The 54221-nt window shown below is 67.1% G+C and carries 61 protein-coding genes and 2 tRNA genes (1 of these 63 cut by a window edge); 47 read left to right on the top strand and 16 right to left on the bottom strand.

The window, feature by feature from the left end; translation table 11 throughout:
- The 19 genes from QTH86_RS12270 to hisA all read left to right on the top strand — a co-directional run.
- Positions 1–2402, top strand: partial view of a glutamate synthase-related protein gene (locus QTH86_RS12270; protein WP_286644415.1) — the 3' portion only. 2338 nt of this gene lie to the left of the window's left edge; the window shows 2402 of its 4740 coding nt (coding positions 2339–4740); the start codon falls outside the window, past its left edge; it ends in the stop codon at positions 2400–2402.
- 37 nt (positions 2403–2439) lie between these two features.
- Complete coding sequence (locus QTH86_RS12265; RefSeq protein ID WP_286644416.1) at positions 2440–3918, top strand: glutamate synthase subunit beta; 1479 nt, start codon at positions 2440–2442, stop codon at positions 3916–3918.
- A 96-nt stretch (positions 3919–4014) separates the two neighbouring features.
- Positions 4015–4836, top strand: a complete 822-nt coding sequence (locus QTH86_RS12260) for an ABC transporter ATP-binding protein (protein WP_286644417.1) — start codon at positions 4015–4017, stop codon at positions 4834–4836.
- Positions 4833–5615, top strand: coding sequence for a lipid asymmetry maintenance ABC transporter permease subunit MlaE (gene mlaE, locus QTH86_RS12255; RefSeq protein ID WP_286644418.1), 783 nt, complete (start codon positions 4833–4835; stop codon positions 5613–5615). Before QTH86_RS12260 ends, mlaE begins: the two co-directional genes overlap by 4 nt.
- A 24-nt stretch (positions 5616–5639) precedes the next feature.
- A complete protein-coding gene (gene mlaD, locus QTH86_RS12250) occupies positions 5640–6128 on the top strand; it encodes an outer membrane lipid asymmetry maintenance protein MlaD (protein ID WP_286644419.1) in 489 nt (162 codons plus the stop codon).
- 71 nt (positions 6129–6199) lie between these two features.
- Complete coding sequence (locus QTH86_RS12245) at positions 6200–6880, top strand: MlaA family lipoprotein (protein ID WP_286646711.1); 681 nt, start codon at positions 6200–6202, stop codon at positions 6878–6880.
- Between the two features lie 130 nt (positions 6881–7010).
- Positions 7011–7670 (top strand): MlaC/ttg2D family ABC transporter substrate-binding protein, encoded by a 660-nt coding sequence (locus tag QTH86_RS12240; protein WP_286644420.1) that lies wholly within the window; start codon positions 7011–7013, stop codon positions 7668–7670.
- 5 nt (positions 7671–7675) lie between these two features.
- Positions 7676–7948, top strand: a complete 273-nt coding sequence (locus QTH86_RS12235) for an STAS domain-containing protein (protein ID WP_286644421.1) — start codon at positions 7676–7678, stop codon at positions 7946–7948.
- A gap of 33 nt (positions 7949–7981) precedes the next feature.
- On the top strand, positions 7982–8929 hold the full coding sequence (locus tag QTH86_RS12230) for an ABC transporter ATP-binding protein (RefSeq protein ID WP_286644422.1): 948 nt from the start codon (positions 7982–7984) through the stop codon (positions 8927–8929).
- Complete coding sequence (locus tag QTH86_RS12225; RefSeq protein ID WP_286644423.1) at positions 8926–9690, top strand: ABC transporter permease; 765 nt, start codon at positions 8926–8928, stop codon at positions 9688–9690. The genes QTH86_RS12230 and QTH86_RS12225 overlap by 4 nt, the downstream gene beginning before the upstream one ends.
- A gap of 4 nt (positions 9691–9694) precedes the next feature.
- Positions 9695–9937: a BolA family protein gene (locus QTH86_RS12220; protein ID WP_262074980.1), complete on the top strand. Its 243-nt coding sequence runs from the start codon at positions 9695–9697 to the stop codon at positions 9935–9937.
- Between the two features lie 31 nt (positions 9938–9968).
- A complete protein-coding gene (murA, locus tag QTH86_RS12215) occupies positions 9969–11252 on the top strand; it encodes a UDP-N-acetylglucosamine 1-carboxyvinyltransferase (protein WP_286644424.1) in 1284 nt (427 codons plus the stop codon).
- Positions 11249–11890, top strand: a complete 642-nt coding sequence (gene hisG, locus QTH86_RS12210) for an ATP phosphoribosyltransferase (protein WP_286644425.1) — start codon at positions 11249–11251, stop codon at positions 11888–11890. The genes murA and hisG overlap by 4 nt, the downstream gene beginning before the upstream one ends.
- 6 nt (positions 11891–11896) lie before the next feature.
- Positions 11897–13219 (top strand): histidinol dehydrogenase, encoded by a 1323-nt coding sequence (gene hisD, locus QTH86_RS12205; RefSeq protein ID WP_286644426.1) that lies wholly within the window; start codon positions 11897–11899, stop codon positions 13217–13219.
- Between the two features lie 11 nt (positions 13220–13230).
- Positions 13231–13584 carry a hypothetical protein gene (locus QTH86_RS12200; protein WP_286644427.1) on the top strand — a complete coding sequence of 118 codons (354 nt, stop codon included), beginning with the start codon at positions 13231–13233 and terminating at the stop codon, positions 13582–13584.
- A gap of 6 nt (positions 13585–13590) precedes the next feature.
- Positions 13591–14679 (top strand): histidinol-phosphate transaminase, encoded by a 1089-nt coding sequence (gene hisC, locus QTH86_RS12195; protein WP_286644428.1) that lies wholly within the window; start codon positions 13591–13593, stop codon positions 14677–14679.
- Positions 14676–15305 (top strand): imidazoleglycerol-phosphate dehydratase HisB, encoded by a 630-nt coding sequence (gene hisB, locus QTH86_RS12190; RefSeq protein ID WP_286644429.1) that lies wholly within the window; start codon positions 14676–14678, stop codon positions 15303–15305. Before hisC ends, hisB begins: the two co-directional genes overlap by 4 nt.
- A gap of 46 nt (positions 15306–15351) precedes the next feature.
- Positions 15352–16008: an imidazole glycerol phosphate synthase subunit HisH gene (hisH, locus tag QTH86_RS12185; RefSeq protein ID WP_286644430.1), complete on the top strand. Its 657-nt coding sequence runs from the start codon at positions 15352–15354 to the stop codon at positions 16006–16008.
- Positions 16009–16028: 20 nt separating this feature from the next.
- Positions 16029–16772, top strand: coding sequence for a 1-(5-phosphoribosyl)-5-[(5-phosphoribosylamino)methylideneamino]imidazole-4-carboxamide isomerase (gene hisA, locus QTH86_RS12180; protein ID WP_286644431.1), 744 nt, complete (start codon positions 16029–16031; stop codon positions 16770–16772).
- Positions 16773–16784: 12 nt separating this feature from the next.
- On the opposite strand, the gene QTH86_RS12175 is transcribed toward hisA, so the two are convergent.
- Positions 16785–17786 (bottom strand): TRAP transporter substrate-binding protein, encoded by a 1002-nt coding sequence (locus QTH86_RS12175; RefSeq protein WP_286644432.1) that lies wholly within the window; start codon positions 17784–17786, stop codon positions 16785–16787.
- Between the two features lie 91 nt (positions 17787–17877).
- On the opposite strand from QTH86_RS12175, the gene QTH86_RS12170 reads away from it, so the two are divergent.
- From QTH86_RS12170 to tatC, 9 genes are all read left to right on the top strand, one after another.
- Positions 17878–18717, top strand: a complete 840-nt coding sequence (locus tag QTH86_RS12170) for a D-hexose-6-phosphate mutarotase (protein ID WP_286644433.1) — start codon at positions 17878–17880, stop codon at positions 18715–18717.
- Positions 18718–18744: 27 nt separating this feature from the next.
- On the top strand, positions 18745–19524 hold the full coding sequence (gene hisF / locus QTH86_RS12165; RefSeq protein ID WP_286644434.1) for an imidazole glycerol phosphate synthase subunit HisF: 780 nt from the start codon (positions 18745–18747) through the stop codon (positions 19522–19524).
- Between the two features lie 36 nt (positions 19525–19560).
- On the top strand, positions 19561–19959 hold the full coding sequence (hisI, locus tag QTH86_RS12160; RefSeq protein ID WP_286646712.1) for a phosphoribosyl-AMP cyclohydrolase: 399 nt from the start codon (positions 19561–19563) through the stop codon (positions 19957–19959).
- A complete protein-coding gene (locus QTH86_RS12155) occupies positions 19959–20333 on the top strand; it encodes a phosphoribosyl-ATP diphosphatase (protein ID WP_444813753.1) in 375 nt (124 codons plus the stop codon). Before hisI ends, QTH86_RS12155 begins: the two co-directional genes overlap by 1 nt.
- A gap of 9 nt (positions 20334–20342) precedes the next feature.
- Positions 20343–20732: a DUF4870 family protein gene (locus QTH86_RS12150; RefSeq protein ID WP_286644436.1), complete on the top strand. Its 390-nt coding sequence runs from the start codon at positions 20343–20345 to the stop codon at positions 20730–20732.
- Positions 20722–21081 carry a histidine triad nucleotide-binding protein gene (locus tag QTH86_RS12145; RefSeq protein ID WP_286644437.1) on the top strand — a complete coding sequence of 120 codons (360 nt, stop codon included), beginning with the start codon at positions 20722–20724 and terminating at the stop codon, positions 21079–21081. Before QTH86_RS12150 ends, QTH86_RS12145 begins: the two co-directional genes overlap by 11 nt.
- A gap of 45 nt (positions 21082–21126) precedes the next feature.
- Positions 21127–21363: a Sec-independent protein translocase subunit TatA gene (gene tatA, locus QTH86_RS12140; protein ID WP_262074996.1), complete on the top strand. Its 237-nt coding sequence runs from the start codon at positions 21127–21129 to the stop codon at positions 21361–21363.
- Between the two features lie 10 nt (positions 21364–21373).
- Positions 21374–21835: a Sec-independent protein translocase protein TatB gene (tatB, locus tag QTH86_RS12135; protein ID WP_286644438.1), complete on the top strand. Its 462-nt coding sequence runs from the start codon at positions 21374–21376 to the stop codon at positions 21833–21835.
- A 61-nt stretch (positions 21836–21896) separates the two neighbouring features.
- Entirely contained in the window at positions 21897–22697 is an 801-nt protein-coding gene (gene tatC, locus QTH86_RS12130) for a twin-arginine translocase subunit TatC (protein WP_286644439.1), read from the top strand.
- A gap of 33 nt (positions 22698–22730) precedes the next feature.
- Here the strand turns inward: tatC and QTH86_RS12125 are convergent, their stop codons facing one another.
- Entirely contained in the window at positions 22731–23894 is a 1164-nt protein-coding gene (locus QTH86_RS12125) for a S1C family serine protease (RefSeq protein ID WP_286644440.1), read from the bottom strand.
- 312 nt (positions 23895–24206) lie between these two features.
- Here QTH86_RS12125 and QTH86_RS12120 point away from each other — a divergent pair, with 312 nt between their 5' ends.
- The 3 genes from QTH86_RS12120 (at position 24207) to pdxA (ending at position 27452) form a co-directional block, all read left to right on the top strand.
- A complete protein-coding gene (locus QTH86_RS12120; protein WP_286644441.1) occupies positions 24207–25538 on the top strand; it encodes an MFS transporter in 1332 nt (443 codons plus the stop codon).
- Between the two features lie 10 nt (positions 25539–25548).
- Positions 25549–26322 (top strand): Nif3-like dinuclear metal center hexameric protein, encoded by a 774-nt coding sequence (locus QTH86_RS12115; RefSeq protein WP_286644442.1) that lies wholly within the window; start codon positions 25549–25551, stop codon positions 26320–26322.
- Positions 26323–26426: 104 nt separating this feature from the next.
- Positions 26427–27452, top strand: a complete 1026-nt coding sequence (gene pdxA, locus QTH86_RS12110; RefSeq protein WP_286649353.1) for a 4-hydroxythreonine-4-phosphate dehydrogenase PdxA — start codon at positions 26427–26429, stop codon at positions 27450–27452.
- On the opposite strand, the gene mscL is transcribed toward pdxA, so the two are convergent.
- Positions 27439–27867, bottom strand: a complete 429-nt coding sequence (mscL, locus tag QTH86_RS12105; protein WP_286644444.1) for a large conductance mechanosensitive channel protein MscL — start codon at positions 27865–27867, stop codon at positions 27439–27441. The two genes, pdxA and mscL, sit on opposite strands and share 14 nt — an antisense overlap.
- A gap of 157 nt (positions 27868–28024) precedes the next feature.
- Here mscL and petA point away from each other — a divergent pair, with 157 nt between their 5' ends.
- The 6 genes from petA (at position 28025) to QTH86_RS12075 (ending at position 32263) form a co-directional block, all read left to right on the top strand.
- Positions 28025–28639 carry a ubiquinol-cytochrome c reductase iron-sulfur subunit gene (gene petA, locus QTH86_RS12100; protein WP_286644445.1) on the top strand — a complete coding sequence of 205 codons (615 nt, stop codon included), beginning with the start codon at positions 28025–28027 and terminating at the stop codon, positions 28637–28639.
- Between the two features lie 13 nt (positions 28640–28652).
- The gene (locus QTH86_RS12095) at positions 28653–30053 is read left to right on the top strand and encodes a cytochrome b (RefSeq protein ID WP_286644446.1); all 1401 of its coding nucleotides are present in this window, start codon (positions 28653–28655) and stop codon (positions 30051–30053) included.
- Between the two features lie 16 nt (positions 30054–30069).
- Positions 30070–30825: a cytochrome c1 gene (locus tag QTH86_RS12090; protein ID WP_286644447.1), complete on the top strand. Its 756-nt coding sequence runs from the start codon at positions 30070–30072 to the stop codon at positions 30823–30825.
- Between the two features lie 102 nt (positions 30826–30927).
- Complete coding sequence (locus QTH86_RS12085) at positions 30928–31539, top strand: glutathione S-transferase N-terminal domain-containing protein (protein WP_286541916.1); 612 nt, start codon at positions 30928–30930, stop codon at positions 31537–31539.
- A gap of 29 nt (positions 31540–31568) precedes the next feature.
- On the top strand, positions 31569–32138 hold the full coding sequence (locus QTH86_RS12080; protein ID WP_286644448.1) for a ClpXP protease specificity-enhancing factor: 570 nt from the start codon (positions 31569–31571) through the stop codon (positions 32136–32138).
- A 49-nt stretch (positions 32139–32187) separates the two neighbouring features.
- Positions 32188–32263: transfer RNA gene (locus QTH86_RS12075), tRNA-Thr, on the top strand.
- 41 nt (positions 32264–32304) lie between these two features.
- Here QTH86_RS12075 and QTH86_RS12070 read toward each other — a convergent pair.
- On the bottom strand, positions 32305–32616 hold the full coding sequence (locus QTH86_RS12070; RefSeq protein WP_286644449.1) for a DciA family protein: 312 nt from the start codon (positions 32614–32616) through the stop codon (positions 32305–32307).
- A 160-nt stretch (positions 32617–32776) separates the two neighbouring features.
- Here QTH86_RS12070 and secA point away from each other — a divergent pair, with 160 nt between their 5' ends.
- From secA to mutT, 4 genes are read left to right on the top strand one after another with little or no spacing between them, the layout of a single operon-like run.
- A complete protein-coding gene (gene secA, locus QTH86_RS12065) occupies positions 32777–35560 on the top strand; it encodes a preprotein translocase subunit SecA (protein WP_286644450.1) in 2784 nt (927 codons plus the stop codon).
- Between the two features lie 33 nt (positions 35561–35593).
- A complete protein-coding gene (gene argJ / locus QTH86_RS12060) occupies positions 35594–36823 on the top strand; it encodes a bifunctional glutamate N-acetyltransferase/amino-acid acetyltransferase ArgJ (RefSeq protein WP_286644451.1) in 1230 nt (409 codons plus the stop codon).
- Complete coding sequence (locus QTH86_RS12055) at positions 36820–37689, top strand: ATP-binding protein (protein ID WP_286644452.1); 870 nt, start codon at positions 36820–36822, stop codon at positions 37687–37689. The genes argJ and QTH86_RS12055 overlap by 4 nt, the downstream gene beginning before the upstream one ends.
- A complete protein-coding gene (gene mutT, locus QTH86_RS12050) occupies positions 37686–38135 on the top strand; it encodes an 8-oxo-dGTP diphosphatase MutT (RefSeq protein ID WP_286644453.1) in 450 nt (149 codons plus the stop codon). Before QTH86_RS12055 ends, mutT begins: the two co-directional genes overlap by 4 nt.
- A 7-nt stretch (positions 38136–38142) precedes the next feature.
- Here mutT and QTH86_RS12045 read toward each other — a convergent pair whose 3' ends face one another.
- The 8 genes from QTH86_RS12045 to QTH86_RS12010 form a co-directional block, all read right to left on the bottom strand.
- Positions 38143–38355 carry a DNA gyrase inhibitor YacG gene (locus QTH86_RS12045; protein WP_286644454.1) on the bottom strand — a complete coding sequence of 71 codons (213 nt, stop codon included), beginning with the start codon at positions 38353–38355 and terminating at the stop codon, positions 38143–38145.
- A 60-nt stretch (positions 38356–38415) separates the two neighbouring features.
- Positions 38416–39171 carry a cell division protein ZapD gene (zapD, locus tag QTH86_RS12040; RefSeq protein WP_286644455.1) on the bottom strand — a complete coding sequence of 252 codons (756 nt, stop codon included), beginning with the start codon at positions 39169–39171 and terminating at the stop codon, positions 38416–38418.
- Positions 39172–39273: 102 nt separating this feature from the next.
- Entirely contained in the window at positions 39274–39873 is a 600-nt protein-coding gene (coaE, locus tag QTH86_RS12035; protein WP_286644456.1) for a dephospho-CoA kinase, read from the bottom strand.
- 19 nt (positions 39874–39892) lie between these two features.
- Complete coding sequence (locus QTH86_RS12030) at positions 39893–40747, bottom strand: prepilin peptidase (RefSeq protein WP_286644457.1); 855 nt, start codon at positions 40745–40747, stop codon at positions 39893–39895.
- Positions 40747–41970 carry a type II secretion system F family protein gene (locus QTH86_RS12025; protein ID WP_286644458.1) on the bottom strand — a complete coding sequence of 408 codons (1224 nt, stop codon included), beginning with the start codon at positions 41968–41970 and terminating at the stop codon, positions 40747–40749. Before QTH86_RS12025 ends, QTH86_RS12030 begins: the two co-directional genes overlap by 1 nt.
- 22 nt (positions 41971–41992) lie before the next feature.
- Positions 41993–43726 carry a type IV-A pilus assembly ATPase PilB gene (gene pilB / locus QTH86_RS12020; protein WP_286644459.1) on the bottom strand — a complete coding sequence of 578 codons (1734 nt, stop codon included), beginning with the start codon at positions 43724–43726 and terminating at the stop codon, positions 41993–41995.
- A 115-nt stretch (positions 43727–43841) separates the two neighbouring features.
- Positions 43842–43918 (bottom strand) — tRNA-Pro (locus QTH86_RS12015).
- Positions 43919–43969: 51 nt separating this feature from the next.
- The gene (locus tag QTH86_RS12010; protein ID WP_444813808.1) at positions 43970–44899 is read right to left on the bottom strand and encodes a polyprenyl synthetase family protein; all 930 of its coding nucleotides are present in this window, start codon (positions 44897–44899) and stop codon (positions 43970–43972) included.
- A 251-nt stretch (positions 44900–45150) separates the two neighbouring features.
- Here QTH86_RS12010 and rplU point away from each other — a divergent pair, with 251 nt between their 5' ends.
- The 4 genes from rplU (at position 45151) to proB (ending at position 48093) form a co-directional block, all read left to right on the top strand.
- Positions 45151–45462, top strand: coding sequence for a 50S ribosomal protein L21 (gene rplU, locus QTH86_RS12005; RefSeq protein ID WP_262075052.1), 312 nt, complete (start codon positions 45151–45153; stop codon positions 45460–45462).
- Positions 45463–45474: 12 nt separating this feature from the next.
- A complete protein-coding gene (rpmA, locus tag QTH86_RS12000; protein WP_286644461.1) occupies positions 45475–45732 on the top strand; it encodes a 50S ribosomal protein L27 in 258 nt (85 codons plus the stop codon).
- Between the two features lie 101 nt (positions 45733–45833).
- A complete protein-coding gene (gene cgtA, locus QTH86_RS11995) occupies positions 45834–46889 on the top strand; it encodes an Obg family GTPase CgtA (protein ID WP_286644462.1) in 1056 nt (351 codons plus the stop codon).
- A gap of 58 nt (positions 46890–46947) precedes the next feature.
- On the top strand, positions 46948–48093 hold the full coding sequence (proB, locus tag QTH86_RS11990; RefSeq protein ID WP_286644463.1) for a glutamate 5-kinase: 1146 nt from the start codon (positions 46948–46950) through the stop codon (positions 48091–48093).
- A gap of 7 nt (positions 48094–48100) precedes the next feature.
- Here the strand turns inward: proB and QTH86_RS11985 are convergent, their stop codons facing one another.
- A complete protein-coding gene (locus QTH86_RS11985; RefSeq protein WP_286644464.1) occupies positions 48101–48598 on the bottom strand; it encodes a CNP1-like family protein in 498 nt (165 codons plus the stop codon).
- A complete protein-coding gene (locus QTH86_RS11980; protein WP_286644465.1) occupies positions 48585–49241 on the bottom strand; it encodes an RNA pyrophosphohydrolase in 657 nt (218 codons plus the stop codon). Before QTH86_RS11980 ends, QTH86_RS11985 begins: the two co-directional genes overlap by 14 nt.
- Positions 49242–49362: 121 nt before the next feature.
- On the opposite strand from QTH86_RS11980, the gene QTH86_RS11975 reads away from it, so the two are divergent.
- Both QTH86_RS11975 and QTH86_RS11970 read left to right on the top strand, forming a co-directional pair.
- Complete coding sequence (locus QTH86_RS11975; RefSeq protein ID WP_286644466.1) at positions 49363–51108, top strand: proline--tRNA ligase; 1746 nt, start codon at positions 49363–49365, stop codon at positions 51106–51108.
- Positions 51105–51767, top strand: a complete 663-nt coding sequence (locus QTH86_RS11970) for a lytic transglycosylase domain-containing protein (protein ID WP_286644467.1) — start codon at positions 51105–51107, stop codon at positions 51765–51767. Before QTH86_RS11975 ends, QTH86_RS11970 begins: the two co-directional genes overlap by 4 nt.
- Here QTH86_RS11970 and paeA read toward each other — a convergent pair.
- Entirely contained in the window at positions 51737–53065 is a 1329-nt protein-coding gene (paeA, locus tag QTH86_RS11965) for a polyamine export protein PaeA (RefSeq protein WP_286644468.1), read from the bottom strand. The two genes, QTH86_RS11970 and paeA, sit on opposite strands and share 31 nt — an antisense overlap.
- 60 nt (positions 53066–53125) lie before the next feature.
- Positions 53126–54136: an AAA family ATPase gene (locus QTH86_RS11960; protein ID WP_286644469.1), complete on the bottom strand. Its 1011-nt coding sequence runs from the start codon at positions 54134–54136 to the stop codon at positions 53126–53128.
- Between the last annotated feature and the right edge of the window lie 85 nt (positions 54137–54221).

The following is a 54221-nucleotide window of genomic DNA, read 5'->3' as shown; positions in this document are numbered from 1 at the left end:
TCGGCGTCTTCGAGATCGCGGAAGAGGCGCTGCGCATGCACGCGGCGGCCTTCGGCGACGACCCGGTGCTCGCCAGCATGCTGGACGCCGGCGGCGAATACGCCTGGCGCACCCGCGGCGAAGAGCACATGTGGAGCCCGGACGCGATCGCCAAGCTGCAGCACAGCACGCGCGCCAACAACTGGAGCACGTACAAGGAATACGCCCAGATCATCAACGACCAGAGCCGCCGCCACATGACGCTGCGCGGCCTGTTCGAATTCAAGATCGATCCGAGCAAGGCGATCCCGGTGGAGGAAGTCGAGCCGGCTGTGGAGATCGTCAAGCGCTTCGCGACCGGCGCGATGTCGCTGGGCTCGATCTCGACCGAGGCGCATGCCACGCTGGCCGTGGCGATGAACCGCATCGGCGGCAAGAGCAACACGGGCGAAGGCGGCGAAGACCCGGCGCGCTACCGCAACGAGCTCAAGGGCATCCCGATCCAGCAGGGCGACACGCTCAAGAGCGTGATCGGCGAGGCGAACGTCGAGGTCGACCTGTCGCTCAAGCCCGGCGACTCGCTGCGCTCGAAGATCAAGCAGGTCGCGTCCGGCCGCTTCGGCGTCACGGCCGAGTACCTGAGCTCGGCCGACCAGATCCAGATCAAGATGGCGCAGGGCGCCAAGCCCGGCGAAGGCGGTCAGCTGCCGGGCGGCAAGGTGACCGAATACATCGGCAAGCAGCGCTACTCGGTGCCGGGCGTGGGCCTCATCAGCCCGCCGCCGCACCACGACATCTACTCGATCGAAGACCTGGCGCAGCTCATCCATGACCTGAAGAACGTCGCGCCGCATGCCAGTATCAGCACGAAGCTGGTGAGCGAAGTGGGCGTGGGCACGGTGGCCGCGGGCGTGACCAAGTGCAAGAGCGACCACCTGGTGATCGCCGGGCACGACGGCGGCACGGGCGCTTCGCCCTGGTCGTCGATCAAGCACGCTGGCGGCCCCTGGGAAATCGGCCTGGCCGAGACCCAGCAGACGCTGGTGTTGAACCGCCTGCGTGGCCGTGTGCGGGTGCAGGCCGACGGCCAGATGAAGACCGGCCGCGACGTCGCCATCGGTGCGCTGCTCGGTGCTGACGAGTTCGGCTTCGCGACCGCGCCGCTGATCGTCGAGGGCTGCATCATGATGCGCAAGTGCCACCTCAACACCTGCCCGGTGGGCGTGGCTACGCAGGACCCGGTGCTGCGCAAGAAGTTCTCGGGCAAGCCCGAGCACGTCGTCAACTACTTCTTCTTCATCGCCGAAGAAGTGCGCCAGATCATGGCGCAGCTGGGCATCCGCACTTTCAACGAGATGATCGGCCGCGCCGACCTGCTCGACATGAAGAAGGGCATCGCCCACTGGAAGGCCAGCGGCCTCGACTTCAGCCGCCTCTTCGCGCTGCCGAACGTGCCGGACGACGTGCCGCGCTTCCATGTGGAGAACCAGGACCACGGCCTGGAGCACAACCTCGACACCAAGCTGATCGAGAAGTCGCGCGCGGCGATCGAGAAGGGTGAGAAAGTCCAGTTCATCGAGGTGGCGCGCAACGTGAACCGCACCGTTGGCGCCAAGCTGTCGGGCGCGCTCACGCGGGTGCACCCCGAGGGCCTGCCGGACGATTCGATCCGCATCCAGCTCGAAGGCACGGGCGGCCAGTCCTTCGGCGCCTTCCTGGCGCGCGGCATCACGCTGTACCTGATCGGCGATGCCAACGACTACACCGGCAAGGGCCTGTCGGGCGGCCGCATCGTCGTGCGCCCGAGCCTGGACTTCCGTGGCGAAGCGGTGCGCAACACCATTGTGGGCAACACCGTGATGTACGGCGCCACCACCGGCGAGGCGTATTTCTGCGGCGTGGCCGGCGAGCGCTTCGCGGTGCGGCTGTCGGGTGCGACGGCCGTCGTGGAAGGCACGGGCGACCACGGCTGCGAATACATGACGGGCGGCACGGTCGCGGTGCTGGGCAAGACCGGCCGCAACTTCGCCGCCGGCATGAGCGGCGGCGTGGCCTTCGTCTACGACGAGGACGGCAAGTTCGCTTCGCGCTGCAACCTGTCGATGGTCACGCTCGAGAAGGTGCTCACCACGTCCGAGCAGACCGCCACCGTCAAGCCGGCCGTCTGGCACAACGGCACGACCGACGAGATGCAGCTCAAGAAGCTGCTGGAGGACCACCACCGCTGGACCGGCAGCAAGCGCGCGCGCGAGCTGCTGGACGACTGGACCGTGAGCCGCACGAAGTTCGTGAAGGTGTTCCCGAACGAGTACAAGCGTGCGCTCGCGGAAATCCATGAACGCAAGGCCCTCGCCGCCGCGAGCGGCAACGACGCCAAGACCGGCCTCGAGCCGCACGTCACGCGCAAGACCGCCGCCGTCTGACGCGCAGCCGCCAAGAACAAAGGAACAGGACAGCACGATGGGAAAGATCACCGGCTTCATGGAGTACGAGCGTCTCGAAGAGGGCTACAAGCCCGTCGAGGAGCGCCTCAAGCACTACAAGGAATTCGTCGTCGGCCTCGACAAGGGTCAGGCCAAGATCCAGGGCGCGCGCTGCATGGATTGCGGCACGCCCTTCTGCAACAGCGGTTGCCCGGTCAACAACATCATTCCGGACTTCAACGACCTGGTGTACCGCGACGACTGGCAGAACGCCTTCGCGGTGCTCGATTCGACCAACAACTTCCCGGAATTCACCGGCCGCATCTGCCCCGCTCCGTGCGAAGCGGCCTGCGTGCTCAACGTGAACGACGACGCGGTCGGCATCAAGTCGATCGAACACGCGATCATCGACCGCGCCTGGGACGAGGGCTGGGTCAAGCCGCGTGTCGCCAAGCACAAGACCGGCAAGAAGGTCGCCGTGGTCGGTGCCGGCCCGGCGGGCCTGGCGGCCGCCCAGCAGCTGGCGCGCGCCGGCCATGACGTGACGCTGTTCGAGAAGAACGACCGCGTCGGCGGCCTGCTGCGCTACGGGATTCCCGATTTCAAGATGGAGAAGACGCACATCGACCGCCGCGTCGAACAGATGAAGGCCGAGGGCGTGACCTTCCGCACCGGCGTGATCGTCGGCGCCGCCAAGGACACGCTGGGCAAGGGCTCCAAGGTCACGAACTGGGCCAAGGAAACCGTCACGCCCGAGCAACTCGACAAGGAATTCGACGCGGTGCTGCTGACCGGTGGCGCCGAGCAGTCGCGCGACCTGCCGGTGCCCGGCCGCGACCTGGACGGCATCCATTTCGCGATGGAGTTCCTGCCGCAGCAGAACAAGGTCAACGCGGGCGACAAGCTCAAGGGCCAGCTGCGCGCCGACGGCAAGCATGTCATCGTGATCGGTGGCGGCGACACGGGTTCCGACTGCGTGGGCACCAGCAACCGCCACGGCGCCGTCAGCGTCACGCAGTTCGAGCTGATGCCGCAGCCGCCGGAAGAAGAGAACCGCCCGATGACCTGGCCGTACTGGCCGTACAAGCTGCGCACCAGCTCCAGCCACGAAGAGGGCTGCGAGCGCGAGTTCGCCATCTCGACCAAGGAATTCATCGGTGACAAGGGCAAGGTCACCGGCCTGAAGACCGTCCGCGTCGAGTGGAAGGACGGCAAGATGGTCGAGGTGCCCGGCAGCGAGCAGATCCTCAAGGCCGACCTGGTGCTGCTGGCCATGGGCTTCGTCAGCCCGGTCGCGAGCGTGCTCGACGCCTTCGGCATCGAGAAGGACGCGCGTGGCAATGCCAAGGCCACGGTCGACTTCACCGGCGGCTATGTCACCAGCGTTCCGAAGGTCTTTGCCGCCGGCGACATGCGCCGCGGCCAGTCGCTGGTGGTGTGGGCCATTCGAGAGGGCCGGCAGGCCGCACGCTCGGTCGACGAGTTCCTGATGGGCTTCAGCGACCTGCCGCGCTGATACCTGTCGTAACGCAGCCACGCGCGCTCCCTTATCATGGGGGCCGACCGCGAGCCGGGATGTCCGAAAGGGCGCCCCGGCTTTTCTTTTTTGGATATGGACACCAACCCTCCCTCGCTCATCGAATTCCGTGACGTGACCTTCGGGTACGGCGCGCGCGCGATCCTGGACGGCGTGTCGCTGGCCGTGCCGCGCGGCAAGGTCACGGCGCTCATGGGCGCGTCCGGCGGCGGCAAGACCACCGTGCTGCGGCTGATCGGCGGTCAGCTGCGCGCGCAGCGTGGCGAGGTGTTGCTCGACGGCGCCGATGTCGGGAAGATGAAGGCGCCTGCGCTCTATGCGGCCCGGCGCCGCATGGGCATGCTGTTCCAGTTCGGTGCGCTGTTCACCGACATGAGCGTGTTCGACAACGTGGCCTTTCCGCTGCGCGAGCACACCCAGCTGCCCGAAGCGCTGGTGCGCGACATCGTGCTCATGAAGCTCGATGCGGTCGGCCTGCGCGGGGCGCGCGACCTGTTGCCCAGCGAGGTGTCGGGCGGCATGGCGCGCCGCGTGGCGCTGGCCCGTGCCATCGCACTCGATCCCGACCTGGTGATGTACGACGAACCCTTCGCCGGCCTCGACCCGATCTCGCTGGGCACCGCCGCGCGGCTGATCCGTCAGCTGAACGACACGCTCGGGCTCACCAGCATCGTCGTGTCGCACGACCTGGAAGAGACCTTCCGCATTGCCGACCACGTGATCATCCTGGCCAACGGCCGCATCGCGGCGCAGGGGCGGCCCGACGAGGTGCGTGAAAGCACCGACCCGCTGGTCCACCAGTTCGTCAACGCGCTGCCCGACGGGCCAGTGCATTTCCATTACCCCGGCGCCACCGTCGAGGACGACTTCGGCCCTGCGCCGGGAGGCCGTCGATGAGCTTCTGGAATCCGGCCGATGTCGGCTTTGCCGTGCGCAGCAAGCTGGCCGACCTGGGGCATGGCGCCCGGCTGCTCGCGCGCCTCGCGGGCCCTGGCGCCCGCAGCCTCGGCCGCTTCTCGCTGGTGCGCGACCAGATCCATTTCCTGGGCAACTACTCGCTGGCGATCATCGCGATCTCCGGGCTCTTCGTCGGCTTCGTGCTGGGCCTGCAGGGCTACTACACGCTGCAGCGTTACGGCTCGGCGGATGCGCTGGGCCTGCTGGTGGCGCTCAGCCTGGTGCGCGAACTCGGTCCGGTCGTGGCGGCGCTGCTCTTCGCGGGGCGTGCCGGCACGTCGCTGACGGCCGAGATCGGCCTCATGAAGGCGGGCGAGCAGTTGAGCGCGATGGAGATGATGGCGGTCGACCCGGTGCAGCGCATCCTGGCGCCGCGCTTCTGGGCCGGCGTGATCACCATGCCGCTGCTCGCGGCCGTGTTCAGCGCGGTCGGCGTCCTGGGCGGCTATGTGGTCGGCGTGCTGATGCTGGGGCTCGATCCGGGCTCCTTCTGGAGCCAGATGCAGGGCGGCGTCGATGTCTGGAAGGACGTCGGCAACGGGGTCGTCAAGAGCATCGTCTTCGGCTTCACCGTGACCTTCGTCGCACTGCTGCAAGGCTTCGAGGCGCAGCCCACGCCGGAGGGCGTGTCGCGCGCCACGACACGGACCGTGGTGATGGCATCGCTCGCCGTGCTCGGCCTGGATTTCCTGCTGACGGCGATGATGTTCAGCATCTAGTAGAAACACCCCAAGAGATCGACCATGCAACGTTCCAACAATGACATCTGGGTGGGCCTGTTCGTGCTGATCGGCGCGGCGGCGCTGCTCTTTCTGGCGCTTCAGTCGGCCAACCTGCTGAGCCTGAGTTTCCAAAAGTCTTACACGGTCACGGCGCGCTTCGACAACATCGGCGGCCTCAAACCTCAGACAGCGATCAAGAGCGCCGGTGTGGTGGTCGGCCGTGTCGACTCGATCACGTTCGACGACAAGAATTTCCAGGCCAGCGTGACGCTGTCTTTGCAAAATCGCTACAGTTTCCCCAAGGACAGTTCGTTGAAGATTCTCACCAGTGGCTTGCTCGGCGAGCAGTACATCGGGATCGAGGCGGGCGCCGACGCCAAGAATCTTGAACAGGGCGATGTCATCACTTCCACGCAGTCCGCCGTCGTCCTGGAAAATCTGATCAGCCAATTCCTCTACAGCAAGGCCGCCGAGGGCAGTTCGCAGCCAGCGCCAGCCCCCAAGAAATGATGTCCTTCACCTCTGCATTTCCGGCCGCATCGGCCCTGACTTCGCTAGGGCGCATCCGCGCCGCCACCGCCATGCTGGTGCTCGTGGCGCTGACCGGCTGCGCCAGCGGGCCGTATCCGAACAGGGCCGACCCGTTCGAGCCGCTGAACCGAGGCGTCTTCGGCTTCAACGATGCAGTCGATCGGACGGTGCTGGTGCCCGTGGCCACGGCGTACGAGAAGGTGCTGCCGTCGCCGGTGCGGACCGGCGTCAACAATTTTTTCGCCAACCTGGGCGATGTCTGGAATTTCGCCAACAGCGTGTTGCAACTGAAGGCGCAGAACAGCGCTGAAACCTTCATGCGGCTCAACGTCAACACCTTCTTCGGGCTGGGCGGCCTGATCGACGTCGCCAGCGAACTGGGCATCGACCGCCACAGCGAAGATTTCGGCCAGACCCTGGGCCGTTACGGTGTGCCGAGCGGCCCCTATGTGGTGCTGCCGATCCTCGGGCCGTCCACGCTGCGCGACACGGCGGCCCTGCCGCTTGATCTCAAGGGCGATCTCGTCGGCTACGTGCACGATATTCCGGTGCGCAATTCGATGTACGTGCTGCGGGCGGTGGACACCCGCGCCAGCTATCTGCGCGCCGGCCGGCTGATCGGCGACGCGGCGCTGGACAAATACTCCTTCACGCGGGACGCCTACCTCCAGCGCCGGCGCAGCGAGGTGTACGACGGCAACCCGCCGGACGACGGCGCCGGTGGCGACTGAGCGTGCCGTGCTTGCATCCGGTTGCAAGCGCTCGTCCTCGGTCAGGAACCCCGGGCACGCTTCGCCCTTCCAACAGGCGGGAGCTTCAAAGCTCCGTCTTTCCGATTTGCTCAGAGGAACTGTTTTGACCATGAACTCCATCGCTACCGTGCAACGCCGCCACATCGGCCGGCTGGCCGTCGCAAGCGCCCTGCTGTTCAGTGCGGCGGCTTTCTTCGTTTCGCCCGCACGGGCTGCCGACGAGGCGCCCGACGCCCTGGTGCAGCGCATCTCCGGCGATGTGCTGGAGACGATCAAGGCTGACAAGTCGATCAAGGCCGGCGACATCAACAAGATCATGGTCCTGGTCGACAGCAAGATCATGCCCAACGTCAACTTTCAGCGCATGACCGCCTCGGCCGTCGGCCCGGCCTGGCGCCAGGCCACGCCCGAGCAACAGAAGCGGCTGCAGGACGAGTTCAAGATCCTGCTGGTGCGAACCTACGCGGGTGCGCTCGACCAGGTGAGCAACCAGAGCGTCAGCGTCCGGCCCTTCCGTGGTTCGCCCGACGACAAGGAGGTGCTCGTGCGCACCGAAATCCGCGGCGGCGGCGACCCGGTGCAACTCGACTACCGCCTCGAGAAGACGCCGGGCGAGGGCAGTGGCTGGAAGGTCTACAACCTCAATGTGCTGGGCGTCTGGCTGGTCGACACGTACCGCACGCAATTCGCGCAGCAGATCAACAGCCAGGGCATCGACGGGCTGATCTCGGCCTTGGCGGCGCGCAACAAGAGCAACACCAAAAGCTGAGCCCGATGCTGGTCCTCCCGCCCAAGTTGACGCACGATGAAGCCCCCGCCTGCATGCGGATGCTGCAGCAGGGCCTGGCCGGGCAAGAAGGCTCCAGCGCCGTGGTCGATGCCAGCGCGCTCGAGCGTTTCGATTCGTCGGCGCTGGCGGTGCTGCTCGAATGCCGGCGCGAAGCGAGTGCGCTGGGCCGCAGCTTCGCCGTCAAGGGGCTGTCGCCGCGCCTGCGCGAATTGGCTTCGCTCTACGGCATCGCGGGCCTTTTGCCTGCCGCGCCCTAGAAAAGTGCGGCCGGCCTAGAATCCCGGGCTCCCATGCCCGCGATCTCCTTCCAGTCGGTCTGCAAGACCTATCCCGCCTCACGTCAACAACGCGCCCTCGGCAAGCCGGGTCTGCGCGCCGTCGATGACGTGAGTTTTCAAATCGAAGAAGGCGAGTTCTTCGGCCTGCTTGGGCCGAACGGCGCGGGCAAGACCACGCTCATCAGCATGCTCGCCGGGCTCTCCCGGCCGACCTCGGGCACCGTCAGCGTGCACGGTTTCGACGTGCAGCGCGACTACGCGCAAGCGCGGCGCCACCTGGGCATCGTGCCGCAGGAACTGGTGTTCGACCCCTTCTTCAATGTCCGCGAGTCGCTGCGCATCCAGTCCGGCTACTTCGGCATCAAGAAGAACGACGCCTGGATCGACGAACTGCTGCACAGCCTGGGCCTGGCCGACAAGGCGAACGCCAACCTGCGGCAGCTGTCGGGTGGCATGAAGCGCCGCGTGCTGGTCGCGCAGGCGCTGGTGCACAAGCCACAGGTCATCGTGCTCGACGAGCCCACGGCCGGTGTCGACGTGGAACTGCGCCAGACGCTGTGGCAGTTCGTCGCCAAGCTCAACAAGCAGGGCAGCACCGTGCTGCTGACCACCCACTACCTCGAGGAAGCGGAAGCCCTGTGCAACCGCATCGCGATGCTCAAGCAGGGCCGCGTGATCGCGCTCGACCGCACCAGTGAACTGCTCAAGTCCGCCGCCAGCAACGTGCTCCGCTTCAAGACCGACGCCGACCTGCCGTGGGCAATCGCGCAGCATGCGCGCATCACCGGGCGCATCGTGCAACTGCCCGCACAGAACGCGCACGAGGTCGAGCAACTGCTCGGTGCCCTGCGGCAGGCTGGCGTGGCGGTGGAAGACGTCGAGATGCGCAAGGCCGACCTGGAAGACGTGTTCATCGACCTGATGGCCGGCGAACAGACGCCGCTGGAGGTGGCGCGATGATCGCAACCACCGGCTGGCGCACGCTGCTGTACAAGGAAACGCTGCGCTTCTGGAAGGTCGGCTTCCAGACCGTCGGCGCGCCGATCCTGACCGCGGTGCTCTACCTCATGGTCTTCGGCCACGTGCTCGAAGACCACGTGAAGGTCTACGGCACCGTCAGCTACACCGCCTTCCTTATCCCCGGCCTGGTGATGATGAGCGTGCTGCAGAACGCCTTCGCCAACAGTTCGTCGTCGATCATCCAGAGCAAGATCATGGGCAGCCTGGTCTTCGTGCTGCTCACGCCGCTGTCGCACTGGGGCTGGTTCCTGGCCTATGTCGGCTCGTCGATCATCCGCGGGCTGGCCGTCGGCCTGGGCGTGTTCGTGGTGACGATCTTCTTCGCGATGCCGGATTTCGCCGCGCCGCTGTGGATCCTGGTGTTCGCCTTCCTCGGCGCCGCGATGCTCGGCACGCTGGGGCTGATCGCCGGCCTGTGGGCCGAGAAGTTCGACCAGATGGCGATGTTCCAGAACTTCCTCATCATGCCCATGACCTTCCTGTCGGGCGTCTTCTATTCGATCGGCTCGCTGCCGCCGTTCTGGCAGGCGGTGAGCCACCTGAATCCCTTCTTCTACATGATCGACGGCTTCCGCTACGGCTTCTTCGGCATCAGCGACACCTCGCCGTGGCTCAGCCTCGGCATCGTGGGCGGCGCCTGGCTGATCGTCAGCGCCGTCGCCGTGCACCTCCTTCGCATCGGCTACAAGATCCGAGGCTGACCCCATGACCGCCGACCAACTCCAAGCCATCATCGAAGCCGGACTGCCCTGCGAGCACATCGCACTCGAGGGCGACGGGCGCCACTGGTACGCCACCATCGTCTCGGCCGAATTCGACGGCCTGCGCGCCATCCAGCGGCACCAACGGGTCTACAAGACGCTCGGTGCGAAAATGCACACCGACGAGGTGCATGCGCTGTCGATGAAGACCTACACGCCCGCCGAATGGGCGTCGGCACCGCGCTGAGCCCGCGCTCCACTTTCCTGCTGGATTTCTCATGGACAAACTTCTCATTCGCGGCGGGCGCACGCTCGGCGGCGAGGTACTCGTTTCCGGCGCCAAGAACGCCGCGCTGCCTGAGCTCTGCGCCGCGCTGCTGACCGACCAGCCGGTGACGCTGCACAACGTGCCGCGCCTGCAGGACGTGTCGACCATGCTCAAGCTGGTGCGCAACATGGGCGTCGCGGCCGAGCGAGACGACAACGGCACGGTGCGGCTCGACGCCGGTGCGCTGAACAACCCCGAGGCACCCTACGAGCTGGTCAAGACCATGCGTGCGTCGGTGCTGGCGCTGGGTCCGCTGCTGGCGCGCTTCGGCCACGCCAAGGTGTCGCTGCCGGGCGGCTGCGCGATCGGCTCGCGCCCGGTCGACCAGCACATCAAGGGCCTGCAGGCCATGGGCGCCGAAATCGTGGTCGAACACGGCTACATGCTCGCCAGGCTACCGGCCGGCCGCACGCGGCTCCAGGGCGCGCGCATCCTGACCGACATGGTGACCGTCACCGGCACCGAGAACTTCCTGATGGCCGCCGCGCTGGCCGAGGGCGAGACGCTGCTCGAGAACGCCGCACAGGAGCCCGAGATCGTCGACCTGGCCGAGATGCTCATCAAGATGGGCGCGAAGATCGAAGGCCATGGCACCAGCCACATCCGCATCCAGGGCGTCGACAAACTGCACGGCTGCGAGCATGCCGTGGTGGCCGACCGCATCGAGGCCGGTACCTTCCTGTGCGCGGTGGCCGCAGCGGGCGGCGAGGTGTTCCTCCGCCACGCGCGGGCCGACCACCTCGACGCCGTGATCGACAAGCTGCGCGAGGCCGGATGCGACGTGAAGCCGGTCGACGGCGGCGTGCGCATCGCATCGCGCGGTGGCGCCACGCTCAAGGCCCAGGCCTTCCGCACCACCGAATACCCGGGTTTCCCGACCGACATGCAGGCGCAGTTCATGGCGCTCAACTGCGTCGCGCAGGGCACGGCGGCCGTCACCGAGACGATCTTCGAGAACCGCTTCATGCACGTGAACGAGCTGGTGCGGCTCGGTGCGACCATCCACGTCGACGGCAAGGTGGCGGTGGTGGAGGGCGGCACCGCCCTGTCGGGCGCGACCGTGATGGCGACCGACCTGCGCGCGTCCGCCAGCCTGGTGATCGCCGGCCTGGTGGCCGACGGCGAGACGATGGTCGACCGCATCTACCACCTCGACCGGGGCTACGACCGCATGGAAGCCAAGCTGCGCGGCCTGGGCGCCGACATCGAGCGCGTGACGGGAGCCGCAGCATGATCACGCTGGCACTGTCCAAAGGCCGCATCTTCGACGAGACCCTGCCCATGCTGGCAGCCGCCGGCATCGAGGTCACCGAAGACCCGGAAAAATCGCGCAAGCTGATCCTCGCGACCACCCAGCCCGACGTGCGCGTGGTGCTGGTGCGGGCGTCCGACGTGCCGACCTATGTGCAATACGGCGGCGCCGACCTCGGCGTGACCGGGCTCGACGTGCTGCTCGAGCACGGCAACCAGGGCCTGTACCAGCCGCTCGACCTGAAGATCGCCGCCTGCCGCCTCAGCGTGGCGGTGCGCGCCGACTACGACTACGCCTCGGCCGTCAAGCAGGGCTCGCGCCTGCGCGTCGCGACCAAGTACGTCGGCCTCGCACGCGACTTCTTCGCCAGCAAGGGCGTGCACGTCGACCTGATCAAGCTCTACGGCAGCATGGAACTGGCCCCGCTCACCGGCCTGGCCGACGCCATCGTCGACCTGGTGTCGACCGGCAACACGCTGCGTGCGAACCACCTGGTCGAGGTCGAACGCATCATGGACATCAGCGCCCGCCTGGTCGTCAACCAGGCCGCGCTCAAGCTCAAGCAGGCGCCGATCCGCCGCATCCTCGACGCCTTCGCGTCGGCCATTCCGCAAGACTGAAAGCCCATGACCCTGTCCGCCGCCCCCCTTCGCCTGTCCACCGCCTCGGCCGATTTCGATTCGGCGTTCAAGGCGCGGCTGCATTGGTCGGCGGATGCGGACGCGGCCATCGAGCAGCGCGTGGCCGAGATCCTGGCCGACGTACAGCAGCGCGGCGACGCGGCGGTGCTCGACTACACCAAGCGCTTCGACCGCCTCGACGTGGCCGACATGACGGCGCTGGAACTCACGGCCGACGAATTGCGCGCGGCCTTCGAGTCGCTGCCCGCCGTGCAGCGCGAGGCGCTCGAAGCCGCCGCCCGTCGCGTGCGCAGCTACCACGAGGCCCAGAAGAAGGCGAGCGGCGAGAGCTGGCAGTACCGCGACGAGGACGGCACGCTGCTCGGCCAGAAGGTCACGCCGCTGGACCGCGTCGGCATCTACGTGCCGGGCGGCAAGGCGGCCTACCCGTCGAGCGTGCTGATGAACGCGATCCCGGCGCACGTCGCCGGTGTCGGCGAGATCATCATGGTCGTGCCCACACCGGGCGGCGACAAGAACCCGCTGGTGTTGGCCGCCGCGCACGTGGCCGGCGTCAGCCGCGCCTTCACCATCGGCGGCGCGCAGGCCGTCGCCGCGCTGGCCTACGGCACGGCCACGGTGCCGGCGGTCGACAAGATCACCGGCCCCGGCAACGCCTACGTGGCCGCCGCCAAGCGCCGCGTCTTCGGCACGGTGGGCATCGACATGATCGCCGGTCCCAGCGAAATTCTCGTCCTGGCCGATGGCAGCACGCCGCCCGACTGGGTGGCGATGGACCTGTTCAGCCAGGCCGAGCACGACGAACTGGCGCAGAGCATCCTGCTGTGTCCCGACGCGGCCTACATCGACCGCGTGCAGCAGGAAATCGACCGCCTGCTGCCGACCATGCCGCGCGCCGAGATCATCGCGGCCTCGCTCAACGGCCGCGGCGCGCTGATCCACACGCGCGACATGGCAGAAGCCTGCGCCATCAGCAACCGCATCGCCCCCGAGCACCTGGAAGTGAGCAGCCGCGACCCGCACCGCTGGGAGCCGCTGCTCAAGCACGCCGGCGCGATCTTCCTGGGCGCCTTCACCAGCGAAAGCCTGGGCGACTACTGCGCCGGCCCGAACCACGTGCTGCCGACCAGCGGCACCGCGCGCTTCTCCAGCCCGCTCGGCGTCTACGATTTCCAGAAGCGCTCGAGCCTGATCGAGGTGAGCGAGCAGGGCGCGCAGGTGCTGGGCCGTATCGCGGTGACGCTGGCCGAGGGCGAGGGCCTGCCGGCGCACGCCGAGGCGGCCCGGATGCGCCTGAAGGCCGACTGAGACCCCTGCCGATGGCCGTTGTGGCACGCACCGTCCTGCTGGCGCTTCTCGCCCTGGGCAGCGGTGCCCACGCCATGAGCATCCGCGAACTGCGCACGCTCGAGGCCAACGAGAAGGACGGCAAGCTGTACGCCAATTACTACCTGGTCGGCGTGATGGAAGGTTTGCGCGAGGCGAGTGACGCCGCCCAGCGCGCCGGCCAGAAGCCCGCCTTCTGCATCGAAGGCCGCAAGCTGGAGCCGGCGATGGCCCGATCGCTCTACCAGTCCGAACTCGCGCGCAACGCCGACAGCTACGAGGCCGACATGCCGGTGCAGCTCGTGCTGTCGTCGGCGCTGCGCAGCAGCTACCGCTGCACCCACTGAGACCCCATGACCGCTTCGACCACCTCTGCCGCCCTCCAGCGCATTCGCGCCGATGTCCAATCCATGCACGCCTATGCGGTGCAGGACGCGACCGGACTCCTCAAGCTCGACGCCATGGAGAACCCGCACGGCCTGCCGCCGGTGTTGCAGGCCGAACTCGGCGCGCGCCTGGGCGCCCTGGCGCTCAACCGCTACCCCGGGGCACGTGGCGACGACCTCAAGCGCGCACTCGCCGACTACGCCCGGATGCCCGCCGGCTTCTCGCTGATGCTGGGCAACGGCTCCGACGAGCTGATCTCGCTGGTCACCATGGCCTGCGACCTGCCGGGCGCGAGCATCCTGGCGCCGGTGCCAGGCTTCGTGATGTACGCCATCAGCGCGCAGTTGCAGGGCGTGAAGTTCGTCGGCGTGCCGCTCACGGCCGATTTCGAGCTCGACGGGCCGGCCATGCTGGCCGCGATCGCCGCCGAGAAGCCGGCCATCGTGTACCTCGCCTACCCGAACAACCCGACCGCCAACCTGTGGGACGACGCGACCATCGAGCAGATCGTCCAAGCGCAAGGCGCCCAGGGGGGCCTGGTCGTCATCGACGAGGCCTACCAGCCCTTCGCCGCCCGCAGCTACATCGACCGCGTGGCGCGCCACGGCCACGTGCTCTTGATGCGCACGCTGAGCAAGTTCGGCCTGGCCGGCATCCGCCTGGGTTACCTGATGGGGCCGCAGGCCCTGATCGGCGAGATCGACAAGGTGCGCCCGCCCTACAACATCAGCGTGCTCAACTGCGAATGCGCGCTCTTCGCCCTGGAACACGCCGACGTGTTCGCGGATCAGGCGGCCGACCTGCGCGCCCAGCGCGCGCACCTGGTCGCCGGGCTGGCGGCACTGCCGGGCCTGAAGCAGTGGCCCAGCGAGGCCAACATGGTGCTCGTGCGGGTGGCCGACGCGACAAAAACCTTCGAGGGCATGAAGGCACGCGGGGTTCTGGTCAAGAACGTTTCTAAAATGCACCCCTTGCTGGCGAACTGCCTGCGCCTGACCGTCGGGACCGCCGACGACAACGCGCGGATGCTCGCGGCGCTCGAATCCTCCTTATGAACACCCCCACGGCACCCGAGGCCGTCGTCGCCACCGGCGACCGCACTGCCTCCGTCACGCGCAACACCGCCGAAACGAAGATCACCGTGTCGGTGAACCTCGACGGCAGCGGTCGCGCGAAGCTGTCGACCGGCATCGGCTTCTTCGACCACATGCTCGACCAGATCGCCCGCCACGGGCTGATCGACCTCGACATCGACTGCCAGGGCGACCTGCACATCGACGGCCACCACACGGTGGAAGACGTCGGCATCACGCTCGGCCAGGCGGTCGCGAAGGCCGTCGGCGACAAGAAGGGCATCCGCCGCTACGGCCATGCCTACGTGCCGCTCGACGAGGCGCTCAGCCGCGTCGTCATCGACTTTTCCGGCCGCCCCGGGCTGGTGATGCACGTGCCCTTCACCAGCGGCATGATCGGCGGCTTCGACAGCCAGCTGACCTACGAATTCTTCCAGGGCTTCGTGAACCACGCGGGCGTGACGCTGCACATCGACAACCTCAAGGGCGTCAACGCGCACCACCAGTGCGAGACCGTGTTCAAGGCCTTCGCCCGCGCGCTGCGCGGCGCGCTGGAGCTGGATCCGCGCTCGGCCGGTGTCATCCCCTCGACCAAGGGCTCGCTGTAAGCTTTTCCGACCGCGCGGGCCCGACGGCCCGCGCCGATGCATCCACATGACCACCGCCGCCAACACCGTCGCCGTCGTCGACTACGGCATGGGCAACCTGCGCTCCGTGTCGCAGGCCGTCCAGCACGCCGCCGACCAGGTCGGCGTGGAAGTCTTCGTCACCTCCGACCCCGAGGTGGTGCGCAAGGCCACCCGCGTGGTGCTGCCGGGGCAGGGTGCCATGCCCGACTGCATGCGCGAACTGCGCGATTCGGGGCTGCAGGCCTCGGTGCTCGAAGCAGCGGCCAGCAAACCGCTGTTCGGCGTCTGCGTGGGCATGCAGATGCTGCTGTCGACCAGCGAAGAAGGGCCGACGAACGGCCTCGGCCTCATTCCCGGCGCGGTCATCAAGTTCGACCTGGCCGGCCGCACCCAGCCCGACGGCAGCCGCTACAAGGTGCCGCAGATGGGCTGGAACCAGGTGCGCCAGGCGCAGCCCCACCCGGTGTGGGCCAGCGTGCCGGACGAGGCGTACTTCTATTTCGTGCACAGCTTCTTCGCCCGGCCGGCCGATCCGAAGCACAGCGTCGGCGAAGCCGACTACGGCGCGCCGTTTACGGCCGCCATTGCGCGCGATAATATTTTCGCCACCCAGTTTCACCCCGAAAAGAGTGCGGACCACGGTCTGCAGCTCTACCGCAACTTCCTCCACTGGAACCCCTGAGCCTTCCGGCTCGCCCTGCCATGCTGCTGATTCCCGCCATTGACCTCAAAGACGGCCACTGCGTTCGCCTCAAACAAGGCGACATGGACCAATCGACCATCTTCAGCGAGGACCCGGCCGCCATGGCGCGCAAGTGGGTCGAGGCGGGCGCCCGTCGGCTGCATCTGGTCGACCTGAACGGCGCGTTCGCCGGCAAGCCGCAGAACCACGCCGCGATCAAGGCGATCCTGCGCGAGGTGGGCGAGGAGATTCCGGTGCAGCTGGGCGGCGGCATCCGTGACCTCGACACCATCGAGCGCTACATCGACGACGGCCTGCGCTACGTGATCATCGGCACCGCCGCGGTGAAGAACCCGGGCTTCCTGAAGGACGCCTGCGTCGCCTTCGGCGGCCACATCATCGTCGGCCTCGATGCCAAGGACGGCAAGGTTGCCACCGACGGCTGGAGCAAGCTCACCGGCCACGAGGTCGCCGACCTGGGCAAGAAGTTCGAGGACTACGGCGTCGAGTCGATCATCTACACCGACATCGGCCGCGACGGCATGCTGTCGGGCATCAACATCGATGCCACGGTGAAGCTGGCGCAGGCGCTGACCATTCCGGTCATCGCCTCGGGCGGCCTGTCGAACATGGCCGACATCGATCAGCTTTGCGCGGTCGAGCCCGAAGGCGTCGAAGGCGTGATCTGCGGCCGCGCCATCTACTCGGGCGACCTCGACTTCGCCGCGGCGCAGGCCCGCGCCGACGAACTCGCACCGGGCTGAGGCACGCGGCGGCTACCGGCCGTCCAGTCGTTTCAGGATCTCGTCGGCGTCCGCGCCCACCTTCGCCTGCCACTGCGTCACCGCGCCGGCCGAGGCCGCCTTCAGCCCGCGCATCACGTCGGGCGCGACCCGCGTGTCGATCGTGACGCCGTTGCTGCGCATGGTCTTGTAGTTCTCGTCGAGCCGGCTGCGGATGCGTTGCCATTGCACCGCTTCGGTCTCCGCGGCGGCCTCGTCGACGGCCGCTTTCCCGGCGGCATCGAGGCCCTCGTACGCGGCCAGATTGATCGTCGCGATCGAGATCGGCATGGCGTAGTTGATCTCCGCGAAAGCCGGCAGGTACTGCCAGAGCTTGCGGCCCGCGCCGCCGTCGCCGGACGACAGCACGGCATCGACATCGCCCGCGGCGATGCGCGGCATGGCATCGGCGAACGAGATGTTGAAGGCCTGCGCGCCGGCGGCCGTCATCGTCGACTGCGAGATGTCGTCGTAGGTGCGGATGCGCAGCGCCCTCAGCCCATCGAGCGATCCGACCGGCTTCTTCGACCAGATGCCCGAGGCCGGCCAGGGCGTCGTGTAGAGCAGCTTCTGGCCGTGCGCCTGCAGGAAGCGATCGTAGGCCGGGCGCGCGGCCTTGAGCAGCGCCTCGGCCCGCGGCAGCGAGTCGGCCAGGAAGGGGAGCGACGACACGGCGAACAGCGGGTACTTGTTGGCCACGCCGCCCGCAAACGCGTCGGCCGCGTCGATCTTCCGAGCCTGGACGGCGTCGACCATGTCGCCGGACTTGAAGCCCGCCGAGGCATCAAAGCTGGGTTCGAAGACCACGCGCCTGCCGGTCTTTTGCGCGACCTTCTCGGCGAAGGTCGAGACGCCGAGCCCCGGCATCGACGTGGCGGGGTATTCGGTCGTGATCTTCAGCGTGACGGCCGGCTGGGCGGCGGCCGTGCCGGCAACGAAAAGAGCGAAGAGGGGGGCGATCAGGCCGGAAAGACGGAGCAAGGGCGGGCGCGACATGGTGGTTCCTTGGTGGTGCGAGGCCCTTGCAAGTTGCAGACCGCCGGTGCACCAGGCCGTGCGATGACCGGGCTAAATCTAGAATCGCGCCATGCCCTTGCAAACCCTCGACGTCCGCGGCCAGCCCGCGGTGCGCCTGACCCTCTCCGAGGGCAGCACCTGCACCATCGCGTTGCACGGTGCCCATGTACTCGGCTGGACCACGGCCGACGGCGTGGAACGCCTCTACCTCAGTCCGGACGCCGTCTTCGACGGCCGGGCCGCCCTCCGCGGTGGCGTGCCGGTGTGCTGGCCGCAGTTCAACCAGCGCGGCCCGCTGGCCAAGCATGGCTTCGCGCGGAACATGCCGTGGCGGGTCGAGCCGCAAGATGTGGTCGCGTCGGGCGCCGTGCGCCTGGTGCTCGCGGACAGCGACGCGACCCGTGCGCTCTGGCCGCACGGCTTTCGTGCCACCTTGACGGTCACGCTCACGCCACAGGGCCTCCGCACCGCACTCGACGTGGTGAACACCGGCGCCGACCCGTGGTCCTTCACCACCGCGCTGCACACCTACCTGCGGGTCGACGAGATCGCCGAGGCGCGCCTGGAAGGCCTGCAGGGTGCCGCCCGCTGGGATGCGGTGCGCGACGTGCGCCATCCTGAAGCCGCCGAAGCGCTGCGCTTCGGTGAGGAATTCGACAGCGTCTATGCCGCGCCTGCGGCGCCGCTTCGTCTCGTCCAGCCGCGCGGCACGGTCGAAATCGCGCAGAGCGCGAGTTGCACCGAAACGGTGGTGTGGAACCCGGGCCCTGCCTTGGCGGCCAAGCTGTCCGACCTGCCGGACGACGGGTGGCGCCACATGCTGTGCGTCGAGGCGGCGCGCATCGACGAGGCCGTGCTGCTCCAGCCGGGCGCCGCCTGGCAGGGCTGGCAACAACTCAGCGTGCGCTGATTCTTCTCTTCTTCAGAAAACCGATTCATGCTGGCCAAACGCATCATTCCCTGCCTCGACGTGACCGGCGGCCGCGTCGTGAAGGGCGTCAACTTCGTCGAACTGCGAGACGCGGGCGATCCGGTCGAGATCGCCGCGCGCTACAACGCGCAGGGCGCCGACGAACTGACCTTTCTCGACATCACCGCCACCAGCGACGGCCGCGACCTGATCCTGCCGATCATCGAAGCGGTGGCGTCGCAGGTCTTCATCCCGCTGACCGTGGGCGGCGGCGTGCGCACGGTGGACGACGTGCGCCGGCTGCTGAATGCGGGTGCCGACAAGACCAGCTTCAATTCGGCCGCCATCGCCAACCCGCAGGTGATCCAGGACGCCTCGCAGAAATACGGCGCGCAGTGCATCGTGGTGGCGATCGACGCCAAGCGCCGCACGCCCGAAGACGCCGCCACGCGCGGCCCGGGCTGGGACGTGTACAGCCACGGCGGCCGCAAGAACACCGGGCTCGACGCGGTGCAGTGGGCCACCGAGATGGCGCGCCGCGGCGCCGGCGAGATCCTGCTGACCAGCATGGACCGCGACGGCACCAAGAGCGGCTTCGACCTGGCGCTGACCCGCGCCGTGAGCGACGCGGTCAGCGTGCCGGTGATCGCCTCGGGCGGCGTCGGTGCGCTCGACCACCTGTCCGACGGCATCCAGCTCGGTGGCGCCGATGCGGTGCTGGCTGCCAGCATCTTTCACTACGGCGAATTCACCGTGGGCGAGGCGAAGGCGCAGATGGCTGCGCGCGGTATCCCGGTGCGCCTTTGAGCCCGTCGAATTTGTAAGTACTGGCTGTTTGCGACAATCCCACACATGGATTGGCTCAACGAAGTGAAATGGGACGCGAACGGCCTGGTGCCGGTCATCGCGCAGGAGCAGGGCAGCAACGACGTGCTGATGTTCGCCTGGATGAACCGCGAGGCCCTGGCGAAGACCGCCGAGCTCGGCCGCGCCGTGTATTTCAGCCGCTCGCGCAACAAGCTGTGGTTCAAGGGCGAGGAATCGGGCCACGTGCAGACGGTGCACGAAATCCGCCTGGACTGCGACAACGATGTCGTGCTGCTGAAGGTGACGCAGCTCGGCCACGAGCCGGGCATCGCCTGCCACACCGGCCGTCACAGCTGTTTCTTCAGCAAATACGAGAATGGCCGATGGAACGCGGTCGAGCCGGTCTTGAAGGACCCGGAGACGATCTACAAATAATGGAAACGATGACCACCGACGCGCTTGCCCGCCTTGCCGCCACGATCGAAAGCCGACTGCCTGCGCGCGGCGGCGACCCCGAGAAAAGCTACGTCGCGCGCCTGCTGCACAAGGGCCCCGATGCGTTCCTCAAGAAGATCGGCGAGGAGGCGACCGAGGTCGTGATGGCGGCGAAGGACGCCGACCACGGCGGCGACCGCCAGAAAATAGTGAACGAAGTGGCCGACCTGTGGTTCCACAGCATGGTGGCGCTTGCACACTACGGCCTCACGCCGCGCGAGGTCATCGACGAACTGGAGCGCCGCGCCGGCACCAGCGGCATCGAGGAAAAGGCGCTGCGCAAGGCGCAGGCCCGCGACGCCTCCAACGACTGAAAGGACGCCATGGCCAACGACATCGTGACCGTCGAACCCGACGAGTCGCTCCGGACCTGGGGCTGGGTCAGCTACATCCTGCACCTGATCGTCGCGGTCGGCGCCGTGCTGCCGGGCGCGCAGGCCTCGGTCGTGCTGCTGCTCATCGCGCTGGTGATCGACCTCGTCAAGCGCGACGACGCCCGTGGCACCTGGCAGAAGTCGCATTTCAGCTGGCGCATCCGTTCGGTGCTCTGGGCGGGCATCCTGTACGTGCTGACCTCGTGGCTGTGGCTGCTGTTCCTCGTGCCCGGCTGGATCGCCTGGGGGCTGATCTCGCTGTGGTTCCTCTACCGCATCGTCAAGGGCATGGTGCGCATGAACGCCGGCCGTCCGATGGAGCCTGCCGATGTCGTCTGATCCGAACTGCATCTTCTGCAAGATCATCGAAGGGAAGATCCCATCGAAGAAGGTCTACGAGGACGAGGACCTCTACGGCTTCCACGACATCGCACCGTGGGCGCCAGTCCATTTCATGCTGGTGCCCAAGCGGCACATTCCCTCGATGGCGCAGCTCACGCCCGACGACGCGGCGCTGATGGGCAAGATCATGACGCTGGCCCCCAAGCTCGCGCTCGACAACGGCTGCCGGCCCTACCCCGACGGCGGCTACCGCGTGGTGGTGAACACCGGCGCCGAGGGCGGCCAGGAAGTGCACCATCTCCATGTTCACGTCATGGGCGGGCCCCGCCCTTGGCTCAAGGGCTGATATTCGGCCCGGTCTAAAATTCTTCACATTCTTCAGGAGTCATCCATGGGTTCTTTTTCTATCTGGCACTGGCTGATCGTGCTGCTCGTCGTGGTCATGATCTTCGGCACCAAGAAGCTGCGCAACATGGGCTCCGACCTGGGCGGTGCCGTGAAGGGCTTCAAGGACGGCATGAAGGACGGCTCGACCACCGACACGCCGGCCACGCCCACGCAACACGTGACCGGCACGCCGGCCGCCGACAAGTCGACCATCGACGTCGAAGCGCGTCAGAAGTCCTGAGCCGACCCGCGTGATCGATCTCGGCATTTCGAAGCTCGCGATGATCGGCGCGGTGGCGCTGATCGTCATCGGCCCGGAGAAGCTGCCGCGCGTCGCCCGCACGGTGGGCATGCTGCTGGGCAAGGCGCAGCGCTACGTCAACGACGTGAAGGCCGAGGTCAACCGGTCGATGGACCTGGACGAACTGCGCAAGATGAAGGACACCGTGCAGGAAGCCGCACGCGATGTCGAGCAGAGCATCCACACGGGCGCCAGCGACTTCGAGAAGCAGTTCTCCGAGAGCGGCCAGACGCTGTCGGCCCTGGCCGAGCCCGATGCGCCGTCGTACCCCGAGTACAAACACCCCCGCAAGAACTGGCGCCTGAAGCAGGGCGCCACGCCGCAGTGGTACAAGTCGCGCAACGGCGTGCGTACCAAGGCGCTTTCCGGCGCGGCGCGTGTCGCCCGCTTCCGTCCCCACAAGATCAACTAGCCGCCACGCCGAACCCGGCCGCGCGCAGTGCGCCTCCGATTTCCTGCCCGCAGCGTCCCCCATGGCCGATTCCACCGACAAGAACAAAGAAGACGAACTGGCCGGCACCGAGCAGCCTTTCGTCGCGCACCTGATGGAGCTGCGCGACCGCCTGCTCTACTGCGTCTACGGCCTGGCCGTGGCGGCGGCGCTGCTGGCCTTCTGGCCCGGGCCGGCCGGCTTGATCGACCTGATCGCGATGCCGATCCGTGCCCACATGCCCGAAGGCGCCAAGCTCATCGCGGTGGGGGTGTTCTCGCCCTTTTTCGTGCCGCTGAAGGTGTTGGGCATGACGGCGGTGCTGCTGGCGCTGCCCTGGCTCATGTACCAGATCTGGATGTTCGTGGCACCGGGGCTCTACAGCCACGAAAAGAAGTTCGCGCTGCCGCTGATCCTGTTCGGCAGCCTGCTGGCCTACGCCGGCATCGCCTTCGTGCAGTTCTTCGTGCTCGACAAGATGTTCGGCTTTATCCAGAAATTCACGCCGCCGAGCGTGAATGCCACGCCGGACATCTCGTCGTACGTGGAAGCCATCCTGTCGCTCTACATCGCCTTCGGCTGCGCCTTCCAGGTGCCCATCGTGGTGATGCTGCTGGTCCGCTTCGAACTGGTCACGATCGAGAAGCTGCGCAGCTTCCGCGGCTACTTCATCGTGCTGTCCTTCGTGGTGGCCGCCGTGCTCACGCCGCCCGACGTGGTCTCGCAACTGGCGCTGGCCATTCCGATGTGCCTGCTCTACGAGGTGGGGATCATCGCCGCGCGCTACTTCGTGAAGCACAGTGCGGCGCCGGCGGAAGAGGGCGCCGACTCGCCGCAGTCCTGATGCGCTTGCGGCACCGCGCGGTGCCGCCGCGCCTCACTCGGGGTCGTTCGGGTTGCGGCGCAGGGGCGTCTTGGGCCGCAGTCCCGGGACCACGTTCAACTCCATCTTGTCGGTGCCGCGCTGCAGCGCAAAGCGCGATTCGCTGCCCGGCTTCAGGCCGGCCACGGCAGTCAGCAGTTCCTGCACGTTGTCCACCTTCTTGTCGTCCACGCTGGTGATCACGTCGCCCGGCCGGATGCCGGCCTTGGCCGCAGGGCCGGCCTGCAACACGCCGGTGATGATGACGCCCGCATTGGCTTTCACGCCGAAGGTTTCGGCCAGTTCGGGTGACAGGTCGTTCGGCTCCACGCCGATCCAGCCGCGCGTGACCTTGCCTTCCTTCACGATGTCGCCCAGCACCTGCTTGGCGATCGAGACGGGAATGGCGAAACCGATGCCCATGCTGCCGCCCGAGCGTGAATAGATCGCGGTGTTGATGCCTTCGAGGTTGCCGTTGATGTCGACCAGCGCGCCGCCCGAATTGCCCGGGTTGATGGCCGCATCGGTCTGGATGAAGTTCTCGAAGGTGTTGATGCCCAGTTGGTTGCGGCCCAGCGCCGAGACGATGCCGCTCGTGACCGTCTGGCCCACGCCGAAGGGGTTGCCGATGGCGAGCACTTGGTCGCCCACCTGCAGGGCGTCGGAATTGCCCAGCACGATCGCCGGCAGCTTGTCGAGCTCGATCTTCAGCACGGCCAGGTCGGTGTCCGGGTCGGTGCCGATCACCTTGCCGCGTGCATGGCGGCTGTCGTTGAGCGTCACCTCGATCTCGTCGGCGCCCTCGACCACGTGGTTGTTGGTGAGGATGTAGCCCTCGGTGCTGACGATCACGCCGCTGCCCAGGCCGACCTGCGGCTGGCTGTCGCCCTGGTCGCCGAAGAAGAAGCGGAACCACGGGTCGTTGCTGCGGGGATGGCGCTGCGCCGCCTTGCTGGTGTTGATGCTCACGACCGCCGGTGCCGCCTTCTTGGCGGCGCTGCTGAGGCTGCCGGGCGCGGCCGTCGCCGGTGCGGTGCTGCCCGGGGCTTCGATCACCGGGACGACCCCCGCGAGCGAGGTGCGGCGGTTCAGCCACTCCGGTTTGAGCGTGGCGACGACGAAGTAGGCCGCCAGCAGGACGGTCACGGCTTGGGCAAACAGCAGCCAGGTGCGTTTCATGAAGCGATCGGAAAAATAAGGAAGGCGCGCGCACGGCGATGTGGCGGCGAGGGCGCCCGATTGTCCCTCAAAGGCACTTCGGGGCGCCGTCGGCAAGCGCCGGGACCGGGTCGGTGGGAGGCCGGCAGCGACCGGTTTCAGGGAAAACCCTTAAAATCGTCCGCCTTGCAGCCGGACGCCCCACCGGGCGCTTCAGGTGCGGCCCCGCACGACCCGCAGCGGCAGCCGCTTTGCACCTTGCCCGATCCGCCTGCGGCCGCCCTGCCTTTGCCGCGGCGACGCCATGCCGTCCGCTTCCCTTCCTGACTGCCCATGACTGCCAATGCCCTTGCCGAACACGCCGCGTCCGCGGATGCGCCTGGCCGCACGCTGAACGCGCGCGACTACAAGACGCTTTCCCTCTCCGCTCTCGGCGGCACGCTCGAGTTCTACGACTTCGTCATCTACGTGTTCTTCGCGACCGTGCTGGGCGCATTGTTCTTCCCCATCGACATGCCCGATTGGCTGCGCCAGCTGCAGACCTTCGGCATCTTCGCCGCCGGCTATCTGGCGCGCCCGCTGGGCGGGATCATCATTGCCCACTTCGGTGACATCCTCGGCCGCAAGCGCATGTTCACGCTGTCGATCTTCCTGATGGCGGCACCGACGCTGGTGATCGGCCTGCTGCCGACCTACGCCAGCATCGGGGTGGCAGCGCCGCTGCTGCTGCTCGCGATGCGGGTGCTGCAGGGCGCCGCCATCGGTGGCGAAATGCCCGGCGCCTGGGTCTTCGTGGCCGAGCACGTACCGGCCAAGCGCTACGGCTTCGCGGTGGGCACGCTCACCGCGGGCATCACCGGCGGCATCCTGCTGGGCTCGCTGGTGGCCGTGGCCATCAACACGCACTACGCGCCGGCCGAAGTCAACGACTTCGCCTGGCGCATCCCCTTCATCCTGGGCGGCGTCTTCGGCCTGGTGTCGGTGTACCTGCGGCGCTTTCTTCACGAGACGCCGGTGTTCCAGGAGCTGGCCGACCGCCGCAGCGTCGCGCGCGAACTGCCGGTCAAGACCATCCTGCGCGAACACCGTGGCGCCATCGCCTTCGTCGGCCTGCTGACCTGGGTGCTGTCGGCCGCCATCGTGGTGGTCGTGCTGTACACGCCGACCTACCTGCAGAAGGTGCACCACGTGCCCGCCGCGCTCGCGCTGCAGGCGAATGCGCTGGCGACCCTGACGCTGACGATCGGCTGCATCGTGGTCGGGTGGGCGACGGACCGCATCGGCACCCGTGCCGTGATGCTGGTCGGCTGGGGCGGGCTGCTGGCGACCTCGTACCTGTTCTACACGAGCCTGCCCGGCACCCCGGCCTCGCTGGTGTGGCACTACGGGCTGGTCGGCTTCTTCGTGGGCACGATCGCCACGGTGCCGATCGCCAGCGTGCGCGCCTTCCCGGCGCCGGTCCGTTTTTCGGGCCTGTCCTTCGCCTACAACATGTCGTATGCGATCTTCGGCGGCCTGACGCCGGTCATCCTCACGCTGTGGTTGCAGAAGGACCCAATGGCGCCGGCGCATTACGTGGCCGCGCTGGCAGTGCTCGGCCTGGTGCTGGCCCTGCTGCCGATGGCTTCGCGCGGTTACCCGATGCGGGCGGCGCCGAAGGCGTAACAATGGCGGGATGACGACCACCCGCCACGAACTTCTCCACGCGTTCGACCTGTTGCTGGCGCCCGAGCGCTTCAAGGACTACGGCCCGAACGGGCTGCAGGTCGAAGGCCGCACCACGGTGCGCAAGATCGTCTCGGGTGTGACCGCCAGCCGCGCCCTGATCGAGGCCGCGATCCACGCGGAGGCCGATGCGATCTTCGTCCACCACGGCCTGTTCTGGCGCGGCCAGGACGGCCGGGTCACCGGCTGGATGCGCCAGCGCCTGGGCCTGCTGCTGGGCGACGACGTGAACCTCTTCGCCTACCACCTGCCGCTCGACGCGCACCCGGAGCTCGGCAACAACGCGCAGCTCGGACTGCAGCTCGGCCTGGTCGCGCACACCGGTCCGGCGGGCCGATTCGGGGAGCAGAGCATGGGCTTCATCGGCGGCCGCGACGATGGCGACGTCTTCGCTGATGCCGCCGCGCTGGCCGCGCATGTGCAAGGGGTGCTGGGCCGCCACGTCACGCTCGTCGAGGGCGCACGCCGACCGATCCGGACGGTGGCCTGGTGCACCGGCGGCGCCCAGGGCTACTTCGAGGCCGCGATCGCGGCGGGCGCCGACGCCTTCATCACGGGCGAGCTGTCCGAGCCGCAGGCGCACTACGCGCGCGAGCTGGGCGTGGCCTTTCTCGCGTGCGGCCACCACGCCACCGAGCGCTATGGTGCGCCGGCGGTGGCGGCACATGTCGCCGCACAGCTCGGACTGAAGCACGAGTTCATCGACATCGACAACCCGGCATGAGCGCCGCCCGGCCGCCCGAAGGCGCTCAGCACCGCAGCCCACAGGGCGGAGGTTATCCAATGAACCCATCGCCAGACCCACGCGGCTTGCCCATCGCGGTCACGATGGGCGACCCGGCCGGCATCGGCCCGGAGATCGTCGTGAAAGCCTTCCGCGATGCGCCCGCGCTGACCCGCGGCTGCTTCGTCGTCGGTGACGTGGCCACGTTGCGCAGGGCGCAGGCGCTGTTGGGCGATCCCGCGGGCGTATCGATCCCGATGGCATCGATCGACCATCCCGACGAGGTGCCGCGCTTGCCCCCGAACTGCCTGCCCGTGCTCCAGGCCATCGCGCCGCCGCAGGGCGTGGTGGTGGGGCAGGTCGGTGCCGCGGCCGGCCAAGCGGCCGGCAACTGCGTGGTGTGGGCGGCCCGCGCGGCGCTCGCCGGGCAGGTGTCGGCCATCGTCACCGCGCCGCTGCACAAGGAATCGCTGGCCGCCGCGGGCTTCACCTACCCCGGTCACACGGAACTGCTGCAGGCTGAGGCCGCGGCGCACCTGCACCGCCCGATCACCGAGGTGCCCGTGCGGATGATGCTGGCCAACGACGAGATGCGCACCGTGCTCGTGAGTATCCACATGTCGCTGCGCCAGGCCATCGAGGCGGTGGATTTCGAGGGCGTGCTGGCGACGATCCGCATCGCGCATCGCGCATTGGCAGCGGCCCTCGGCCGGCCGCCGCGCATTGGCGTGGCCGGGTTGAATCCGCATGCGGGCGAGGGCGGGCTGTTCGGTTCGGAAGAGCGCGAGATCATCGCGCCGGCGATCGCCGCCGCGCGCGCCGAGGGCATCGACGCGCACGGCCCTTATGCGCCCGACACGGTGTTCATGCGCGCCCGCACCACGCCCGCGAAGGCGGGGGAATTCGACGTCGTGATCGCCATGTACCACGACCAAGGGTTGATCCCGGTCAAGTATCTGGGGGTGGAGAAGGGCGTGAACGTCACGCTCGGGCTGCCGCTGGTGCGCACCAGCCCGGACCATGGCACCGCCTTCGACATCGCCGGCACCGGGCGCGCCGACGCATCGAGCCTGATCGAGGCGATACGGATGGCGCGATCGCTCGCGCCGGATGCGCTCAGGGGCGCTTGAGGCTGTCGCGGATCTCGCGCAGGAGCGCGATGTCTTCCGGCGGTGCGGCCACGGCGGGCGCGGCTTCTTCCGTCTTGCGCAGCTTGTTCACCTGCTTGACCATCAGGAAGATGATGAAGGCCAGGATGATGAAGTTGACCGCGATGGTGATGAAGTTGCCATAGGCCAGCACGGCCACGCCGGCCTTCTTCAGGTCGGCCAGGTTGTTCGCCACGCCGGCCGGAACGGTGCCGAGTACGACATACAAATTGGAGAAGTCGAGCTTGCCGAAGATCAGGCCGACGATGGGCATGATGATGTCGGCGACCAGCGAATCGACGATTTTGCCGAAGGCGGCACCGATGATCACGCCGACGGCCAGGTCGATCACATTGCCCTTGACCGCGAACTCGCGGAACTCTTTCATAACGCTCATCTCAAGCTCCTCGCCGGTGTGAAGGCCGGCCAGTATAGGAGGCATCCAAGGGCACGCACACACCGTGCCATGCGGTGCCGTGCACGTTGAGGTCGCCTGTGACGCTCCGCTACAATCGCCGGCTGATCCCACCCCAGCGACAAGATTGAGGACCCCCATGAGTGACATCCCCGTCGGCGCCCCCCGGATAGACAAGAGCAAGCGGACGTGGTTGATTGCCTCCAGCTGCGCCGGCGCGGTGGGTGGCGTGGCAACGGCGATTCCGTTCGTCAGCACGTTCCAGCCTTCCGAGCGCGCCAAGGCCGCCGGTGCGGCGGTCGAGGTCGACATCGGCGCGATGCAGGTCGGCGAAAAGATCACGGTCGAGTGGCGCGGCAAGCCGGTGTGGATCCTCAAGCGCACGCCGCAGCAGGTTGCCGAACTGCCCAAGCTCGACAGCCAACTGGCCGACCCGAAGTCCGAGCGCAACCCCGGCGAGTTCACCCCCGAGTACGCCCGCAACGAAGGCCGCTCGATCAAGCCCGAAGTCCTGGTGGTGGTCGGCATCTGCACGCACCTGGGCTGCTCGCCGACCGACAAGTTCCAGGCCGGTCCGCAGCCCTCGCTGCCCGACAACTGGGAAGGCGGCTTCCTCTGCCCGTGCCACGGCTCGACCTTCGATCTGGCCGGCCGCGTGTTCAAGAACAAGCCCGCGCCCGACAACCTGCCGGTGCCGCCGCACATGTACCTGTCGGACACCCGCCTGCTCATCGGCGAAGACAAGAAGGCCTGAGGGAAGAGACGACATGGCTGAATTCAAGGAAATCTCCCCCAACGCCCCGGCCGCCGAGCGCGCGCTCAACTGGGTCGACAACCGCTTCCCGCTGACCAAGCTGTGGAACGACCAGTGGGGCAAGTACTACGCGCCCAAGAACTTCAACTGGTGGTACATCTTCGGCTCGCTCGCGATGCTGGTGCTGGTCATCCAGATCGTGACCGGCATCTTCCTGGTGATGCATTACAAGCCCGACGCGAACCTCGCCTTCGCCTCGGTCGAATACATCATGCGCGACGTGCCCTGGGGCTGGCTCATCCGCTACATGCACTCCACGGGTGCCTCGGCGTTCTTCATCGTCGTCTACCTGCACATGTTCCGCGGCCTCATCTACGGCAGCTACCGCAAGCCGCGCGAGCTGATCTGGATCTTCGGCTGCGCGATCTTCCTGTGCCTGATGGCCGAGGCCTTCATGGGCTACCTGCTGCCCTGGGGCCAGATGAGCTACTGGGGCGCACAGGTGATCGTGAACCTGTTCGCCGCGATCCCCTTCGTCGGCCCTGACCTGGCCCTGCTGATCCGCGGCGACTACGTGGTGAGCGACGCCACGCTGAACCGCTTCTTCAGTTTCCACGTGATTGCCGTGCCGCTGGTGCTGCTCGGCCTGGTGGTGGCCCACCTGATCGCCCTGCACGAAGTCGGCTCGAACAACCCCGACGGCATCGAGATCAAGGCCCTTCGCGGCCCGGACGGCCATCCACTCGACGGCATTCCCTCGCACCCGTACTACTCGGTGCACGACATCTTCGGCGTCGTGATCTTCCTGACGATCTTCTCCGCGATCATCTTCTTCGCGCCGGAGATGGGCGGCTATTTCCTCGAGTACAACAACTTCATCCCGGCCGATTCGCTCAAGACGCCGAACCACATCGCCCCGGTGTGGTACTTCACGCCCTTCTATTCGATGCTGCGCGCCATCACCAGCGAGATGATGTATGCGCTCATCGCCTGCGTCGTGGGCGCCGCCGTGTTCGGCGTGTGGAAGGCGCGGGTGGCGGCCCTGGTCAAGGGGGCGATCGTCGTGGCCGCCGTCGTCGTCGCCGTGCTGATGCTGTCGATCGACGCCAAGTTCTGGGGCGTGGTCGTGATGGGCGGCGCCGTGATCATCCTGTTCTTCCTGCCCTGGCTGGACCACAGCCCGGTGAAGTCGATCCGCTATCGCCCGACCTGGAACAAGTACCTCTACGGCGTGTTCGTCATCAACTTCCTGATCCTGGGCTACCTGGGCGTGCAGCCGCCGTCGCCGCTCGGCGAGCGCGTCTCGCAGGTGGGGACGCTCTTCTATTTCGGGTTCTTCCTGCTGATGCCGTGGTGGAGCCGTCTGGGCGAATTCAAGCCAGTGCCCGAGCGCGTGACCTTCGCTGCGCACTGAGCTGGAGAGAAGAACAATGAAGAAACTGATCCTCACGCTGATCGCCGCCCTCGGCATCGTCACCGGTGCTCACGCCGTAGAAGGTGGCATCGCCTGGGACAAGGCGCCCAACCGCACCAACGATCTGGCCTCGCTGCAGAACGGCGCCAAGCTGTTCGTCAACTACTGCCTGGGCTGCCACTCGGCCGCCTTCATGCGCTTCAACCGCCTCCAGGACATCGGCATCTCCGAGCAGCAGATCAAGGACAACCTGCTGTTCACGACCGAGAAGGTCGGCGACGTGATGAAGGCCAACATCGACCCGCGCCAGGCCAAGGAATGGTTCGGCGCGAACCCGCCCGACCTGACGCTGGTGGCGCGCTCGCGCGCCGGCCACGGCGGCACCGGTGCCGATTACCTCTATACCTACCTGCGCACCTACTACCGCGACGACACCAAGGCGACCGGCTGGAACAACCTCGCATTCCCGAGCGTCGGCATGCCCCACGCGCTGTGGGAACTGCAGGGCGACCGCCGTCCGGTCTACACCAAGGTCGAGCAGCACGGCCACGAGGTCGACGTGTTCAAGGGATGGGAGCAGACCCGACCCGGTACCATGACGCCCCTGCAGTACGACCAGGCCGTCGGCGATCTGGTCAACTACCTGCAGTGGATGGCCGAGCCGGCGCAGAACACGCGCGTGCGCGTCGGCGTCTGGGTGCTGTTGTTCCTGGTGATGGCGCTGGTCTTCGTCTGGCGACTCAACACGTCGTACTGGAAAGACGTCAAGTAGTCGTGCACATGCCGACCGGCGCGCGCCCCAGGGGGCCGGCCGGTCCCACAGAGTGGGTTGCCAACGCGACCCACTCTTTTTGATTTTTAGGAGTCTCCCGCCATGATGGTTCTGTATTCAGGTACGACCTGCCCCTTTTCCCACCGCTGCCGCTTCGTCCTGTTCGAGAAGGGCATGGACTTCGAGATCCGCGACGTCGACCTGTACAACAAGCCCGAAGACATCAGCGTGATGAACCCGTACGGCCAGGTGCCGATCCTGGTCGAGCGCGACCTGATCCTGTACGAGTCGAACATCATCAACGAGTACATCGACGAGCGCTTCCCGCATCCGCAACTGATGCCCGGCGACCCGGTCGACCGCGCCCGCGTGCGCCTGTTCCTGCTCAACTTCGAGAAGGAACTCTTCGTGCATGTCTCCACGCTCGAGAACCGCACCGCCAAGGGCAACGAGAAGGCGCTGGAGAAGGCCCGCGCCCATATCCGCGACCGCCTGACGCAACTGGCGCCCGTGTTCCTCAAGAACAAGTACATGCTGGGCGACAACTTCTCGATGCTCGACGTGGCCATTGCGCCGCTGCTCTGGCGCCTGGACTACTACGGCATCGACCTCAGCAAGAACGCGGCGCCGCTGCTGAAGTACGCCGAACGCATCTTCTCGCGCCCGGCCTACATCGAAGCACTGACGCCCTCCGAAAAGGTGATGCGCAAGTAAGCGTCGTCCAACGCGTTCCTCCGTTCCTCATGCTCAACGCACTCGAATCGTCCTCCACCCGCCCGTACCTCATCCGGGCGATGTACGAATGGTGCACCGACAACGGGTTCACACCCTACGTGGCGGTGCAGGTCGACGACACCGTCCAGGTGCCGCGCGAGTACGTGAAGAACGGCGAGATCGTGCTGAACGTCAGCTTCGACGCCACCAGTTCGCTCAAGCTCGGCAACGAGTTCATCGAGTTCAAGGCGCGCTTCGCGGGTTCCGCACGCGAGATCGTCGTGCCGGTCGGTCGGGTGATCGCCATCTACGCACGCGAGAACGGGCAAGGCATGGCCTTCCCGGCGCCTGCCGCTGCCGTCGATGGCGGTGCTTCCCCGGCGCCAATCGCGGCCTCGACGCCCCCGGCTGCGGCGCGCACGCCGCTGCGGGAGGCATCCCGTGACGGTGAAGGCGAGGCCGGCAAGGTTGTCCATCTGGTGACCACCGAAGGCGCGCCGGATGCGCCCGACGCGTCTGCCGACGGCATCGACGGGGCCGAGCCGCCTCGCCCGCCTGCCGGCGGCGGTGCCAAGCCGTCCCTCAAGCGCATCAAGTAAGCGTCGCCGGGGCGTGCCTCGGCGACCCTTGGATAGAATCCAGCCCCACGCCGCTTTAGCTCAGTTGGTAGAGCAACCGCCTTGTAAGCGGTAGGTCGTCAGTTCGATTCCGACAAGCGGCACCACTTCCTTTTCCCGCGTCGAGCCCTTCGACGCTTGGCGTCGCTCAGCGCCGCGTCTGCACCTTGATGCGGATGCTCGCCACCTTCCAGCCCCGCGCGTTCAGCCGCGCCACCAGCGTCGGTGCCAGCTGTCGCAACTTGGCCGCCGCGGCGCTGCCCTGCACGATCAGGCACCACACGTCGTCCTCGGCCGGTCCCGGCTTGATGGCAGGGCGCATCTCGACCGGAATCAGGCCCTCAATCGCCTTCAGCCTGTCGGCGGCATCCTGCGCGCGCGCCAGCAACCCCGCCAGGGTGGGCGATCCATCGGCGGCCTGCAGCAGTGTGAAGGAATTGAATCGGCGATTCGATGACATGAGGGGGAGAGGTCAGTGGCTAAAATGCCCGGTTTGCCGGCGTTCGCGCCGGCTCGGGCCGCTTGCTTTTTGCAAAAGCGCGCCCATGTGCTTTCACCCTATCTTAGGGATTTCGTCGCGGCATTCGAATCCATTCGAGCGCTCGATCGATCCTTCACACATGGCCACCAACTTCCTGACCCAAATCTTCGGCAGTCGCAACGACCGGCTACTCAAGCAGTACCGCAAGACCGTGGAACGCATCAATGCCCTCGAGCCGCAGTTCGAGGCACTCAGCGACGATGCGCTGCGCGCCAAGACCGGGGAGTTCAAGGCCCGCATCGCCAAGGGCGAGTCGCTCGACGACCTGCTGCCCGAAGCCTTCGCCACGGTACGCGAAGGCTCCAAGCGCGTCATGAAGATGCGCCACTTCGACGTCCAGATGCTCGGTGGCATGGCCCTGCACAACGGCAAGATCTCCGAGATGCGCACGGGCGAAGGCAAGACGCTGACCGCCACGCTCCCGGTGTACCTGAACGCGCTCGCCGGCAAGGGCGTGCACGTGGTCACGGTCAACGACTACCTGGCCAATCGGGATGCGCAATGGATGGGGCGCCTCTACAACTTCCTCGGCCTTACGGTGGGCATCAACCTGCCGAACATGCCGCGCGAGGAGAAGCAGGCGGCCTACGGTTCGGACATCACGTACGGCACGAACAACGAGTACGGCTTCGACTACCTGCGCGACAACATGGTCTACGAATCGCGTGACCGGGTGCAGCGCGTGTTGAACTATGCGATCGTCGACGAGGTGGACTCGATCCTGATCGACGAGGCGCGCACGCCGCTGATCATCAGCGGCCAGGCCGAAGACCACACCGACCTGTACCTGGCGATCAACAAGGTCGTGCCCCTGCTCGTGAAGCAGGAAGGCGAGGAAGACCCGCGCACCGGCGAGGGTGTGACCAAGCCCGGCGACTTCACGGTCGACGAGAAGACGCACCAGGTGTTCCTCACCGAAGCCGGCCATGAGAAGGCCGAGCAGCTGCTGTCGGAATTCAAACTGCTGCCCGAAGGCGCGTCGCTGTACGACCCGGCCAACATCACGCTGATGCACCACCTGAACGCCGCACTGCGCGCGCGTCATCTGTACCACCGCGATCAGCACTACGTGGTGCAGCAGGGCGAGGTGGTGATCGTCGACGAGTTCACTGGCCGCCTGATGAGCGGTCGCCGCTGGAGCGACGGTCTGCACCAGGCCGTGGAAGCCAAGGAGGGCGTGGAGATCCAGCCCGAGAACCAGACGCTGGCGTCGATCACCTTCCAGAACTACTTCCGGCTGTACGGCAAGCTGGCCGGCATGACCGGCACGGCCGACACCGAGGCCTACGAGTTCCAGGAGATCTACGGCCTCGAGACGGTCATCATCCCGCCCAACCGCATCAGCCGGCGCGACGACCAGCTCGACCGCGTCTACAAGACGACGCGCGAGAAGTACGAAGCCGCGATCGAGGACATCCGTGAATGCTACGAGCGCGGCCAGCCCGTCCTGGTGGGCACCTCGTCGATCGAGAACTCGGAAATCATCGATGCGCTGCTGACCAAGGCCGGCTTGCCACACCAGGTGCTCAACGCCAAGCAGCATGCGCGCGAAGCCGACATCGTGGCCCAGGCCGGCCGGGCGAAGATGATCACCATCGCGACCAACATGGCCGGCCGCGGCACCGACATCGTGCTCGGCGGTAACATCGAGAAGGTGATCGCCGCCATCGAGGCGGACGAGGGCATGGACGACGCCGCCAAGGCGGACGAGATCGCCCGCGTGCGCGCCGAATGGACGAAGGACCACGAGGCGATCAAGGCCCTGGGTGGCCTGCGCATCATCGCCACCGAGCGCCACGAGTCGCGCCGCATCGACAATCAGCTGCGCGGCCGTTCCGGCCGGCAGGGCGACCCGGGCTCCTCGCGCTTCTACCTGAGCCTGGACGACCCTTTGATGCGCATCTTCGCGGGTGATCGCGTCAAGGCCATCATGGACCGGCTCAAGATGCCCGACGGTGAGGCGATCGAGGCCGGCATCGTCACGCGCAGCATCGAGAGCGCGCAGCGCAAGGTCGAGGCGCGCAACTTCGACGTGCGCAAGCAGCTGCTCGAGTACGACGACGTCTCGAACGACCAGCGCAAGGTGATCTACCAGCAGCGCAACGACATCCTCGATGCGTCCGACCTGACGGCGCAGATTGCCGGTCTGCGCGAGGGCTGCTTCAGCGAACTGGCCCGGCAGTACGTGCCCGCGGAATCGGTGGAAGAGCAGTGGGACCTCGCCGGCCTCGAGAAGACGCTGGCGAACGACTGGGCGCTCGATCTTCCGTTGAAGCAGGAGGTCGAGGCGGCCACGGCCATTAGCGATGAGGATGTCGTCGAGAAGGTCGTCCATGCCGCCCACGCCGCGTTCGACGCCAAGGTGGCCCAGGTCGGCCAGGAGAACTTCACGCAGTTCGAGCGCATGGTGCTGCTGCAGAGCATCGACACGCACTGGCGCGAGCACCTGGCGTCGCTCGATTACCTGCGCCAGGGCATCCACCTGCGCGGCTATGCACAGAAGCAGCCCAAGCAGGAATACAAGCGCGAGGCCTTCGAGCTCTTCGGGCAGCTGCTCGATTCGGTCAAGAACGAGGTCACCCGCCAGCTCATGACGGTGCGCGTGCAGTCGGGCGAGCAGCTCGAGGAAGCGGCCGAGAACATGGAAAGCCGTGCCGAAGCCATCTCCAACATCACTTACACCGCGCCCACCGAGACGGGCGAGGTCGAAGTGCGTGTCGACGAAGAAAGCACACGCCGCGCCGCCGCAGCCGGCCTGGGGCTGAGCGCCGATGCCGCGGCCTTCGCGCGCGTCGGCCGCAACGACCCGTGCCCCTGCGGCAGCGGCAAGAAGTTCAAGCAGTGCCACGGCAAGCTGACCTGATTCCTTCCCGATCCCTCTTTTGAAGACGACGCCATGCCAGTGAACCTCACCTCTCCCAATCCGGCGACGCTGCATGCGGTGCCGGGCGTGCGCATCGGCGTGGCGGAAGCCGGCGTGCGCAAGGCCAACCGCAAGGACCTGACGGTCGTATTGATCGACGAGGGCGCAGCGGTGGGCGGCGTGTTCACCCAGAACCGTTTCTGCGCCGCGCCGGTGCAGGTGTGCCGCGAGCATCTGGCCAAGGGCTATGGCATCCGCGCCATGCTCATCAACACGGGCAACGCCAATGCGGGCACTGGCCAGGACGGGCTGGCGCGCACGCACCAGAGCTGCGTGGCGCTGGCGCGCGAACTCGACATCGCGCCGGAGCAGATCCTGCCGTTCTCGACCGGCGTGATCATGGAGCCGTTGCCGGTCGACCGCATCGAGGCCGGCCTGCCGGCTGCGCTGGCCGATGCGTCGGCCGATCATTGGGCGCGTGCGGCCGAGGGCATCATGACCACCGACACGGTGCCCAAGGCCTTCAGCCAGCAGGTGCAGATCGGTGGCGCGACCGTCACCGTCACCGGCATCAGCAAGGGTGCCGGCATGATCCGCCCGAACATGGCGACCATGCTCGGCTTCATGGCCACCGACGCCCAGATCGACCCGGCGCTCATCCAGCCGCTGGCCAAGGCGCTGGCCGATGCATCGTTCAACCGCGTGACCATCGACGGCGACACCTCGACCAACGATTCCTTCGTCGTCATCGCGACGCAGAAGGCCGCGCACGCGCGCATCGATTCGCTCGATTCGGCCGACGGTCGCGTGCTGGTCGCCGCGATGCAGAACGTGGCGCGCCTGCTGGCCCAGGCCATCGTGCGCGACGGCGAGGGCGCCACCAAGTTCATCACCATCCGTGTCGAAGGTGGCCGCGATGGTGCCGAGTGCCGTCAGGTGGCCTACGCGGTCGCGCATTCTCCGCTGGTCAAGACGGCGTTCTTCGCCAGCGACCCGAACCTGGGCCGCATCCTCGCCGCGGTCGGCTATGCCGGCATCGGCGACCTCGACCAGACCGGCATCGACCTGTACCTCGACGACGTGCACGTGGCCATCCAGGGTGGGCGGAATCCGTCGTACCGTGAGGAAGACGGCCAGCGCGTGATGAAGCAGAGCGAGATCACGGTGCGCATCGGCCTGGGGCGCGGCGACGCCACCGACACGGTGTGGACCTGCGACCTGAGCCACGACTACGTGTCCATCAACGCCGACTACCGGTCATGAACGAGAAGTTCGAGCACCTCATCGAGCGCGCCGAACAGCTCATCGCCCGCATCGAGTCGATCCTTCCGCAGCCGCTGCAGGCGCCCGCCGACTGGGACGCCGCCATCGCCTGGCGTTACCGCCGGCGCAGCTCGGGCCACGGCACGCTCGAGCCCGTGCGCCATGTGGCGCCGATGCCGCTCGATGCGCTCAAGGAGATCGACGTCCAGAAGGAGAAGATCGAGCGCAACACGCGCCAGTTCGTCGAGGGCAAGCCGGCCAACAACGTGTTGCTGACCGGCGCGCGCGGCACCGGCAAGTCGTCGCTCGTCCGCGCGTGCCTGCAGGCCTATGCGCCGCAGGGCCTGCGCCTGATCGAGGTCGACAAGGCCGACCTGACCGACCTGCCGGACATCGTCGAGGTCGTGGCGAACCGCCCCGAGAAGTTCATCGTCTTCAGCGATGACCTGAGCTTCGACGAGGGCGAGCCGGGCTACAAGGCGCTCAAGTCCATCCTCGACGGCTCGGTGGCCGCGTCGACGCCCAACGTGCTGATCTACGCGACCAGCAACCGGCGCCACCTGTTGCCTGAGTACATGAAGGACAACCTCAGCTACACACACACCGACGACGGCGAAGTGCACCCGGGCGAGGTGATCGAGGAAAAGATCTCGCTGTCGGAGCGCTTCGGCCTGTGGGTGAGCTTCTACCCCTTCAGCCAGGCCGAGTACCTGGCGATCGTGGGGCAGTGGCTCTCGTCCTTCGGCGTCGACAAGGCTGCCATCGAGGCGGCGCGACCCGAGGCGCTGGTCTGGGCGCTCGAGCGCGGCTCGCGCAGCGGGCGTGTGGCCTACCAGTTCGCGCGCGACTACATGGGGCGTGCATGAATACGGCCGCAGTCGATGGGCGCAAGCACACCGAGGTGGCGGTGGGCATCCTGATCCGCGATGAGGACGATGCATTGCTGCTGTCCACGCGACCGGAGGGCAAGCCCTACGCCGGCTACTGGGAATTCCCGGGCGGCAAGATCGAAGCGGGCGAGACCGTGGAGCAGGCGCTGCGCCGCGAGTTGCAGGAAGAGCTCGGCATCACCATCGCCGGGGCCGAGGTCTGGAGGGTCACCGAGCACGACTACCCGCACGCGCTGGTGCGGCTGCACTGGTGCAAGGTGCGTGCGTGGGACGGTGACTTCGAGATGCGCGAAGGCCAGGCGATGCGCTGGCAGCAACTGCCGCTGGACGTGACGCCGGTGCTGCCCGGCGCGTTGCCGGTGCTGGCCTGGCTGGCCGAAGAGCGCGCTTCAGGCGAACCACGCGCCGCAAGCGCCGGCTGAGCCGGCGCTACTGCAGGCGCGGGTCGCCGAAGGGCTCGTCGTCCGGCGGCGCCTCGGCCGGCATGCGGAATTCTTCGCTGGCCCAGGCGCCGAGGTCCACGCCCTTGCAGCGCGCGCTGCAGAAGGGGCGGTAGGCATTGCCGGGGCCGTAGATGCTGTCCTGGCCACAGGCGGGGCACCGCACGATGCGGTCGCCGGTCGGGGTGGTGCGGGTGGTCATGGCTTTTCTCCTGCGCGCCGTGCCGACACGGGCAGCAACGCCGGTTCGTTCATGCGCGCGTCAGGCGCACAGGGTCAGTTCAAAGGGGGTGTCTTCGAGGCTCGCGTGCAGGCGGTCGTCCGATGCATGCCGCATCATCCGCACCGACACCATCAACCGGTTGCCGCTGATCTCCGGGATCAGTCCGAGGCGGGGGTCGATGCGCAGCCGCAGCAGCTGGAAACTGCGGCCCTGCGGCAGGTTCTGCTGGAACTGGCCGCCAGCGGCCATCACCTTGTAGGGCACGTCGGCGTCCCGCAGCAGCTTGAGCAGCAGGTAGATCGATTCGGCCAGCGGCGCCAGCGTCGACGACCAGCGTTCCAGGTCGACGCGCCGTGCCGCGGCGGGGCGGTTCTGCCAGGCGTGGTAGGCCGGCAGGTCGAATTCGCAAGTGCCGCCCGGGATGCCCGCACGGCTGCGGATGCTCATGAGCCACTCGTTTTCCGTCAATGACTGTCCGGCCTTGCCGGGCACGGTGTTGAGGGTGGCGAAATTGCGTTCGAGCTGCCCCACCACCTGGTCGAGCACGGCCTCGGAGATCGCGGGGTTGCCGCGGTAGCTGTTGAAGACGTTCTTGTGCTTGTCGAGGTCGCGCAGCACGTCGGACTTGAGGTCGGCGCGCGCGGCGACATCCATGATCTCGAAGATCGTGACCAGCGCGTAGTGGTGCGAGAGGGCGGATTCCGCGGGGACCAGCTCACCCAGGCGGCGGAACAGGTGCTCCAGCCGCAGGTAAGTCCGGATGCGCTCGTTGAAGGGGTACTCGTAAAGAATCACGCGGTATATCGATTTCCTGTCGCGGGATCATAGCCCCAGGGTGCACGATGTGGTGTGTCGTGTTGCTTCGTGGGCCGATCATCGCGGTTGGGCCCGCAGGGCTCAGGGCGCAGAATGCCCGATCCAGTGGGTCCACAGGCTGCGCACCTCGCCCGCCAGCGCCTCGAGGCTCAGGCCATCGTTGAAGACCACGGCGTCCGCCGCCGCGCGGCGTTCGCGGCGCGGTGCCTGCTGGGCGATCACGGCCCGCACGGCGTCAGGCGCCCACCCGGAGCGTGCCATCACACGGGTCAGTTGCGTGGCTTCGCTCGCGTCGACCACCAGCACGCGGTCGACGATGCGCCGCCAGCGCTTCGACTCCACCAGCAACGGGACGTCGAAGACGAGCGTCGTGCCCGCGGCCGCCGTGGCCTGCCGTTCGGTCTCGATGCCGATGAGTGGGTGCAGGATGGCTTCGAGCCGCCGCTTGGCATCGGCCTGGGCGAACACGATGTCGCGCATGCGAGCCCGGTCCAGGCCGCCGGCGGCATCGAGCACGTTGGCACCGAACGCCGCCTGGATCGCGGGGATGGCCGGGCCACGCGGCAGGGTGATGGCGCGCGAAATGGCGTCGGTGTCGATCAGGGTGGCGCCCAGGTCGCTCAACATCGCAGCGACCGTGCTCTTGCCGCTGCCGATGCCGCCGGTCAGGCCGATGCGCATGGTGTGCGGCCCCCGAACGTCAAAGCCCGACGACGCGCAGGATCGTGTCGGCGCCGAAGAGCATCGCGGTGAAGCCTGCACCCGCCAGGAACGGGCCGAAAGGCACGTAGCCGCCTTCGCGCAGGCCGTTGTTGAACTTGAGCGCCAGGCCCACGGCGACACCGATGACCGAGGCCATCAGGATGATCGGCACCAGCGCCTGCCAGCCGAACCAGGCGCCGAAGGCCGCGAACAGCTTGAAGTCGCCGTAGCCCATGCCTTCCTTGCCCGTGGTGAGCTTGAAGAGCCAGTAGATGCCCCACAGCGACAGGTAGCCTGCGACCGCGCCCAGGACGGCGTTTGTCAGGCTCACGCCGGTGAAGCCGAGGATGGCGGCCAGCAGGCCGGCCCACAGCAGGGGCAGGGTGATGTCGTCTGGCAGCAGGGTGGTGTCCCAGTCGATCAGCGCCAATGTCAGCAGCGCGGCCGAGAATCCGCACCAGGCCAACGCCGCCCATTGCCCCGGCATGCGCCACACGCACCAGGCGAAGAGCAGGCCGGTGACCAGCTCGACGATCGGGTAGCGCGGGCTGATCCTTGTCTTGCACGACGAGCAGCGGCCGCGCAGGAAGAGGTAGCTCAGCACCGGCACGTTCTCGTACCAGCCGATGGCATGCCCGCACTGCGGGCAGCGCGAGTGCGGCACCATGAGGTTGAAGGCTTCGGTGGGGGCGGCGGGCGTCTCGGGCGCCGCGCCGTCGATGGCGGCACAGTCGGCGGCCCATTGCCGCTCGAGCATCTTGGGCAGCCGGTAGATCACGACGTTGAGAAAGCTGCCGATCAGCAAACCCAGGACCCCCGCGAGCGCGGCGTCCGCCCCCTGCGACACCCACATCAGACGACCTGGCCGAGCTTGAAGATGGGCAGGTACATCGACACCACGATGCCGCCGATGATCACGCCCAGGAAGACGATGATGATGGGCTCCATCAGGCTGGAGAGGCCGGCGACCATGTCGTCGACCTCGGCTTCGTAGAAGTCGGCCGCCTTGCCCAGCATGTGGTCGATCGAGCCGGATTCCTCGCCGATCGCCGCCATCTGCAGCACCATCGACGGGAACACGTTGGCGTTGGTCATGGCCGAGGTCAGGCTGGTGCCGGTGGAAACCTCCTGCTGGATCTTGGCGGTCGCGTCGGCGTACACGGAATTGCCCGAGGCACCGCCGACGGAGTCGAGCGCTTCCACCAGCGGCACGCCGGCCGCGAACATGGTCGACAGCGTGCGGGTCCAGCGGGCCACGCAGGACTTGTCGATCAGCGTGCCGAAGATCGGCAGGCGCAGCAGCAGGCGGTCCATGACGCGCTGCACCTTCTCGTTGCGCTTCCAGGCCTGCAGGAAGAAGTAGATGCCGCCACCGAGCACGCCGAAGATCAACCACCAGTAGGAGACGAAGAACTCGCTGATGCCCATCACGATCAGTGTCGGCGCCGGCAGGTCGGCACCGAAGGAGGTGAACACCTCCTTGAAGGCCGGGATCACGAAGATCATGATGATCGCCACCACGATGAAGGCCACCACGACCACGGACGTCGGGTACATCAGGGCCGACTTGATCTTCGACTTGATCGCCTCGGTCTTCTCCATGTAGGTGGCCAGGCGGTCGAGCAACTCTTCCAGGATACCGGCCGCTTCACCCGCCTCGACCAGGTTGCAGTAGAGGTTGTCGAAGTACTTGGGGAACTTGCGGAAGGCGGCGGAGAGCGAGGTGCCGGTCTCGACGTCGCTGCGGATGTCGTTGAGCAGCTTGGCCACGCTCGGGTTGGCGTTCCCGCGGCCCACGATGTCGAAGGCCTGCAACAGCGGCACGCCGGCCTTCATCATCGTGGCGAGCTGCCGGGTGAAGATCGCGATGTCCTTCGGCTTGATCGCCTTGCCGGCGCGCATGCGGCGCTTCTTGACCTTGGTGAGCAGCACGCCTTGCCGCCGCAATGCCGCCTGGACCTGGTTCGTGCCGGCCGCGCGGAGTTCGCCCCGGACCTGCTTGCCGTTGCGGTCCTTGCCCTCCCATTCGTACACAAACTCCTTGTGTCCGCGGGGCGTGGATGTTGCCGTTGCCATGGGAGATCTCCGCTTGTGAGTGCTATTCGTTGGTGACCGCCACCACTTCCTCGAGCGATGTCAGTCCCTGCATGACCTTCTTGAGGCCGGATTGGCGCAGGGACCGCACGCCCTCGGCTTCCGATTGCTTCGCGATGTCCATCGCGCTGCCGTCGCGCAGGATGATCTTCTGGATTTCTTCGGACACCGGCATCACCTGGTAGATGCCCACGCGCCCCTTGTAGCCGCCGTTGCAGGCCGAGCAGCCGACCGGCCGGTACGGCTTCCAGGAGCCGTCAAGGTCTTCTTCCTTGAAGCCCGCATCGAGCAGCGCTTCGCGCGGCACGTCGGCCGGCGTGCGGCAGACGGTGCACAGCCGCCGCGCCAGCCGCTGCGCGGTGATGAGGATGACGCTGGACGCGATGTTGAAGGGCGCGATGCCCATGTTCCGCATGCGCGTGAGCGTGGTCGGCGCATCGTTGGTGTGCAGGGTGGACAGCACCAGGTGGCCGGTCTGCGCGGCCTTGATGGAGATGTCGGCCGTTTCGAGGTCGCGGATTTCGCCGACCATGATGATGTCCGGATCCTGCCGCAGGAAGGCGCGCAGCGCCGCGGCGAAGGTCAGGCCGGCCTTCTCGTTGACGTTGACCTGATTCACGCCGGGCAGGTTGATTTCGGACGGGTCTTCCGCCGTCGCGATGTTGACCCCGGGCTTGTTCAGCAGGTTCAGGCAGGTGTAGAGCGACACCGTCTTGCCGGAGCCGGTCGGCCCGGTGACCAGCACCATGCCATAGGGCCGGCCGATGGCCGTCAGCAGGCGCTCCTTCTCGACCGCGTCGTAGCCGAGCGCGTCGATGCCCAGGCGGGCGCTGCTCGGGTCCAGGATACGGATCACGATCTTCTCGCCGAAGAGCGTGGGCAGGGTGCTGACCCGGAAGTCGATCACCCGGTCGGGGCCGATCTTGAGCTTCATCCGGCCGTCTTGCGGGATGCGCTTCTCGGAGATGTCCAGCCGCGAGATCACCTTGATGCGGGAGGCGAGCTTGTCCTTGATCACCGGCGGCGGGCTGGCGATCTCGCGCAGTTCGCCGTCGATGCGGAAGCGCACGCGGTACTGGTGCTCGTAGGGTTCGAAGTGGATGTCCGACGCCCGCATGCCGAAGGCGTCGAGCAGCATCTTGTGGAGGAAGCGCACCACCGGCGCATCCTCGACCTCGGCCATTGCCTGATCGGCCGCGTCGCTGGACGTTTCAACCGCCGCTTCATCGAACTCGAATTCCGCGCCGACGATGGTGTCGATGCTCTCGGCCGCGCTGACGGCGGCCGCCTCGACCATCCGGGACAGCTTGTCGAATTCCGCGATGACCCAGTCCACGCCCATCTGGGAGGCGAACTTGATCTTCTCGACCGCCTGCTGGTCGGACGGATCGGCCGTCGCCACGATGAGGCGGTTGTTGCGCTTGCTCAGCACCACGATGCGGTAGGCCAGGCACAGCTTGGGGTCGAGCAGGTCTTTGGGCAGGCGTTGCGGATCGATGGCGTCCAGATCCAGCAGCGGTGCACCGAAAGCGCTGGAGAGCGTGTGGGCCAGGTCGGCGGCCGACACCGCGCCGGTGCCTGTCAATTCTGCGATGAAGCTCGACCGCGAAATGAGAGATCGCTGATAGATCTCCTCGGCCGTTTTCGCTGGAAGTTTGCCCGCAGAGATCAACGCTCGGGCTAGGCCTGGGAGGGCGACGGTCGAGCTATCTTTGACAGGAGGTTCGGCAGCGGCCATCAGCGAATGTAAAAAACGTGAAAAAGTGCTTCACGATCATCGCTGATCGCCCTTTGACTGTAAACCGGCGCGCCGTGACGACCGCGCAGCATTTGGCGTTACAGCCACAAAAGGCTGGTCGGGGTGAGAGGATTCGAACCTCCGGCCTCTACGTCCCGAACGTAGCGCTCTACCAGGCTAAGCTACACCCCGATGGTGGTTGCAGAAAAAGAGGAGTCGTCTGGTTGCCCACGGGTGGGTCGTCTAGGCGCGTCGCTCAAGCAACTGAGCCGCCAATTGTAGCAAACCCTCCGCGTGCGAATTCGCAGAAAAACCACGCAATGCATCGATCGCGCGTTGCGCTTCGGCCGCCGCCGCCGCGCGCGTGGCGTCGAGCGCGCCTGTCTCGCGGACGATGGCGACGATGTTGGCCAGCTGGCTGGCATCGCCGGTTTCGATCGCGTTGCGCACCAGGGCGCTCTGGGCGGGCGCGGCGCGCTGCATGGCCAGGATGAGCGGGAGCGTCGTCTTGCCTTCGCGCAGGTCGTCGCCGACGTTCTTCCCGGTTTCGCTGGCATCGCCCTCGTAGTCGAGCACGTCGTCGATCACCTGGAAGGCGGTGCCGATGGCTTGGCCATAGGAGGCGCATGCTTCCTCGGTGGCGGCATCCGAGCCTGCCAGGACGGCGGCCAGGCGGGTGCTGGCCTCGAAGAGCTTGGCCGTCTTTGAGCGGATCACGCGCAGGTAGCCGGCCTCGTCGAGCGAGGCGTCGTGCATGTTCATGAGCTGCAGCACTTCGCCCTCGGCGATCACGTTGGTCGCCTCCGCCAGGATCTGCATGACGCGCATGTTGTTGGCATCCAGCATCATCTGGAAGGCGCGCGAGTAGAGGAAGTCGCCCACCAGCACGCTCGCCGGATTGCCGAACGATTCGTTGGCGGTGGGGCGGCCGCGCCGCAGCGTCGACTCGTCCACCACGTCATCGTGCAGCAGCGTGGCGGTGTGGATGAACTCCACCACGGCCGCCAGGTTGAAGCGCTGCTCGCCCCTGTACTCGAGCGCGCCGGCCATCAGCAGTAGCAAGGCTGGGCGCAGCCGCTTGCCGCCGGCCGAGATGATGTACTGCGACACGTGGCTGACGAGCGGCACGCCGGTGTCGAGGCGCCGTGCGATCACGCGATCGACTTCTGCCATGTCGGTGGCGACCAGGCCAAGGACGGAGGTGGTCGGGGAGGAGTCGGCGGCGGGACGGAGCAAGGCGAGGGCGGCTGGGCGCTGCGTGAGGTGGAGAACGTCGGCCGAAGGGCCGGGAAGCCGCAAATTATAGGGAGCGCAGCGCAAGCCGCAGGCGGCGCGGCGCGATGGTTTGGTCTCTCGGCAGGGCCATGCTAGAATCTTGGGCTCTGCGGAATTCGCCGCCGAGACTCAATTTCTAAGAGGTTTACATGTACGCGGTCATAAAAACCGGCGGCAAGCAGTATCGCGTTGCTTCCGGCGAAAAAATTAAAGTAGAACAGATTGCTGCGGACGTAGGCCAGGAAATCGTGATCGATCAGGTTCTTGCAGTCGGCAACGGCTCGGACATCAAGATCGGCACGCCCCTGGTGTCCGGCGCATCCGTCACGGTCACCGTGCTCTCGCACGGCCTGCACGACAAGGTGCACATCTTCAAGATGCGCCGTCGCAAGCACTATCAGAAACGTCAAGGCCATCGCCAGCAGTTCACCGAACTGCAAATCGGCGCGATCGCCGGTTAAGGAGTAGGCACCATGGCACAGAAAAAAGGCGGCGGCTCCACGCGAAACGGGCGCGATTCCAAGCCCAAGATGCTCGGCGTGAAAGCGTTCGGCGGCGAACTGATCAGCGCAGGCTCGATCATCGTGCGCCAGCGCGGCACCCAGTTCCACCCCGGCGTGAACGTCGGCGTGGGCAAGGACCACACGCTGTTTGCCCTGGTCGACGGCCATGTGTCGTTCGCCATCAAGGGTGCATTGAACAAGCACACGATCAGCGTGACACCGGCCTGAGCCTCGTCACTTCGATCTGCTCGAAGCCCCGCTTGTCGGGGCTTCTTCGTTTTTCACCCCGCCGCCGCAAGCCGGCCTCGCGTTTGTAAACTGGACACCCCATGAAGTTCGTCGACGAAGCCTTCATCGACATCGCCGCTGGCGATGGCGGCAACGGCTGCGTGTCGTTCCGTCATGAGAAGTACAAGGAATTCGGCGGTCCCAACGGCGGGGACGGCGGCCGCGGCGGCCATGTCTTCGCGGTGGCCGACGTCAACCTCAACACGTTGGTCGACTTCCGCTACTCGCGCCGGCACGAGGCCAAGCGCGGCCAGCACGGCATGGGGTCCGATATGTTCGGCGCGGCCGGCGACGACATCATCCTGAAGATGCCGGTCGGCACGATCATCACCGACGCCGAGACTGGCGAGGTGCTGTACGAACTGCTGGTGCCGGGCGAGATGGTCACCATCGCCAAGGGTGGCGACGGCGGCTTCGGCAACATGCGCTTCAAGAGCGCCATCAACCGGGCGCCGCGCCAGAAGACGCCGGGCTGGCCGGGCGAGAAGAAGAGCCTCAAGCTCGAACTGAAGGTGCTGGCCGACGTCGGCCTGCTGGGCATGCCGAACGCCGGCAAGTCGACGTTGATCAGCGCCATCTCCAATGCCCGCCCCCGCATTGCCGACTACCCCTTCACCACGCTGCACCCGAACCTGGGCGTGGTGCGCGTCGGGCCGGAGCAGAGCTTCGTCGTGGCCGACCTGCCCGGCCTGATCGAGGGCGCCTCCGAAGGCGCCGGGCTGGGCCACCTGTTCCTGCGGCATCTGCAGCGCACGCGTCTGCTGCTGCACGTGGTCGACCTCGCACCCTTCGACGACAACGTCGATCCGGTCGCGCAGGCGAAGGCGATCGTCGGCGAGCTGAAGAAATACGACGCCGGGCTCTACGAGAAGCCGCGCTGGCTGGTCCTGAACAAGCTGGACATGGTGCCCGGCGACGAGCGTGCGGCGCGCGTGAAGGACTTCGTGAAGCGCCTGCGCTTCAAGGGCCCGGTGTTCGAGATCTCGGCGCTCACGCGCGAAGGCTGCGAGCCGCTCGTGCAGGCGATCTACCAGCACGTGAAGGCGCAACAGGTGGCCGAGCAGCCGCCGGCGGACATCGATCCGCGCTTCGCCTGAACGGAGCCGCCTTGCGCGGTACCGCCACCGCTTCACCACCGACCATCGACAGACCCCCATGAGCTCCAGTCCCGGTTCCACTGCACTGCGCGATGCGCGGCGGATCGTCGTCAAAGTGGGCTCCAGCCTGGTGACCAACGAGGGCCGCGGGCTCGACGAGCAGGCCATCGGCGAGTGGTGCCGGCAGTTGGCCGCCCTGATGCGCGACGGGCGGGAGGTCGTGATGGTGTCCAGCGGCGCCATCGCCGAAGGCATGAAGCGCCTCGGCTGGCGCACCCGGCCGCGCGAGGTGAACGAGCTCCAGGCCGCGGCTGCCGTCGGCCAGATGGGCCTGGCGCAGATGTACGAGACCAAGCTGCGCGAGAACGGCGTCGGCAGCGCGCAGGTACTGCTCACGCATGCCGACCTGGCCGACCGCGAGCGCTACCTGAACGCGCGCTCCACGCTGCTCACGCTGCTCGGGCTCGGTGTGGTGCCGGTCATCAACGAGAACGACACGGTGGTCAACGACGAGATCAAGTTCGGCGACAACGACACGCTCGGCGCGCTGGTGGCCAATCTGGTCGAGGCCGATGTGCTGGTCATCCTGACGGACCAGAAGGGTCTCTACACCGCCGACCCGCGCAAGCACCCCGATGCGCAGTTCGTGCACGAGGCGCTGGCCGGTGACCTGGCGCTCGAGGCGATGGCCGGCGGCGTGGGTTCAGCCATCGGCAGCGGCGGCATGATCACCAAGATCCTGGCGGCCAAGCGGGCCGCCGGGTCAGGTGCATCGACCGTGATCGCCTGGGGGCGTGAACCCGACGCGCTGCTGCGCCTGGTGAGCGGCGAGTCCATCGGCACCTTGCTGGTCGCACAGACCGCCAAGCATCAGGCGCGCAAGCGCTGGATGGCCGACCACCTGCAGCTTCGCGGTTCGGTCATGGTGGACGCCGGCGCGGCCGGCAAGGTGCGCAGCGAAGGCAAGAGCCTGCTGCCGATCGGCATGACGAGCGTCGAGGGCGAGTTCTCGCGCGGTGACGTGATCGCCGTGCGCGACCCGAACGGCGTCGAGCTGGCGCGCGGCCTGGCCAACTATTCGAGCGCCGAGGCACGCATGCTGTGCCGCAAGCCGTCCGGCGAATTCGAGCGACTGCTCGGCTACGCGGCCGAGCCGGAAATGGTCCACCGGGACAACATGGTCCTGATGGCCGTGGCGCGCTAAACGGTCGTTACTGCACTTCCGGCAGCGGATTCTTCAGCCGCTGCACCATCTCGTTGACCGAACCGCGCGGTGCCGCACCGCGGCAAAGACCTTGCTGCGACAGCAGCAGGGTGTAGCTCGAATTGAGCGTGAACATCTTCTTCCACTCCGGATTGGGCAGCACGTCCCAGCCATTGCTGCCGTAGCGGGCGTATGACTTCATCTCGCCGGTGGCACAGCGTACGCCTTCGTAGAAGGCGTTGGTCGCCCCGCCGGCCTTGTTGTTCGCCACCACGACGTAGCGCACCACGCCGTCACCGGTGATGGCGATGGTGGCCGGATCGACGCCGAACTTCAGCGTCATGTAGCGGGGCATTTCGATCGGCACCAGGCGGCTTTCGTCGAAGGCCGGGGGTGGGGGCACGGCGCTTTCCTTCCACTCCGGGTCCTCGAACAGTTGGGCCGACGCGCCGCCGGCCACGCCGAGCAGGCAGGCCAGCGCGAAGGCGCGGCTAGCGCGGTGCATGAAACGGGTCGGGCGGCGGCGGGAGGTCGGAGGCAGTGTTGGCATTGGGATCCGGGTCGAAGCTGGCGCCCGGGGGCAGGTCGAAGTGATGCGCGGGTCCGGCGTCGGGCGCTTGATGGTCGAAGTCGCGCGTACGCACATTGCTGCGCAGGAAGCGGTTGCGAAAATCCTGCCGTGGCAGGTAGCGTGCGAGCTCGGTGAGCGCCATCTCGTAGACGCCTCGCTTGAACTCGACGACGACGTCGAGCGGCACCCAGTAGTCGTGCCATCGCCAGGCGTCGAATTCCGGATGATCGGTGGCGCGCAGGTTGAGATCCCAGTCGTGGCCGACCAGCTGGAGCAAATACCAGATCTGCTTCTGGCCCTTGTAGTGGCCTCGTGCGTCTCGGCGGATGAACCGATCCGGCACCTCGTAGCGCAACCAGTCACGGGTACGGGCAATGATCCGCACATGCTCCGGATGGAGCCCCACTTCTTCGTGCAGTTCCCGGAACATGGCTTGCTCGGGACTTTCGCCGCGATCGATGCCGCCTTGCGGAAACTGCCAGGAGTGGGTGCGTATGCGTTTGCCCCAGAAAACCTGGTTTCTCTGGTTGAGCAGGATGATGCCGACGTTGGGCCTGAAGCCGTCCCGGTCGAGCATAATCAAACCCCAATTTTTGAACTGCGTCGATTATGCCTGCCGGGTCGCACTCGGCAAGTGAGCGGTTCCTGCGGCAGCCCGCCGACACCCCCCTTTTCGTTACCCCTTTCGAGCGCGACCGATGAAAGCTTCCCGTTTCTTTGTCTCCACCCTGAAGGAAGCGCCGGCCGACGCCGAGGTCGCCAGCCATCGGCTCATGATGCGCGCCGGCATGATCAAGAAGCTCGGCGCGGGCATCTACACCTACATGCCGATGGGCCTGCGCGTGATCCGCAAGGTCGAGGCCATCGTGCGCGAGGAGATGAACCGTGCCGGCGCCGTCGAGCTGACGATGCCGGTCGTGCAGCCGGGCGAGTTCTGGCAGGAGACCGGCCGCTTCGAGAAGATGGGCCCCGAGCTGCTGCGCATCAAGGACCGGCACGAGCGCGACTACGTCGTGCAGCCGACCAGCGAAGAGGTGGTGACCGACATCGCCCGCCAGGAGATCCGTAGCTACAAGCAGCTGCCGCGCAACTTCTATCAGATCCAGACCAAGTTCCGCGACGAGCGCCGCCCGCGCTTCGGCCTGATGCGCGGCCGCGAGTTCACGATGAAGGACGCGTACAGCTTCGACCGCGACCTGGACGCGGCCAAGCTGAGCTACCAGGCCATGGCGCAGGCCTACCGCCGCATCTTCGACCGCTTCGGCCTCACCTACCGCGCGGTGGCCGCCGACAGCGGCGCCATCGGCGGCGACCTGAGCGAGGAGTTCCAGGTGATCGCCGCCACCGGCGAGGACGCCATCGTCTACTGCCCCGACAGCGACTATGCCGCCAACCTGGAGAAGGCCGAGGCGCTGGCGCCGGCCACGCCGCGCGGCGCCGCCACGAAGCCGCTCGCCAAGACGCCGACGCCGGGCAAGAGCACCTGCGCCGACGTGGCGGAGCTGCTCGGCGTGCCGCTCGCGACCACGGTGAAGTCGCTGGTGCTGGCGACCGACGTGCTGGACAATGCTGGAAACATCACCGGCTCGCAGGTCTGGCTGCTGCTGCTGCGCGGCGACCACGACATGAACGAGATCAAGGTGAGCAAGCTGCCGGGCCTCGACCAGGGCTTCCGCTTCGCCACCACGACCGAGATCGACGATCACTTCGGCTGCAAGCCCGGCTACCTCGGCCCGCTGAACCTGAAGAAGCCAGTCACACTGGTGGCCGACCGCGAGGTCGCCGTGATGTCCGACTGGACCACCGGCGCCAACGAGATCGACTTCCACATGACCGGCGTGAACTGGGGCCGTGACCTGCCCGAGCCCACTTTGGTGGCCGACATCCGCAACGTCGTCGCGGGCGACGCCTCGCCCGATGGCAAGGGTGTGCTGGCGATCGAGCGCGGCATCGAGGTCGGCCACGTCTTCGTGCTCGGCACCAAGTACAGCAAGAGCATGAACGCCACCTTCCTCGACGAAGGCGGCAAGCCGCAGTTCCTGGAGATGGGCTGCTATGGCATCGGTATCACGCGCCTGCCGGCCGCGGCCATCGAGCAGAACCACGACGAGCGCGGCATCATCTGGCCCGACGCGCTGGCGCCGTTCACCGTCGTGCTGTGCCCGATCGGCATGGACCGCAGCGCCGAGGTGAAGCTCGCCGCCGAAACGCTCTACGAGCAGCTGCTGGCCGCCGGCGTCGACGTGCTGCTGGACGACCGCGGCGAGCGCCCCGGTGCGATGTTCGCCGACTGGGAGCTGATCGGCGTGCCGCACCGCCTGGTGATCTCCGACCGCGGCCTCAAGGAAGGCCAGTTCGAGTACCAGCACCGGCGCGACACCGCGGCCACCAAGGTGCCGGCGGCGGCTGCCCTCAGCTTCCTGCAATCCAAGCTCGCTGCATGACGATGAAGCCGGCGGCGGACCGAGGCTCGCCCTTGTCCCGCCGGCTGCTGATCGGCGGTGCCACGGCCGGCGTCTTGACGCTGGCCTTGCCACGCCGCGCCCTGGCCGGTGCGCAGATCGAGGAGCCGCTGATCGACTCGGTGCGCAATGCGCTGAGTTCGGCCATCCACAACAAGGCGCCGCCGGTGCCGGAATTCGCCCACACCGAGGCGCGGCTGGCCTACCTGCGCTGGCTGGGTGCGATGAGCGAACGGCTCAAGAAGAAGATCCCGGGTGCGCAGGAGCGCATCGAATTGCTCCAGACCATCTGGTACGAGAGCAAGCGTTCGGGGCTCGAGGTCAGCCTGGTGCTGGGCTTGATTCAGGTCGAAAGCAACTTCCGCAAGTTCGCGGTGTCGAGCGCCGGCGCGCGCGGGCTCATGCAGGTGATGCCCTTCTGGACGCGCGTGATCGGCGACGGCGACCCGGCCACGCTGTTCCGCATGCAGACCAACCTGCGCTTCGGCTGCGTCATCCTGCGCCACTACCTCGACCGCGAGCGCGGCGACCTGTTCATGACGCTCGGCCGCTACAACGGCAGCCGGGGGCGCGCGCCGTACCCCGATGCCGTCTTCGCCAACCAGCGGATCTACGCCTTCAGCGACCGCGCCGCCGCCTGAGCCGCACCCTCGACGTCGGTCACCATGACCTGGTCGATGCGGTAGCTGTCCACATCCATCACCTCGAAGGTGTAGCCGCCCCAGCTGACGCTGTCGGTGCGCTTGGGCACGCGGCGCAGCATCACCATCAGGAACCCGGCCAGCGTCTCGTACTCGTCCGCGTGGGGCAGGGGCGCGTCGAGGTCGAGCGCGCGCTGCACGTCCTGGATCGGCGTCACGCCGTCGATCAGCCAGGAGTTCTCGTCGCGGCGCACGATCTGCTGCTCTTCGTCCTGCGGGCCGACCAGGTCGCCCATCACCGTGCTCATCACGTCGTTGAGCGTGATCACGCCGACCACCAGGCTGTACTCGTTGACGATGATCGCGAAGTCCTCGTGCGCCTGGCGGAACTGCTCGAGCACCTCGGTGAGCGACAGCCGGTCGGGCACCACCAGCGCTTTGTGCAGCGGCACGCCCTGGTCGAGCGCCAGGGGCTGGCCGCTGAGCACACGCTGGAACATGTCCTTGGCGTCGACGTAGCCGAGCACGTGGTCGATGTCGCCGTCGCACACCGGGTAGGCCGAGAAGGGCTCGGCGACGATGCGCGCGCGCAGCACGGATTCGGGGTCGTCCTTCTGGAACCAGGCGATGCGGTCGCGCGAGGTCATCACGCTGCTCACCAGCCGGGTGTCGAGCTCGAACACGTTGGCGATCACCTGCTGCTCGCGCACAGCCAGCACGCCAGCCCGCGCGCCGGCCTCGGTCATGGCGAGGATGTCGGCCGAGGTGATCTGCTCGTCGCGGTGCGCCGGCATGCCCAGCAGCTTGAAGAGCAGGTCGGTGCTGCGGGTGAAGAGCCACACCAGCGGCATGAAGGTGGTGATCAGCACCTGCATCGGGCCGACCATGCGCACCGCGAGCTGCTCGGGGTTGTTCATGCCCAGCCGCTTGGGGAACAGGTCGGCGAACACCAGGAACACCGCGATGATGGTGACGAAGGACGCGGCGAAGGCTGCGGCCTGCGCCGTGTCGGGGCTGAACCACAGGTCGAACAGCCGCGCGTAGTAGGGGCTGAGCGAACCTTCGCCGACCACGCCGCCGAGGATCGCGACCGCGTTCAGGCCAATCTGCACCACGGTGAAGTAGTGCCCCGGCTGCTCCTGCACCCGAAGGACACGCTCGGCCCGCACGTCGCCTTCGTCGGCCATCTGGCGCAGCCGGAGGCGCCGCGAGGCGGCCAGCGTGATTTCGGCCAGCGAGAAGAAGGCGCTCAGGGCGATGAGCGCGACGATGAGGAGCAGGCTTTGGGTCAGGGTCATGGGGCGGTCGCAGGGCCGCCAATGGTGCCACGGCGGGCGCCTGCCGCCGCGACCCTTCCCTTACTGCATGAAGCCGATGCGGCTGCGGCCGGCTGCGCCGCGCGGCAGGTCGTCCACCTGCACCTCCTCGCGGTGCGCTAGGCGCGCATTGCCGAAGCCGGTCATGAGCGCGCGGCGCATCTCGCGCGGCGCCACGGTGGCCAGGTGATCGAGCACATCGTCGCTCGGCTCGGGCGACACGAGGCGGCCCCAGTCGTGGTCGGCGCGGATCGACGCATAGAGCTGTCGCGCGATCTGCCGCGCCGCCTCGTGCGACGGCGCCTCGACCTCGAACACGTTCATCCGGTTGAGGATGGGTTCCGGGATGCCGCGCGCGTCGTTGGCGGTGGTGATCCAGATGACCTGGCTGGCGTCGATCGGCACCTCGGCGAATTCGTCGACGAAGGCATGCGCGGTGTCGTGCTCCAGCAGGCCGTAGAGCGCGCCGAGCGGGTCGTACTGCGCGTCGGTGCCGGCCTTGTCGATCTCGTCGATCACCATCACCGGGTTGGCGTATTGGCCGTCGACCAGCGCCTCGAAGACCTTGCCCGGCTTGGACCCTTTCCATTGCGAGGACGCGCCCGAGAGCAGCCAGCCGGCCGTCATCGAACTCATCGGCACCAGCGACATGCCGGTGCCCAGCAGGTCGGCCAGCTTCTTGGCGAAATGGGTCTTGCCGATGCCCGGCGGGCCGAGCAGCAGGATGGGCGTCACTTCGAGGCCGTCACGGCTGTCCTGCGCCAGGGCGACGTGGCGGCGCACGTCATCGAGCACCTCGGTGAAATTGGGGAGCTGGGCGTACAGCGATGCCATGTCCGGCACGCCGCTGGGCTTGACCTGGAAGCGGTCGGGGCCGCGTTCGAGCATGCGCTCGTAGGTGGTGCGCAGGTGCTCGTGATCGCGGTCGGGGAGCTTGGCGAGCTTGCGTTCGACGTCGTGCGGCTGGAACACGCTGCGCAACTGCGCCACGGGCAGCTGGAACGTGGACGACGACGAAGCAGGGACCAGGTCGTGGGACGAGCGGGAATCCATGAACACCTCCGATTGCGGACAGTCAAGCACAGCATAAGCCGTGCCGGACACCTTCGGATGTGGATGTTTTCGCGCTTTCCCGTGT

This window comes from Variovorax sp. J2L1-78 (assembly GCF_030317205.1).
Lineage (GTDB): Bacteria > Pseudomonadota > Gammaproteobacteria > Burkholderiales > Burkholderiaceae_C > Variovorax > Variovorax arabinosiphilus.
The sequence above is the reverse complement of the archived record's forward strand: the minus strand, read 5'-3'. Positions and strand labels throughout refer to the sequence as shown.

What these genes read in the sequence shown, in the direction of transcription:
- QTH86_RS12045 (WP_286644454.1), bottom strand. Translation starts at nt 38,355, where the DNA reads ATGACCACCCGCACCACCCCGACCGGCGACCGCATCGTGCGGTGCCCC.
- mutT (WP_286644453.1), top strand. Translation starts at nt 37,686, where the DNA reads ATGAATACGGCCGCAGTCGATGGGCGCAAGCACACCGAGGTGGCGGTG.
- QTH86_RS12145 (WP_286644437.1), top strand. Translation starts at nt 20,722, where the DNA reads ATGTCGTCTGATCCGAACTGCATCTTCTGCAAGATCATCGAAGGGAAG.
- QTH86_RS12055 (WP_286644452.1), top strand. Translation starts at nt 36,820, where the DNA reads ATGAACGAGAAGTTCGAGCACCTCATCGAGCGCGCCGAACAGCTCATC.
- QTH86_RS12225 (WP_286644423.1), top strand. Translation starts at nt 8,926, where the DNA reads ATGATCGCAACCACCGGCTGGCGCACGCTGCTGTACAAGGAAACGCTG.
- QTH86_RS11985 (WP_286644464.1), bottom strand. Translation starts at nt 48,598, where the DNA reads ATGCACCGCGCTAGCCGCGCCTTCGCGCTGGCCTGCCTGCTCGGCGTG.
- QTH86_RS12115 (WP_286644442.1), top strand. Translation starts at nt 25,549, where the DNA reads ATGACGACCACCCGCCACGAACTTCTCCACGCGTTCGACCTGTTGCTG.
- mlaD (WP_286644419.1), top strand. Translation starts at nt 5,640, where the DNA reads ATGCAACGTTCCAACAATGACATCTGGGTGGGCCTGTTCGTGCTGATC.
- rpmA (WP_286644461.1), top strand. Translation starts at nt 45,475, where the DNA reads ATGGCACAGAAAAAAGGCGGCGGCTCCACGCGAAACGGGCGCGATTCC.
- QTH86_RS12030 (WP_286644457.1), bottom strand. Translation starts at nt 40,747, where the DNA reads ATGTGGGTGTCGCAGGGGGCGGACGCCGCGCTCGCGGGGGTCCTGGGT.
- mscL (WP_286644444.1), bottom strand. Translation starts at nt 27,867, where the DNA reads ATGAGCGTTATGAAAGAGTTCCGCGAGTTCGCGGTCAAGGGCAATGTG.
- QTH86_RS12170 (WP_286644433.1), top strand. Translation starts at nt 17,878, where the DNA reads ATGCCCTTGCAAACCCTCGACGTCCGCGGCCAGCCCGCGGTGCGCCTG.
- QTH86_RS12240 (WP_286644420.1), top strand. Translation starts at nt 7,011, where the DNA reads ATGAACTCCATCGCTACCGTGCAACGCCGCCACATCGGCCGGCTGGCC.
- QTH86_RS11980 (WP_286644465.1), bottom strand. Translation starts at nt 49,241, where the DNA reads ATGCTCGACCGGGACGGCTTCAGGCCCAACGTCGGCATCATCCTGCTC.
- QTH86_RS12230 (WP_286644422.1), top strand. Translation starts at nt 7,982, where the DNA reads ATGCCCGCGATCTCCTTCCAGTCGGTCTGCAAGACCTATCCCGCCTCA.
- QTH86_RS12220 (WP_262074980.1), top strand. Translation starts at nt 9,695, where the DNA reads ATGACCGCCGACCAACTCCAAGCCATCATCGAAGCCGGACTGCCCTGC.
- proB (WP_286644463.1), top strand. Translation starts at nt 46,948, where the DNA reads ATGAGCTCCAGTCCCGGTTCCACTGCACTGCGCGATGCGCGGCGGATC.
- rplU (WP_262075052.1), top strand. Translation starts at nt 45,151, where the DNA reads ATGTACGCGGTCATAAAAACCGGCGGCAAGCAGTATCGCGTTGCTTCC.
- hisA (WP_286644431.1), top strand. Translation starts at nt 16,029, where the DNA reads ATGCTGCTGATTCCCGCCATTGACCTCAAAGACGGCCACTGCGTTCGC.
- hisG (WP_286644425.1), top strand. Translation starts at nt 11,249, where the DNA reads ATGATCACGCTGGCACTGTCCAAAGGCCGCATCTTCGACGAGACCCTG.
- QTH86_RS11960 (WP_286644469.1), bottom strand. Translation starts at nt 54,136, where the DNA reads ATGGATTCCCGCTCGTCCCACGACCTGGTCCCTGCTTCGTCGTCGTCC.
- QTH86_RS12245 (WP_286646711.1), top strand. Translation starts at nt 6,200, where the DNA reads ATGCTGGTGCTCGTGGCGCTGACCGGCTGCGCCAGCGGGCCGTATCCG.
- argJ (WP_286644451.1), top strand. Translation starts at nt 35,594, where the DNA reads ATGCCAGTGAACCTCACCTCTCCCAATCCGGCGACGCTGCATGCGGTG.
- pilB (WP_286644459.1), bottom strand. Translation starts at nt 43,726, where the DNA reads ATGGCCGCTGCCGAACCTCCTGTCAAAGATAGCTCGACCGTCGCCCTC.
- QTH86_RS12080 (WP_286644448.1), top strand. Translation starts at nt 31,569, where the DNA reads ATGCTCAACGCACTCGAATCGTCCTCCACCCGCCCGTACCTCATCCGG.
- QTH86_RS12090 (WP_286644447.1), top strand. Translation starts at nt 30,070, where the DNA reads ATGAAGAAACTGATCCTCACGCTGATCGCCGCCCTCGGCATCGTCACC.
- secA (WP_286644450.1), top strand. Translation starts at nt 32,777, where the DNA reads ATGGCCACCAACTTCCTGACCCAAATCTTCGGCAGTCGCAACGACCGG.
- hisF (WP_286644434.1), top strand. Translation starts at nt 18,745, where the DNA reads ATGCTGGCCAAACGCATCATTCCCTGCCTCGACGTGACCGGCGGCCGC.
- paeA (WP_286644468.1), bottom strand. Translation starts at nt 53,065, where the DNA reads ATGACCCTGACCCAAAGCCTGCTCCTCATCGTCGCGCTCATCGCCCTG.
- murA (WP_286644424.1), top strand. Translation starts at nt 9,969, where the DNA reads ATGGACAAACTTCTCATTCGCGGCGGGCGCACGCTCGGCGGCGAGGTA.
- QTH86_RS12070 (WP_286644449.1), bottom strand. Translation starts at nt 32,616, where the DNA reads ATGTCATCGAATCGCCGATTCAATTCCTTCACACTGCTGCAGGCCGCC.
- coaE (WP_286644456.1), bottom strand. Translation starts at nt 39,873, where the DNA reads ATGCGCATCGGCCTGACCGGCGGCATCGGCAGCGGCAAGAGCACGGTC.
- QTH86_RS12175 (WP_286644432.1), bottom strand. Translation starts at nt 17,786, where the DNA reads ATGTCGCGCCCGCCCTTGCTCCGTCTTTCCGGCCTGATCGCCCCCCTC.
- tatC (WP_286644439.1), top strand. Translation starts at nt 21,897, where the DNA reads ATGGCCGATTCCACCGACAAGAACAAAGAAGACGAACTGGCCGGCACC.
- QTH86_RS12025 (WP_286644458.1), bottom strand. Translation starts at nt 41,970, where the DNA reads ATGGCAACGGCAACATCCACGCCCCGCGGACACAAGGAGTTTGTGTAC.
- QTH86_RS12260 (WP_286644417.1), top strand. Translation starts at nt 4,015, where the DNA reads ATGGACACCAACCCTCCCTCGCTCATCGAATTCCGTGACGTGACCTTC.
- QTH86_RS12010 (WP_444813808.1), bottom strand. Translation starts at nt 44,899, where the DNA reads ATGGCAGAAGTCGATCGCGTGATCGCACGGCGCCTCGACACCGGCGTG.
- hisB (WP_286644429.1), top strand. Translation starts at nt 14,676, where the DNA reads ATGAACACCCCCACGGCACCCGAGGCCGTCGTCGCCACCGGCGACCGC.
- pdxA (WP_286649353.1), top strand. Translation starts at nt 26,427, where the DNA reads ATGGGCGACCCGGCCGGCATCGGCCCGGAGATCGTCGTGAAAGCCTTC.
- hisH (WP_286644430.1), top strand. Translation starts at nt 15,352, where the DNA reads ATGACCACCGCCGCCAACACCGTCGCCGTCGTCGACTACGGCATGGGC.
- QTH86_RS11975 (WP_286644466.1), top strand. Translation starts at nt 49,363, where the DNA reads ATGAAAGCTTCCCGTTTCTTTGTCTCCACCCTGAAGGAAGCGCCGGCC.
- QTH86_RS12235 (WP_286644421.1), top strand. Translation starts at nt 7,676, where the DNA reads ATGCTGGTCCTCCCGCCCAAGTTGACGCACGATGAAGCCCCCGCCTGC.
- QTH86_RS12095 (WP_286644446.1), top strand. Translation starts at nt 28,653, where the DNA reads ATGGCTGAATTCAAGGAAATCTCCCCCAACGCCCCGGCCGCCGAGCGC.
- tatA (WP_262074996.1), top strand. Translation starts at nt 21,127, where the DNA reads ATGGGTTCTTTTTCTATCTGGCACTGGCTGATCGTGCTGCTCGTCGTG.
- QTH86_RS12265 (WP_286644416.1), top strand. Translation starts at nt 2,440, where the DNA reads ATGGGAAAGATCACCGGCTTCATGGAGTACGAGCGTCTCGAAGAGGGC.
- QTH86_RS12155 (WP_444813753.1), top strand. Translation starts at nt 19,959, where the DNA reads ATGGAAACGATGACCACCGACGCGCTTGCCCGCCTTGCCGCCACGATC.
- QTH86_RS12085 (WP_286541916.1), top strand. Translation starts at nt 30,928, where the DNA reads ATGATGGTTCTGTATTCAGGTACGACCTGCCCCTTTTCCCACCGCTGC.
- hisD (WP_286644426.1), top strand. Translation starts at nt 11,897, where the DNA reads ATGACCCTGTCCGCCGCCCCCCTTCGCCTGTCCACCGCCTCGGCCGAT.
- QTH86_RS12120 (WP_286644441.1), top strand. Translation starts at nt 24,207, where the DNA reads ATGACTGCCAATGCCCTTGCCGAACACGCCGCGTCCGCGGATGCGCCT.
- QTH86_RS12150 (WP_286644436.1), top strand. Translation starts at nt 20,343, where the DNA reads ATGGCCAACGACATCGTGACCGTCGAACCCGACGAGTCGCTCCGGACC.
- hisC (WP_286644428.1), top strand. Translation starts at nt 13,591, where the DNA reads ATGACCGCTTCGACCACCTCTGCCGCCCTCCAGCGCATTCGCGCCGAT.
- QTH86_RS12200 (WP_286644427.1), top strand. Translation starts at nt 13,231, where the DNA reads ATGGCCGTTGTGGCACGCACCGTCCTGCTGGCGCTTCTCGCCCTGGGC.
- QTH86_RS12125 (WP_286644440.1), bottom strand. Translation starts at nt 23,894, where the DNA reads ATGAAACGCACCTGGCTGCTGTTTGCCCAAGCCGTGACCGTCCTGCTG.
- petA (WP_286644445.1), top strand. Translation starts at nt 28,025, where the DNA reads ATGAGTGACATCCCCGTCGGCGCCCCCCGGATAGACAAGAGCAAGCGG.
- cgtA (WP_286644462.1), top strand. Translation starts at nt 45,834, where the DNA reads ATGAAGTTCGTCGACGAAGCCTTCATCGACATCGCCGCTGGCGATGGC.
- mlaE (WP_286644418.1), top strand. Translation starts at nt 4,833, where the DNA reads ATGAGCTTCTGGAATCCGGCCGATGTCGGCTTTGCCGTGCGCAGCAAG.
- QTH86_RS11970 (WP_286644467.1), top strand. Translation starts at nt 51,105, where the DNA reads ATGACGATGAAGCCGGCGGCGGACCGAGGCTCGCCCTTGTCCCGCCGG.